Raw genomic sequence first — 57,671 nt, 5'->3', positions numbered from 1 at the left:
TGGTCCGCATCCGTGGCGGCCGCCGGCTGCAGAGACCGAGCACCTGCGGCTACTGAAGACCAACGTCGACTTCGTCGCCCTCGCCCGCTACTGGAAGACGCTCCGGCAGGGCGTGCAGCCCGTGGGCGCCACCGCGCATCACGTGACCGAGTACCTGGGCGAGGGTCCGATCAGAGCTCGCGCGCAAGGGTGCCGCGGATCTGGGGCTGAGCATCGGGGCCTACCTGGCCCGACTGGTGCAGGGCGACAGCCGTTCGAGCAGCCGGTCTACGAGGGCGCCTACGCCGGGGCCGCCGCCCTGGCGCACACACTGGGCCCGCACCCCGAGGCGGGCCGTGACCGCGGTTGCCCTGTCGGCGCGGCAACCGCACACACCAGCTTCGGCCGCTGTGCCTCGGCGGCCAGGGATGCCACCGCAGGGCGGCAGGCCCGGGGGCACCGGCTCACGCGTCGAGTGCCGCCCGGTCCTCCGCAGGCTTGGGGCGGTCGACGAGGCCGGCGACCTGGACCCGGGAAGTGACGCCCAGCTTCGTGAGGATGTGCTCGACGTGGGTGTCGGCCGTCCGCTTCGAAATGACGAGGCGTTCGGCGATCTGCCGGTTCGTGAGACCCTCGACGATCAGGTCGGCGACCTCGCGCTCGCGCGGCGTGAGGGGTCCCAGCGCGCTGCCGTTGACCACGTCCGGTGGCGGCGACGACGCGGTGCGCTGCCCGTGTCCGCAGGCGATGTTGACGAGTTCCGACACCTCCAGCTTCGCTCCGTGCGCGTAGACCTGGGTGAAGCGCTCGGCTCCCAGGCGGAGCATGAGGGCGTTCTCGGTCTCGGTGCGCAGGTTGGTCAGCGCTCGCACCCCCCACAGGGTGGTGCCGACCTGCCGCCAGAGTGCCGTGGAGCCGCCCAGCAGGATCGCGGCGTGCTCGTGGTCCTGTTCGGCGCACGCGACCCAGGACAGAAACTCCACGGTGGCGGCCAGGCTCATGGTCTCGCCCTGGTCGAGGGCGGACGGCAGCACCCTGCGCCCCAGTTCCCGGCTCTCCGCGAACTTGCCGTCCGCCCACAGCGCCAGCACCTGGGCGATGGTCAGATAGTTGCGCGCCCATCGCTCACGCGGCAGGGGCTCCAGTTCCCGGAGGCACTCGTCGGCGTCGCTCAGGGACTGGGTCGGATTGCCATGGGCGGCGTGGAACACCGCGGTGTTGAGGTAGCCGGCCACAAGGGGGTGCAGATCGCCCGAGGCCCGCAGCACCCGCCTCGACTCCTCGTACGACGCCATGGTGCACTCGACGTCCCGGCTCCACATGAGCATCTCGTAGGTCTCGACGTAAAGGGCCCGGGCACGCAGGAAGTCGTCGTCCAGTAACTCGGCCACGGCCCGGCAGCGCCGCACCGTCTCCTGCGCAGCCCGGTCCGCCTGGAGGAGGCCGAAGTAGGACCCGTAGTACAGGGCTACGCCCTGCTCAACGGTCGGCTCCGGCTCGGCCGCCAGGGCCTTCTCGATCCAGCGTCGCGCCTCGGTCAGCCTACTCCGGCCCAGCCACAGCCCGTGCAGGCCGTTCACCAGGCGGAAGGCGGCCTGGTCTGCCGGGTGGGCGATGGCGAAGTCCATGGCGACCCGGAAGTTGTCGAAGTCGGCGGCGAGCCGTCCTCCCCACTCGAGTTGCTGGTCGCCCAGCCACTCTTCGCCGGCCCGCTCCGCCATGCGCAGGAAGAAGTCCTGATGGCGCCGCGTGTACTCCTCCGTACGACCGTTCTGCTCCAGTTGTTCGGCCCCGTACTCCCGGATGGTGTCCAGTAGGTGGTAGCGGTATTCGAGGACGCCTTCCGTGCGCTGCACCACCGACTTGTCCACCAGTGCGCCCAGGAGGTCGAGCACGTCCCGTCCCTCCAACTCGCCTCCCGAGCCGACCTCCTCAGCCGCCGCCAGGGTGAACCCTCCGGCGAACACCGAGAGTCTCGCCCACAGCTCCCGCTCGGCCTCCGAGCACAGGCTGTGGCTCCACTCGATGGTGGTGCGCAACGTGTGGTGGCGTGCTTGTGCGGTCCGCACTCCGGCCAGGAGCCGGAACCGGTCGTCGAGTCGCCCCAGGATCTGTTCCAGTGGCATGGTCCGCAACCGCACGGCGGCCAGCTCGATGGCCAGAGGGATACCGTCCAGGCGCCGGCAGAGCGCGATGACTTCGGAGCGGTTCTCCTCGGTGAGCGAGAAGGAGGGCAGCGCGGCCTTGGCCCTGGAGACGAACAGGGCCAGCGCGTCGTTGTCCTGCTCGTTCGCGTCAGCGTCCGGGCTGGGCATCGGCGGGATCGGCAGGACGAACTCGCCGGGCAGCGCGACGGGTTGCCTGCTCGTCAGCAGAAACACCAGTCCGGCGGAATGGCTCAGAAGAATGTCGACGAACATGGCCATCGCCTCGACCAGGTGCTCGCACGTGTCCAGCACCAGCAGGGCGTGCTTGTCGGAGAAGTGGTCGATGAGCTGATCCATCGGCTCAGTGGAGGCGACCTCCGGCAGACCGACGGCGGAGGCAACCGTGTTGGGCAGGAACTCGGCGTCCCGCAGGCCGCTCAGCTCCGCGACGCTGACGCCGTCCGGGAAGTCGACTGCCAACTGGTGTGCGGCCCGAACCGCCACCCGGGTCTTCCCACCCCGCCGAGGCCCGTGAGCGTGACCACCCGGGCCTGCGTCACCGCCCTGCGAACGGCCTCCAACTCGGCGGCTCTGCCGACGAACCCGGTCGTCTCGTTCCGTGCGCCCGCCCTGGCCCACTTCCACTGTGTCACGAAGCCCTCCCTCTGCGTTACGACGAGGATCTCACGCAGCGGGCGTCCCGCGTACCGGAGTTCCGGACGGCCGTGCACGCACGGGCACCCGACGGCCCGGCGGACAGGCCGCCACGGAGGCCGTCTCCCGGGCTACCTAGGTGCACGTACGTGCCGTGCCACCTGTACGTATCTCCTCCCGGGCCACTACCGAAATCCGCGCGTGACGGCACGTGGAGACGGTCGGCACAGGGCATAGTCGTCGGTGCCGCAGGGCCCGGCGGCGTCCGGCGACACCCTCCCGTGATCCGTGGGGTGCGTCGCCCTGTTCCGATCAGCACTGCCCATCCGAAAGCGAACCGACGTGACCAACCTCGCCACCCTGCTCGTGGAAGCGGCCGTACGATTCCCGCGCCGATCCGCCTTCCGACTGCGGGAGACGGTCCTGACCTATGCCGAACTGGACGAGCTGAGCGCCCACGTGGCCGGCGGGCTGTCGGCCCACGGTGTACGTGTGGGCGACCGGGTCGGGACGATGGTGCCCTACGCTTCGGCCTTTCCCCTTCTCTACTTCGGTGCTCTGCGGATCGGGGCGGTCGTCCTGCCCCTGTACCCGCCTACCCCGTCGGCCGCGGCCAGGCCCCGGAGCGGCGCGGGGGGCCCGGCTGGTCTTCACGTCCCACGACGCGGCCGAGGCCGCCGACGTGGAGATGAACGACACGACCGTCGTTCCGGTCGGCCCGGGGTTCCTCGTCCTCGCCCAGCTGGGATTCTGGCCCCAGGCCCACGACGTGGTGGACCGCGCCGACGACGACGCGGCGGTCCTGGTTCCGGCCGGAGGCCCGGGGGACGGCTGGGGCGGTATGGCTCTGAGCCACGGTACCTTGCGGGAGCACGCGACAGTCGCCGCCCGCAGGACGAAAGAGCCTACGTCCGGCCCCGGAGCCTCCGAGTCCCCCTGCACGGGCCAGTCCCACGGGCTCAACGCCGTGATTCTCGCCGGTGCCTGCCTGGCCGTCGGCGAGGCGGTCACCACCGGGGCGGTCTCGCACGACCTGCCGGGCTACGCTGCGGCTGCCACCGCGCTCACCGAGTAGTACGGTCACAGATCCCCGGTTCGCAGTCGTCATGCCCCGGTCCCGGAGACGGTGGGGGCACCGACCGGGGCGCCCACTCGACGTAGGCCATGGCTGCGACGCGGCCGCTTGGCAGGCCTTCGCGGGCGTGCCTCAGGGGTGGGACGGACGACGTCGGGCTCTCGCCGTTCCACGAGTTCCCGGAACCGGAGCCACGGGGACAGGGCGTACTCGTACACGTGGGAGCGGACCCAGCCGACCGGGTCCGCACGTACAGCGCGTCGAAGGCGGACTCGGTCGTCGAACCGTGACGAAACCCTTCCTCCGACCGCGAAGGCGCAGACGTGACAGCGAGAGGAGTGGGGCTCTATCGTTTTCTCGACAAGTCCATAGGGCGCAGCGGAGAGCGCATAAAGAAATGAGAGCGAGACGTAAATCGCACATGCGCATGAACATTCCCTGAGGTGTGTTCATCTCCACGGAACGGCGTCACCCGGAGGGCGGTTGCGTGTTGGTGCTCCTGGGGCTCGGCAGCAAAGACGATTCTTCTGCGCGGAGAGCGGCCACCAGGCCGCCGCACCGCCTCTCGACCGTGCGGATCAAGGGTTCGGAGTGACGAAGGTGTGGACGAGTAATTCCGGCCCGGCGAACCCGGCCACGTCCTGGAATGGGGGTACCGGTCGTCTTGTGGGCCGGGACAGAGAGGCCACGACGCTCAGGAGGCTGCTGACCGAGAACCGTCTGGTGGCGGTGACCGGAGGAGCGGGCGAGGGAAAGAGCCGCCTCGGGGCGGCCGTCGTGGCGTCGATGATGCCGACCGGTGCGTGGGAGTACCTCGTCTGCGTCAGGCCTCAGAGCAAGGGCGCGGCCGAGCACGGCACGCTGTTGGCCGAACTGGCACGCACGTTGCCCGGCTGTCGGCCGGGGCGGGGACCCGTCACTCTCCAGCAGGTGGTGAGGAACATTCCTCCGGGGCCGACTCTGCTGGTCGTCGACGACGCGGATCCGGTCCGGACGGAGGCCGCGTGGCTGGTGCAGCATCTGCTGATGGCCGTGCCTGCCATGCGCGTACTCGTGACGTCCCGTGGCGCCCTGGGACTCGGGGACGAGCATGTGCTGCGTCTGGCACCCCTGCGCTTCGAGACGCGGGACACGGACCCCGGCGGGCTCACCCCGGCCGTGGAACTCTTCCTGGACCGCGTCGACGCCGTGGCGGGCGACTTCCGTACGCGGGATCCCGGCCTCGGCCACGCGAGGGCGATCTGCCGGCTGGTGGAGGGCGTTCCGATGGCTCTCGAACTCGCCGCGGAGCAGGTCGCCCACTGCTCGCCGGGCGAGCTCGCCGAGCGGCTCGAGCGAGAACAGGGCTGGCTGCGCAGCCCGCACCGGGCTCTGCACCGGCACCGGTCACTGGGGGCATCGGCCGGTGCCGGCTACGCCCTGTGCGACACGACGCTGCGCACCGTGTGGGCCAGGGCGGGCATCTTCTGCGGCTTCTTCGGCGAGGGGGCGGCGGTGTCGGTGTGCGCCGGCGGGGACGTCCCGCCGCACCGGGTGCCCGGTGCTCTGGCCGAACTGGCCGCCAGGGGCGTGCTGGAACGTTCGGGCGAGTACGGAGCGGTGCGTCCCGTCCGCTATCGGATGGACCGGGTTACCCGGGAGTTCGGCGTCGAACGGCTCCAGGAGTCGGGCGAGTTCCCGCAGGCCGCCGAACGACGGGCAAACCACTGCCGGGCCACGGCCGAGGTGGCGGAGAACCTGTGGGACTCCGGCGCCCAGACACAGGCCGTCGAGCTGGCCGAGGACTCGCTGGGCGACGTCGAAGCCGCGGTGGCCCACGCCGTCGAACGGCGTGAACGGATCGAGACGGTCCTGGAGATCGTCACCAGCCTGTGGTTCCTGTGGGTGGCGTATGACCGGAGCGAGGAGGGACGCGCCCATCTGGTGCGTCTGCTCCCGCTGGCGTCCGAAGGCCACCGCGCAGCGTTGCACGGCCTCTGGCAGGCCGCCTGGCTGACGGCCCACAGCGACCCCGAGGCCGCCCGCGGCCTGCTGGGCCGCGCCTGGCCGGCCGCCGTCCTCGCCGGTGACGACGGAACCCTGGGGCGGATCGCCCACGTACAGGGGCTGATCACTCTGCACCAGCAAGGGCCGACGGCCGCGGCCCCGCACTTCCGGGAGGCCGCCGACACCATTCCGCCCGGCGCCCCCGGCGGCCCGTCCCCCGCGGTCAGCCGAGCCGCTCTCGCCGTGGCCCAGTCCGACTTCGATCCGAGCGCCGCGCGGCGCAGCTGCCGACGCGCCCTGACCGAGTCCTACCGGTACAAAGACGCCTGGGCGACGCTCGTCGCCCGCCACGCCCGCGCGGTCGTCGACGACCGACTCGGTCACAGCGGCCGCGCGTTGCACCGTGCTCACCGCGCCCTCGCTTCGGTGGCCACCCGGCCCGCCGCTCCGGCGACGGCGGTTGCCCTGCGTGAACTGATCCAGGACATCGAGGCCCGACCTCCCCGGCCCACCACGGCAGCGCGGAAGCACAGTGCCGCAGCCGCGCGCGATTCCACGGCACAGCTTGCGGGCCTCTGGCAGGCCCGCCCCGAGACGGCTCCGCTGTGGTGAGAGAGGGGCGCAGGACATCTCCGCTGCCGCGTTCGAGAACGCGGCAGCCGTGTGTGGAGGATGGTGCTCGGCGGACGGCGCCGCCGCGCGGCGCTGCGCCCCGGGGCCGTCCCTGCGACGGCACGCCGTGGGAGACGGAAGAGGTCGCCGACAGCCGCAGCGGCTCGTAGGCGGCCATCCCACCGAGCAAGCCTACGGCCGAGGCGATGACCGCCGCCAGCCCGGCGATCGCCACACCAGCGGTGCGTACGGCGCCGAGAGCCGGCCTGCGGCGGCGCGCCCTGTGCCACCCCGGAAGGCGCCGTCGTCACGACATTCGTCGACGTACTGCTCTGGTGCGTCCCGGAGCATGAAGGCCAGTTCCTCGGCGGGATCCCAGTCGGTGCCCGGCGGCACCGAGGGATCGGTGAAGTCACCGTCCGTGCGGGGCCCGATGGCCATGTCCGGGGGATGGCCGAAGTCGTCCGCGTGTGCCCGGTGCCTGCCGTCACCGGCAGGGGTTGCCACTGCTCCTGGCCGAAGACGTGCCGGCTGTCGTACGTGGGGGGTGCGCCTTCTTCGCGATACATGAGGTGCTTGGCCACCGGGCCGCTCCCTCGCCCCGACGGCCGGGTGGCGCCCCGTGCCCGCGTTCTTCCCCGTTCCCGGAGTCCCGCTCCCCCACAGCTGGAGAATCGCTTCCCCCGTCTTCTCACTCATGCCTGGAGTAACGCTTCTGCACCAGTCGGGGTGTGCGGCATCGGAGTGAACGAAGTGCATTGCCGACAACCGCCCACACGTTCCACCGTGGAGACGCCGGGCGCTCGACCGGCCGCATCGAAGCTCCCCGCGGAAGGTTTCCCGTCAGCCGACGTTGTACTCGACGTTGGTCGGGACTCGGCCACCTCCATCTTCGGTTCACCCATCAGGACTGCCCTCCTGCGAGGGCTGCGACCCGGCAGCCGGCTGCACCATCACCTGGCGCGCCTTTGCGCTCCCCTTGACCACGGCGGTCACGAACGTGGCCACCTCCTCCTGCGCCGACGCCTGGGCGGACCCCGAGGGACTGGGCCGCGAGCTCCTTCGAACTCTGCTCCGTCCCGTGTGTCAAACGCGCTGGGCACGCGAACAGTTCAGCGGCCGTCCGGCACCCGGCGCGGCCCCGGGCCCGTTACGGTCGTAGCGGCGTGGCACGGGGGTGATCCGGGGCGTGTCGGCCGCTCCGGAGCACCGGCGGCACTCCTGGAGGTCCGTTAGATGGGCGTATGACCTTCCTTGCACATCAAGGTGACCTGCCACGTCCGCAGGGCTCGTCCGAGCGCCCGCCCTCTCCGGTCCCCGGCACGGTCGCCGTCGTAGGTCTGGGATACGTGGGTCTGCCCACCGCGCTCGCGCTCTTCGGCGCGGGGGCCGACGTGGTGGGCGTCGACACCAGCCCGCAACGCCTGGACGCCGTCGCCCGCGGCGCGGTCGATCTGCTGCCGGTGCACCATGCTCAGCTCGCCTGTGCCCTGGAGAGCGACTCTTGCCGCTTCACCTCGGACCTCTCGGCGATCGGCACGGCCGACGCGGTGATCGTCTGTGTGCCGACCCCCGTCGACGCCCACCGGCGGCCGGACCTCGGCCCGCTGTCGGGGGCCTGTGCCGCCGTGGTGTCCCATGCCGTGCCGGGTCAGCTGCTCGTCCTGACGTCGACGAGTCATGTCGGCACCACGCGTGAGTTGCTCGTCGAGCCGCTGGCCGCACGCGGTCTCCACGTCGAGGACGACGTGCTGGTGGCCTTCTCGCCCGAACGCATCGACCCCGGCAACGAGCACTGCACTCCCGAGCACACGCCGCGTCTGGTGGGAGGGGCCGGAGCGCGCAGCGCCCGGGCGGCGGAGCTGCTCGCCCCGACCGCTTCGCGCATCCACGTCGTCGACGGCCGTGCCGGGCTCGTCGTCCGCGGCGACAGCGAGCACACGCTGGCCGTGTACGGCGACACGATCGTCCCGGCCGAAGGGGCGCGGGAGCCGCTGGTGATCGAGGGGCACTGCGGTGTGTCCGCCGGGGACCTGAGCGTGCTGGCCCGTCGTGCCGCGCCCACCGCCGGGGACGGCCGGGTCCGCGCGGCGCGGGTGGACGGGTACCTGAGCCTGTTCAACCTGTCGGCGGACGAGGTGGAGACCCGGGTCGCGGTGCCGCAGCAGGGCGGACGCCGGCAGGTCTACGAGGGTGAGCAGACGGTGACCCGGGAGGGCATCGACTACGGTGCGCGGCTGGAGGCGGCGTCGGCCTCGCTGCTCGCGCCGCGCTTCACCCTCACCGCGCTGTCCGGCCGCTCCCTGCCGTCCGGGCTGCGGGTCCGGGTGGCCGACGGGGCGACCCTGATCCTGTCCGGCGCCCACTGCCGGCTGCGGATCGAGGCTCAGGGGCGCGGCACCGACGCGACCGTGCGGGGCGGGCGCGAGACGCGGGTGACGCTGCGCGGGGCACAGGCCTTCCCGCACCAGGACCACGCCCTGGGCCGGAACACCTTCCCGACCAGTCCTCTGCCGCCGGGGATGTCCAGTCCCGACGCCGCCGTGGACGGCGACCCGGACACGGCCTGGCGCCCCGGTCGCGACGGACGCATGGTGGTCGACCTGGGGACGCGCACCGGGGTGCGGTGGGTGGAGGCGCAGTGGAGGACCGGCGCGGCACCCGCCGCCCGCGTGGAGTTCAGCACCGACGGGGTGCGCTACCAGCGCGTCGGCGCCCTGGACGGCCGTGGACGCGTACGCCGCCTCACCCGGTCGGGCTCGGTCCGGTACGTCGCGGTGACGGTGCAGGGAGCACCGCACGCACACGACGGGCTGGTCCGGCTCTCCGTGGGCTGAGGCAATCCCCCGAGGCCAGCGGGAGCTGCCTGGACACGGTGACCGACCGGCTGCGGGCCGCCCTCGCCGGAACGTGAGCCGCTCCGGATCAGGAGCGCAGGCGGGCGAGTTCGTCCGCGCGGCGGTGGTCCTTGGGCCGCCCGAGGGCACGGCGCATGCGGATCAGGTCGTCGAGCGCGGCGTAGCGGACGGTGAATCCTGCCGGGTCCTGTGCGGTCTCGGCCCGGGCCAGGCAGGGCGACACGTCCATGTCTCCCCAGGGGAGCACGGGGGTGCACAGGTCCCCGCCGGCGCCGGTGACCTCGTACGCCGCCTGTTCGCGGTCCAGGTCCGGCGGTTCGGCGCAGCCGCACGCCGCGAGGGCGACACGCAGGGCGCGCGCCTCGGCGGGGGTGCCGTCCCACAACAGGTCCAGGTCCCCGGTCAGTTCGGTGGAGCCGTGCATGATGCCGGCCACCTGGCCGATGACCACCGCGTGGGAGCCGGCGTCGTGCAGTGCCCGCAGGAAGGGGAAGGGGTCGAAGCCGAGCGCCCCGTCCGTGGCGAAGGTGCCCAGCACGTCGTCGGCCTCCTCCGGGCGGCGCCCCACGGGAGCCCGTTCTCGCGTCGCATCCCGGGTCCGGGCGATCGCCCGCCGCAGGCGCAGGGCAGCAGCTGTCTGGCTCATGCGCCCATCCAACACGGTCGGCCCCCGGCCACGGCACCGCGGTAGGCGCGTTCCGGGGCCCGCGCCCACCGCACCCCGGGCAGCGGCTCCTGCGGCACACTGCCCGGGGGCGTTCTTCGGGGGCGCGACGGGTCAGCGACCGCTCACTGGGTGTCCCCGTCGGGCAGCGGGTAGGGGAAGCCGGCGGTGACGCCGATCTTGTCGTACTCCATCTTGGAGGCGTCGTACCCGTCCTCCCAGTTGGCGTTCTCGACGTCGTTGCACTGGTAGCTCTGGTACGACTGGTCGGTGGTCCTGCCCACCTCGATGTCCTCGAAGGTGAAGCCGCAGCCGCCGGCGTCCATGTGGATGCCCCGGGTGCCGCTGTCGGGCATCGACTCGTCCGGGATCACGTCGCCGACGACCATCTGGCGGACGTGGTTGTCCATCGGGTACGGCTCGACGTTGTTGACGCCGTAGGTGTAGAAGGCGCCCATGTCGCCGCTGTCCAGGCCGGCTTCGTCGATGCGCAGGTACTCGAAGGTGTTGTTGCGGGCGTAGTTGTCCTTGAGGGCCACTTCCGGGCGGACCTCGAGGCTGATGCCGTAGCGGGCGCTGTGCTTGACGTGGCTGTGGCTGACCGTGTTGTTCCCGGTGTTCATCAGCTCGATGCCGGAGGCGTCGCCGGGGTTCAGTTCACCGTAGTGGGTGATGTAGTTGTTGGTGAGCAGGTGGCCGTTGGAGGTGTTGCCCTCGCCCGGGTAGGGGCCCTCCACCTTGATTCCGTCGGCGCCGATGTTCTCCAGCAGGCTGTCGCGGACGGTCAGGTGGTCGTTGGCGGCGAGCGCGTAGACGGCGTGGTATCCGGTGTCGGAGATCTTCAGCCGGGACAGGGTGATGTCCTTGCTGTTGGTGACGGAGACGGCGCCGAAGCGGTTGCGCGGCATCTCGATCTGCCGGTCGTACTCCGGGTACTTGTGCACCTCGCCGGAGTCGCCGTCACTGATCCAGCCGTTGCGGTACCAGTCGACGAAGTCGGTGTACTGCAGGGCGAGTCCGTCCAGCGTGATGTCCTGGGCCCGCCGGTCCGGCGCGGTCCCGGCCAGGTCGAACAGGGTCTTGACCGTGGGACGCAGCACGGTGACGTCGTCGATGTCGCCGCGGGGCTTGTAGTAGAGCCGGCCGTTCTTGAAGTCCAGGTAGTACTCGCCGGCCTGGTCCAGGAAGTCGAGGGAGTTCTGGAGGAAGTAGCGCGAGCCGCCGCCGGAGTTGTTGAGCGCGTAGCGGGTCCAGTACTTCAGCGTCATCTGGTTCTTGGCGGGGTTCCAGTCCCGGATCGGGACCGTGTCGGTGAACCAGCTCCAGCTGCCGCCCGACCAGACCACCGCCTGGGCGTTGCTGAGGTCCCAGTTTGCGTCCCAGTCACCGGGGTTGGAGTACAGCCACTGGTGGACGGCCTCCTTCTCGGGCTCCGGCAGGGTGGACGTCATGTAGGGGGCCCACTCGTCGTCGGACTTGCGGTTGGGGTAGCGGGCCGTGGTGGCGCGGGTACCGTCCTCGAAGAGGGTGTAGAAGGGGTTGTCGGTGCCGACGTCGGCGCGGTAGATGCCGTCCTTGTACTCCTCCCAGCCGGTCACCGGCTCGGCGCCCATCACGCGGGCCTTGCCGGGGCCGTCGTAGGAGCGGTAGACCACCTGGTGGCCGCCGGCGCCCGAGTCCCGGTCGTCGAGTTCGACGGTGCGGTCCAACGGGTAGTCGCCGGCGCGCAGGTTGACGTGGATGTCGCAGCGCATTTTGCCGGGCCGGTTCAGGCCCTTGTCCCGGATGTGGTCGCGGGCCTTCTCGATGGTCTTGAACGGCCTGCTCTCGGTGCCCTTGGCCTTGTCGTTCCCGTCGGGGGACACGAACAGCTCGGTGGCCCTGCAGTCGGCGGCCTGGGCGCTCGCGTCGGGCGTGTCCAGGGTGGCGCCGCCCACCAGCAGGGCGCCGGCCGCGAGCAGCAGGGGAAGTCTTCTGGTCCTTCGTCGTACGGGGCGTACCTGTGTGGTTGGCACGAGGTCTCCTTGCCGCGTGGAGTGCGTGAGGGTGCGTGATGCCGATGTCCGGATCCGCGTGGGCCGGACGGGTGCGTGTTCCGTGCCGTCACGGACGACGGAGCCGGCGCGGAAGCCGGAGCCGCGTGGGCTCGTGGTTCGTCCGGGTGCGGGGGCCGCCCCTGAGGACGCTCGTTCCGGCGGGCACCCGCACGGCATCGTGTACTCGATTAGTGGGTCACTGATCGAGCAACGATAGTTAATATGTTCGTGCCGTGGTGCCGTCAATACGCTTGGCTGAACCTGAAATTGATGACCCGAGGAGCGACGAACTCGCGGCCCATGAGTCATAAGTTCAGGCGGAGGGTCCTCGCAGCACGGGCCCGCCACCGGTTTCACCTCACACCGCTCCGCCCATCCTCCGCACGACACCCTTGATGAGCGCGGCGAGCTCCGCCACCCGTTCGGGGGTGGCCTGGGACTTGAGCAGCGAGGAACTGACGGCGAAGGGCCGGTCGCCCCCCGTCGGTCCGGGAACGGCCGCCGCGACGCACACGATGCCCTCGGCGGCCTCCTGGTCGTCGACGGCGTGACCGGCCGTGCGCACGTCGCGCACGTCCCCGAGCAGCGCGTCGAGCGTAGTGAGGGACCAGGGTGTACGCGCCTCGAACGGCTCCCGGTCCGCCAGCAGTTCACGTACCCCGGTGTCGTCCAGGCCGGCCAGCATGGCCTTGCCCAGCGCCGTACAGGTGACCGGCAGTCTCGCCCCCGCCCGGCTGGTGAGGCGCATCAGGACGGTGCCCTCGTGCACCGCCAGATAGACGACGTCCGTGCCGTCCATGGTGGCCAGTTGGAGCGTCTCCTCCCGGTCGCCCAGGCGGTTCACCTGCTCCCGGAAGCTGCGCACGGGATCGAAGGCGTCGAGATAGGACTGGGCGAGCCGGAGCAGGCCAGGACCGAGGGCGAAGCCGCCGTCCACGGCATGGACCAGCTCCTGTTCGCGCAGGGCCGCGCAGATGTTGACGACGGACGCGCGGGGTATGCCGCCCGCGGCGGCGGCCAGTTGGGCGGGCGTCAGCGCACGGCCGCGGGCGCCCGCCAGCGCGTCGAGGATCGCGCCCGCCCGCAGCACCGCCGGCGCCGGTGCGGCACTGGCCCATACCGATCCGTCCCGAGTACTCATGGCGCCACACCCTAGTTGTCAACCTGTTGACAGTAAAGCAATCCATTGACAACAAGCGGTGCCGTACACCGATACTGGGCCCGCAAGCCCCGGAGCGGCGGCGCCGGCACGGCGCCGATCACGGCGGACACCCGCGCGCACCGGGAATCGGCACCCCGCTCGTCACGGCGACGACCGCCTTCGCCGTCTCCACACCCGGCCGGCCGGCACAGACGTGTCCGTCGCGAGCGGCGGCACGGCCGGACCCGGCTCCCGACCAAGGAAAGCGACCCATGAAACTCGTACGGCTCGGAGACCCCGGGCGGGAACGCCCCGCCGTCATCGACGACCGGGGCGTCACCCGGGACCTCTCCTCCCTGACCTCCGACATCGACGGCGCCTTCCTCGCGGCGGACGGCATCGCCCGCACCCGTCGGGCCCTGGCCGAGGACGCACTGCCCCCGCTGCGGGCCGAGGGGCTGCGGCTCGGGCCGCCCGTGGCGCGGCCCGGCGCGGTGGTCTGCGTCGGCCAGAACTACGCGGCCCACGCGGCGGAGTCCGGCAGCGAGCCGCCCACCCGCCCGGTGATCTTCTTCAAGCCCCCGAACACGGTGGTCGGCCCTAACGACGAGGTGGAGATCCCGCGCGGCTCCGCCAGGACGGACTGGGAGGTCGAACTGGCCGTCGTCATCGGCCGCACGGCGCGGTACCTGGACTCCCCCGAGCAAGCCCTGGAGCACGTGGCCGGCTACGCCGTCTCCAACGACGTCTCCGAGCGCGACTTCCAGCTGGAGCACTCCGCAGGACAGTGGTCCAAGGGCAAGTCCTGCGCCACGTTCAACCCGCTCGGCCCCTTCCTGGTCCCGGCCGACGAGGTGCCCGACGTCCAGGCTCTGCGGCTGCGGTCGTTCGTGAACGGCGAACCGCGGCAGGACTCGCGCACCGCGGACATGATCTTCTCCGTCGCCCAGATCGTGTACGACCTGAGCCAGTACCTGGTCCTGGATCCGGGGGACGTCATCAACACCGGCACCCCGGAGGGCGTCGCCCTGTCCGGGCGCTTCCCCTACCTGCGGACCGGTGACGTGATGGAGATCGAGATCGAGGGACTGGGCCGTCAGCGCCAGGCACTTGTCGCCGCACAGACCTCTTCTCAGTCATCACTTGTATGATACGTTACGACTTGATGAGGGCACGGTTGCGGGGCTGATCCCCGACGGCCGCACAACGCCCGTTCCCCTGGCCCGACGGCACGCTCCCCCACCTCCCGCGCCCCCTCGGTTTTCCCTGGCGCGGGGTGGGTGGGCCGGCGGGCGGGACGGCGAGGAGAGCACAAGAGGGGGAGCAGTTGAAGATCACCGGATTCCGGAGCCTGACGACCGTGCACCGCTGGGGGCGTCCCGTCGGAGACGCCAACGGCTTCGTCGCACAGGGCGTCACCGAGGTCCCGGTCCTGCTGGTCGAGACCGACGGCGGCCTCACCGGAGTGGGCCTCGGCGCACACGGCGACGCCGAGCGGGTCTTCCCCGCCCTCGACGGTCAGGACCCGCGGGCCGTCACCACGCTCTACGACCGGATGCTGGCCCACACCTTCAAGAGCGGCCATGCCGGCACCGCCTTCGGCACCATCGGCGCCTTCGACACGGCGCTGTGGGACCTCAAGGCGAAGATGGCCGGCGAGCCGCTGTGGCGCACCCTCGGCGCGGCGGACCGTTTCGTGCCCGGCTACGCGTCCGGGCTCGACATCGCGCTGGACGAGGAGGAGTTGGTCGCGCTGTACTCGGGCTGGGCCGCCCGCGGCTTCACCGGCGCCAAGCTCAAGGGCGGCCTGGACACCGAACGCGACATCGGCAGGCTGCGCGCGGTCGCCGAGGTGCTGCGCGCCAACACCCACTCCCCCGCCCTGATGCTCGACGTCAACGAGTCCTGGGGCAGGCACCAGGCCGTGCGGCTGCTCGCCCGGATCGAGGACCGCGTCGAACTCGCCTGGATCGAGGAGCCGGTGCGCCGCTGGGACGCGAAGGGACACCGGGCCGTGGGCCGAGCCGCGCGCACCGCCGTCGCCGGCGGCGAGAACCTGACGGGGCTGGAGCAGTTCCGCCCCCTGCTGGCGGCCGACGCACTCCAGGTCGTGCAGACCGCGGGCGTCTGGGGCATCACCCACTTCCTGCGGGTGGCGACCCTCGCCCACGGCCACGACCTCCCGGTCAGCCCCGTCGGCTACCACGCCAACCCGTTGGCGCACGCGGCCGCCGCCACCCCCAACCACCTGGTCACCGAGGTGCAGGACATCGGCACACCGGCCGGACTGACCGTGGACCAGGCGATCGAGGACGGCGGCATCGTCCTCGGCGACGCACCGGGGCTCGGCATCACGGTCGACGAGAGCGCACTCGCCGCCCCACAGCGGAACGCCGGCTGGGCCCGCCCCGACGGGCCGCACGTACGCCCTCGCGACGCCGGCCTGCGGCTGGTGCCCGAGCCCGGCCCCCCGGGTCCGGCCACCCGCGCCCGGACGGGCACCGCCTCCCCGGGCGTGCCCGGCCCCGCCCACCGTCCCGCGCGCAGCGAGCACACCGAGAGGGAGAACACGCCGTGACGCGACCACGCGCCGTCCTCGCCATGAACCCCCGGCTGGTCCACGCCGTCTTCGACGAGGCCGCCCTGGCCCGGCTGCGCCGCGCCGCCGACATCGACACCGGCCTGGTCCTCGCCGAACTGGACTCCGCCCGCTCCCGCGACGCGCTGGCCGGTGCCGAGATCCTCCTCGCGGGCTGGGACGCGCCCGTCGTACGGGCCGAGCACCTGCCCGGCACCGAGCGGCTGCGGGCCGTCGTCTACGCCGGCGGGGTCGCGGCGACCTGTCTGGAGGACCCGGCGGCCTTCGCCGCCCGCGGCGTGGTCGCGGCCAACGCCCGCGCCGCCAACTCCGGGCCCGTGGCCGAGTACACCCTCGCCATGATCCTGCTCGCCAACAAGCGCGTCCTCGCCGGGGAGCGCCGCTACCGCGCCTCGCGGACCCTGCCCGACCACTTCGGCGCGGACGCCGGGGTCGGCAACTACCGGCAGACGGTGGGCATCGTGGGCGCCTCCACCGTGGGCCGCGCTGTGCTCGGCCTGTTGCGCCCCTTCGACCTGGACGTCCTGCTGTACGACCCGACGCTCACCGCGGAGCAGGCGACCGCCCTCGGCGCGCGGCTGGTGCCGCTCGACGAGCTGATGGCGCACAGCCGGGTGGTGTCCCTGCACCAGCCCCTGACACCCGCGACCCGCGGCCGGATCGACGCGGGGCGGCTGGCGCTGATGCCGGACGGCGCGACGCTCGTCAACACCGCGCGGGGTGCCGTCGTCGACCAGGATGCCCTGCTGGCCGAACTGCGCACCGGCCGCATCGACGCCGTCCTCGACGTCACCGACCCCGAGCCGCCGGATCCGGGCAGCGAGCTGTGGACCCTCGACAACGTCGTGCTCACCCCGCACCTGGCGGGTTCGCTCGGCGGGGAGCTGCACCGCATCGGTGACGCCGTCGTCGACGAGGTGGAGCGGTTCGCGACGGGCCGGCCCTTCGCCCACCCGGAGGACCTCGCGGCCTCCGCGCGTACGAGGGTGTGGTGAGGGCGATGCGTGTCCGTACTCTCCTCCGTGGTCCGGAGCTGACCGAACTCGGCTTGGGCGCCGCCCAGTTGGGCAACCTGGCCCGGGAGACCAGCGACACGGACGCACAGGGTGCCGTCGACGCGGCCTGGGACAGTGGTGTCCGCTACTTCGACACCGCACCGCACTACGGACTCGGGCTCTCGGAGCGCCGCCTCGGCGCCGCCCTCGCTCGGCGCCCGCGGGCCGGGTACACGGTGTCCACCAAAGTGGGCCGACTGCTGGTGCCCAGCCCCGAGACCGCGCACCGGCCGGACGACGGCGGCTTCGCCGTGCCCGCCGCCTTCCGGCGCGACTGGGACTTCTCCCGGGACGGCATCCTGCGCTCCTTGGAGGGCAGCCTGGCCCGGCTCGGGCTCGACCACGTCGACATCGTCTACCTGCACGACCCCGACGAGCACTGGCAGCAGGCCTCCACCACCGGCGTCGACACCCTGGTCGAACTGCGCGACCAGGGGGTGGTGAAGGCGGTGGGCGTGGGCATGAACCAGGCCGCGATGCTCACCGAGTTCGTCCGCCGCTCGGACGTCGACCTGGTCATGGTGGCCGGGCGCCACACCCTGCTCGACCAGTCCGCGACGGACGAGCTGCTGCCGCTCGCCGAGGAGCGCGGGGTCGGCGTCGTGGCCGCCGCCGTCTACAACTCCGGCCTGCTCGCGGCCGACCGTCCGCCGGCCGACGCCACCTACGACTACCGGCCCGCCTCCCGCGAGCTGATGGCGCGGGCCGGCGCACTCGCGGACGTCTGCGAGCGGCACGGCGTCGCCCTGCCCGAGGCCGCGATCGCCTACCCGCTGCGGCACCCGGCGGTCGTGTCGGTGGTGCTCGGCGCCCGCGACGCGGGGCAGTCCCGCACGAACGCGGCGCGGCTCGCGGCCCGCGTACCGGACACGCTCTGGACGGAGTTGGCGGACCTCGGTCTGGTCCCGGGAGTCCCCGGCGCGCCGTCCACTACCGGGGAGCTGTCATGACCGTCGTCGACGCCCATCTGCACGTGTGGGATCCCGGACGGGCCGCCTACGAGTGGCTGGGGCCCGCGATGGCTCCCGTCGACCGCGCCATGCGGTTCCACGAAGCCCTTCCGGCCCTGCGTACGGCCGGGGTCGGCGCGGCCGTCCTCGTCCAGGCGGCCGACAACGACGAGGACACCGACCTCATGCTGGCGACCGCCGCCAGGCACCCGGAAGTCGTCGGCGTCGTCGCCTGGGTCCCGCTGGACGACCCGGACCGGGCCCGGGCCCGCCTCGCCGTGCTGCGCCGCGACCCGCACGTGGTGGGCGTACGCACCCTGCTCCACGAGCGGTCCGATCCGGACTGGATCCTCGGCCCCGACGCCGACGCGGGCCTCGCGCTGCTCGCCGAGGCCGGTCTGCCCTTCGACTACTCCACCACGTCGCCCGCCGCGCTGCGCCATCTCCCCGAGCTGTCGGCCCGGCACCCCGCCCTGCGCCTGGTCGTCGACCACCTCGGCAAGCCGCCCGTCGGCGGCGGCCGCGAGGCCCGCGCCGAGTGGTACCGCCTGATCGCCGCCGCCGCGAAGCACCCCGGCGTGCACGCGAAGCTCTCCGGCCTCTACTCCGCCTCCGGCGCACTCGACGCCTGGTCCACCGACCAGGTGCGGCCCTTCGTCGAGGACGCGCTGGAGCTGTTCGGGCCCGAGCGGCTGATGTACGGCGGCGACTGGCCGATCTCCCTGCTGGCGGGAGGCTACGCACGCACCTGGGAGGCCATGTGCGAACTCCTCGCCCCGCTCGCCCCCGACGACCGCGCCGCCGTCCTCGGCGCCACCGCCACCCGCTTCTACCGCCTCGACCCCGCCCTGCTGGACGCCGCGCACGACGCGGCCGTGTGATCCGCTCCGGAAGGAACGCCAACGCCATGGAACACCAGACCACGACGCCGGACACGGCCGCGCTGGCCGGCTGGCTGCACAGCTGGGTGACGGACGGAGGAGCGATCAACGGCTTCCACAACCACAGTGTGTGGGGCACCAACCCGGCCACCTTCCTGGACTTCACCAGCGGACACACCGCGTTCGCGGGTCCGGCCGTCGGCGCCTGGGCCCAGGCGCTGGCCGCGCGGCCGGACGAGCGGGGCGTCGCCCTGCTGCGCCGGCTGCTGCGCTACCAGTCCACGGAGCTGCAGCCCGACGGACAGTACGCGCACATCGGCTTCCAGGTCGGCGAGTCGGCGACCAGCGGCCTCATCCACAACGCCGTCGGCAGCCTCGGCATGCTGCTCGCGGTGCGCCACGCCGGGCACCTGCTGCCCGCGGAGGAGGTGGCCGCCGTACTGGCCGTCGTACGGCGCAACCTGGACGCCTGCGAGGTCTACGGCGGCGGGCGCCCCGGCGAGGAGGGCACCTGCAACCAGGAGTACGCCCGGGTCTGGGTCAAGCAGCTCTACACGGAGCTGAGCGACGACAGGACCTACGCCGACGAGATTCCCGAGGACCTGGCGGAGTTGATCCGGCTCTTCCACCACCGGGGGGTGCCCGACCCGGAGAGCACCGGCACGTTCCGCACCGTCCGGGACCGCGCCGAGGGCGGCATCCTGGAGCCCGCCGAGTACTACGGGCTCATGATCGTGCCGCTGGTACTGGGGTACCGGGCGCAGGGCGACCCGGAACTGCTGGCCGAGGCAAGGCGGTTGTGCCGGCACGTGGCCCGCTCGGCCTGGACGGACGAGACCGGCGCCGTCCGCTACCACCGCTACTGGTACGTCCGGGGCGAGCGCGCCCTGAAGACGGACACGCCGATGCTCATCGCGGGCATGGGGCTGACCCTGTACGGCATCCACGAGGTGCTGGCCGAGGGCCCGGACGCCGAGCTGGAGGCGTTCACCGAGGCCTGCCTCGCCACCTACGCCCGCTACCAGACGCCGGCCGGGTACTTCGCCTCCGCGAGTGGCTGGCACAACGAGGCCGACATCGCGCCGAGCACCGCCTGGCACGCGCACGACCTGCTGTTCCTGATGGCCCGCTCCGGTCCGGACGAGGACTTCTGGGACCGGGTGACGGCGCCGCGCGAACGGCAGTCGGTGCTGGTCAGTGATCGCGCGTACTGGGCCGAGTCCGGCGTCCACTGGTCCGTGCGCAGCCCGCTCACCGCGGGCGACCTGCACCTGTACGGGCGCAAGGACCGCGCCGTCTTCGCCCGGGAGTTCTTCGCCTGGACGGACCGCGAGCCGCTGCCCGAGGAGCTGCGCCACCCGGACGTCCCCGAGTTCTTCGTCGCCGACGACGGCATCTACCGCGTCGACCACGGCGAGGCCCCCACCGACATCACCGCCGTCGGCCCCCTGCCCTTCCGGGGACGGCTGTGACCACCGAACGACACCGCCGGCTTTCCCCACCGAGGAAAAGAGAGATGACAATGACGTCGACCAACAGAGGGAGCAAGGCGCGCGGTGCCGCGCTTGCCGCCGTGGTTCCGCTGCTCCTCGTCGCGGCCTGCTCGTCGGGCTCCGGCTCGGCGGAGGGCGAGGACGGCGAGATCCGGATGATGGTGAACCTCACCGACAACCTCAACCAGGCCTACTGGGAGAAGCTGGTCAAGCCCTTCGAGGACGAGACCGGCCTGAAGGTGAAGATAGAGGGCCCGACCGGCAAGTCCGTCGCCGAGTCCTTCCCGCAGCAACTGGCCGCCGGCACGGCGCCCGACGTCATCCAGTCGATCTTCCCCGACGAGGACACGGCGCCCGAACTGATCGACCTCGGCGGCGAGGCCTGGGCCAAGGGCACGCCGATGTTCGACGAGTACGCCATGGGCGACGCGCACTACGCGGTCGGCGTCGGCACCCAGACGCAGTCGCTGGTCTACTACAACAAGACCGCCTTCGAGAAGGCCGGGATCAGCAAGCCGCCCACCACCTGGGACGAGCTGACCAAGGACCTCGGCGACCTCAAGAAGGCCGGCTACACGCCGATGCAGACGGCCGGCGACTTCCAGACCGGCCTCCAGCTCCAGCAGATCTACCATCCCACGCTGAACCAGCTGCACCCGAAGTGGCAGACCGCCGTCTCCGACGACAAGCTCTCGGTCGGCGACGCGTACAAGCCCGCGTTCCAGATGTACGCCGACTGGATCAAGGCCGGCTACATCGCCAAGAGCGACGTCGGGCTCAGCCCCTCCCAGGCGGACGGCAACTTCACCGCGGGCAAGGTGGGTCTCTACACCAACGGCAGCTGGTTCGCGGCGAGCCTGGACAAGGCCGGGGACCTGCCCTTCGAGGTGGGCGTGTTCTCCCCGCCGGCCGCGGACGGCCAGGCGTACCCGGGCCCGCAGGGCGCCACCATGGCCAACCCCTACATGATCCGCAAGGGCATCGGGGACGAGGACGGCGCCAAGCAGCTCGTGGAGTACCTGGTCACCGACGCCAAGGCCGTCGAGGCGCAGCTCGGCTCGGACGGGGTGTTCCGCAAGGGCGCCGAGCCGAAGCAGTCGGCGGTCGACGCGCAGATCCAGGGCATCCTCGACGACGCCCCCGCGCTGGTCGCCGTGGGCGAGGGGCAGGGCAACGTCCGGCTGCCCGTCACCGGCTTCAACCCGAAGTTCACCGAGGTCGCGCAGAGCCTGTACACCGGGGCGGGACCGGCGGACGCCGCCAAGAGCATCGACCAGTGGGTCGACGAGAACCGCTGACCCATGGAACGGACAACTGTCTCGAAGCCGCGGGCGTGGCGCGACCTGGGCGCCCGCGTCAGCATGGTCGTGCCCGCGGTGCTCGTCTACGTCACCCTGCTGGTCGTACCGGTGATCTACGCGATCTACTACAGCTTCACCGAGTACAACGGATTCCCCCACCGGGTCCCCGAGTTCATCGGTCTGGACAACTACCGGACCATGTTCGCGTCCGACGACATCACCGGCACCATGGTGGTCACCGCCGTGGTGGCCGTGGTGGGCGCGGTCGCGGTCAATCTGGCCGCGCTGGGGCTCGCGCTGCTGCTGCAGCGCACCAACCGGTTCAACACCTTCGGCCGGGTCGTCATGTTCTACCCGCACGTGCTCAGCGCGCTGGTCGTGGGCTTCCTGTGGCAGGCCATCCTCGGCCCGCAGGGCGTGGTCAACACCATGCTGGAGAAGGTCGGTACCGACAGCCTGCCCTTCCTCAGCGATCCCGACTGGGCCCTGTGGTCGATGATCCTCGTCATCGTCTGGTCGCTCTTCGGCGTCCAGCTGATCCTCTACCTGGCGGGTCTCCAGGCGGTGCCGGCGGATCTGCTGGAGGCGGCGCGGATCGACGGCGCGAGCCGGTGGCAGACCTTCCGTGCCGTCACCTGGCCCTCACTGGCGTCCACCGTGACGGTCGCCGTCATCACCTCGGGGATCTCCCTGCTGAAGACGTACGACGTGGTCGTGTCGCTGACCGGGGGCGGCCCGGCGGGATCCACCAAGACGCTCGCCTACTCGATCCTCGCAGTCTCCTTCCCGCAGCGGGACATCGGCGTCGCCTCGGCCCAGGCCGTGCTGCTGATCGTCGCCGCCGCGGTCCTGGCCATCACAGTCCTCGTCCTGCGCAGGCGGGTCGAGGACGACGCGGAGTCCATCGGATGAAGAAAACACTCACCTCGGCCGCCAGCGTCCGGGTCGCGTTCGTCTCCCTGGTGTCCCTCGGCATGCTCGTGCCGATGTACCTCCTGGTGGTCAACGCCTTCAAGAGCCAGCAGGAGATCCTCGCCAACCCGTTCTCGCCGAGCTTCGGCACGGCGACCTTCCAGTACCTCGCCGACGCCTGGAACAACCCCGACTTCAGCATCCTCAAGGGCTACGGCGTCACCATCGCGCTGGTGCTCTGTGTGAACGCCCTCGCCATGGCGGTGTGCGCGCCCGCGGCGTACGTGCTGGCCCGCACGCCGAAGCCGATCTCTCGGCTGCTGCTGTTCTTCTTCATCGCGGGCATGTTCATCCCCACCCAGGTGATCCTGGTGCCGGTCATCTTCGTGCTGCGGGGGATCGGCCTGATGGGGACGCTGCCGGGGCTCATCCTGTTCATGACGGCGACCACCATCCCGTTCACGCTGTTCGTGTTCTTCGGCTACATCCGGGTGCTGCCCAGGTCGCTGGACGAGGCCGCGGCCATCGACGGGGCCGGCCGGTACCGCACACTGTGGCGGATCATCCTGCCGCTGATGCGGCCGATCGTCGCCACGGTCTTCATCCTCAACTCGCTCAGCGTCTGGAACGACTTCGCCAGCCCGCAGATGATCCTCGGTCCCGGCAGCGGCGTCTACACCGTCACCACGGGGGTGTACGCGGCCGTCGGCCAGTACTCCACCGACTACACCAAGGTGTTCCCGACCCTGCTGCTCGCGGTGATCCCGATCCTGGTGATCTTCGTCGTGATGCAGCGGCACATCATGAGCGGGCTCGCGGCGGGGGCGGTCAAGGGCTGAGCGGCCCGTACCCGCCCTCGCCGGGCCCGCCACACACCCGGCAGCGACCCGTTTCGCGAAGGAGTGACCAGCCATGCCCGCACCCCGCACACCCCGCCGGGTGGCGTCCGTGATCCGGCTGCGCCCGGAACACGCCGAGAAGTACCGGGAGCTGCACCGTGCGGTGCCCCGGCCGGTGCTGGACGCCCTCTCCCGCGCGCACGTCACCAACTACTCCATCTTCCTGCGCGACCACACCCTGTTCGCCTACTTCGAGTACACCGGCGACGACTACGAGGCCGACATGGCCGACATGGCCGCCATCGCCGCCGACCCCGAGACCCAGCAGTGGTGGACGCTCACCGACCCCTGCCAGCAGCCCCTGGACTCGGCGCAGCCCGGGGAGCGGTGGGTGACCGGCGAGGAACTCTTCCACCTGGACTGACCGCCACCCCATGCGAAGGAACACCGTCATGCCGCACACCCCCACTCCCCCGGCCCCCGAACTCGACGGTCTCGCGGCCGTCGTCACGGGCGGCGCGTCGGGGATCGGGCTCGCCACGGCCAGGCTGCTGGCCCGCCGCGGCGCCCGGGTCGCCGTCCTCGACGTCGCCCCGGACGCCCTGCCGGCCACCGACCGCGAGGCTCTTCTCACCGTCCGGTGCGACGTCACCGACGACGACTCCGTGCGGGCCGGCACCGCCCGGGCCGTGGATCTGCTGGGCGGTTTGGACGTCCTGGTGAACAACGCGGGCATCGGCGCCCAGGGGACGGTCGCGGACAACGACGACGCCGAGTGGCACCGCGTCCTGGACGTCAACGTCGTCGGCATCGTGCGGACCACCCGGGCCGCACTGCCCCACCTGCGCGCCTCGCCGCACGCGGCGGTGGTCAACACCTGCTCGGTCGCGGCGACCGCGGGGCTGCCCCGGCGGGCGCTGTACAGCGCGAGCAAGGGCGCCGTGCAGTCCCTGACCCTCGCCATGGCCGCCGACCACATCCGTGAGGGCATCCGGGTGAACTGCGTCAACCCCGGTACGGCGGACACCCCGTGGATAGACCGCCTGCTGTCGAGCGCCGACGACCCGGCGGCCGAGCGCACCGCGCTCAACGCCCGCCAGCCGACCGGCCGTCTGGTGAGCGCCGAGGAGGTCGCGGCGGCCATCGCCTACCTGGCGTCCCCGGCGGCGGCGTCCGTCACCGGCACGGCCCTCGCCGTGGACGGTGGCATGCAGGGTCTGCGGCTGCGCCCCGAGGGCGGCTGACCGGAGCGCGGCACACCGGCCCGCTCCCCCCGTATCGCACCCCCCACGTCAGTGACATGAGAACCGACGAAAGGGCACCCCATGCTGAGAACTCGGCGACGACCGGCCCGGACCCTGTTGGCCGCGGTCGCCCTGGCCCTGACGGCGGGCGCCGTCGGACCGGGGGCCGGGGCCGCCGCGGCGGCCGGCTCCGCTCCCGGGAAGCTGACGGTCTACGTCTCCGCCACCGACGGGGACGACGCCAACAGCGGCAGCCGGAAGGACCCGCTCCGGACCATCGCCGCCGCCCGGGACGCACTGGCCGGCCACACCTCGGCCAAGGCCCGCGGCACGGTGCTGATCCGGGGCGGCACCTACGTCCTCGACGACACCGTCGAGCTGAAGGGCGCCGCGAACTCCTGGGTCACCTACGCCCCGTACCGCGGCGAGAAGGTGACGATCACCGGGTCGCACGAACTGCCCGCCGAGGGCTGGAAGAAGCTCACCGACCTCTCCGCGGAGACCCTCGCCCAGCCGCAGTACTCCTCCAACACGCGCCTGGACACCCCCGAGTCGCGCGAGGGCGTGTGGGTCTACGACCTCGGTGCCCAGGGCATCGATCCGGGCACCCTGTACAAGAACGGCTTCAACTGGGTGCAGGATCCCTTCGCCCCCGAACTCGTCGTCGGCGGCGCCACCCAGGTCCTGGCCGAGTACCCGAACGGGAACTCCTGCGCCACGAAGGAGACCGACTGCCACCTGTGGGGCACGGGCGACAAGTGGGACGCCGAGGGCCCCGGGGACCTCATGAACGTGGACCTCGACGCCCGCTTCGGCCTCCAGGACGACTGGAACTCCTCCGGCACGACCCCGCGGGCCCAGTTCGAGGACAAGAAGCAGCAGCTCGACGACCCGGACGGGCGCGACACCTGGTCGCCCGAGGAGATGCGGCGCATGACCCCGCAGATCCTCACGGTGGGCGGCCGTGCGGCGGCCGGGGACCGCTACAAGGGCTGGGCGCCCGAGGCGGTGCCGACGGTGGACGACCTCGGCACCCGTGGCTTCGGCGACTACGCCGACGTCCCGGTGCAGCTCGACCCGCGGTGGATCGAGGACATCGACAACACGAGGGCCGAGACGGAGGGCTGGCTGTCGGGGTACTTCGGCAACAACTACGCCAACGACATGGTGCGGATCCTGTCCTGGAGCGAGGACCGGCTCTACACCAAGTACCCGTCGATGTACATTCCGCAGGACGCGTGGACCAAGGTCAAGGTCCTCAACGTCCTGTCGGAGATGGACACGGCCGGTGAGTACTACATCGACCGCTACGACGACAACGACGTCCTCTACTACCGGCCCGAGGGCGGGACGATCGAGGGCAAGAACGCCACGCTCCAGACCTTCGACAAGAACTTCTTCCTCCTCGACGGGACACAGGGCGTGACCCTGCGCGGCCTGACCATGACCGGGTCGCTCGTCAGCGGCGTACAGCTCCTGGACGCCGTCGGCACGCTCATCGACGCGGTCGACATCTCCAACGTGAGCATGGACGCCGTCCGGATCGGCCGGACGACCGACACCATCACGGCCATGCCGGACTACCGGAGCCTGCGCGGCGGCCACGACAACGTCGTGCAGAACTCCTACCTCCACGACCTGGGCGGCGGCGGGGTCCTGCTCGGCGGCGGCGACCGGGCCACGCTGGAACGGGGCGACAACGTCGCGCGGCACAACGAGATCGCGCGCTTCTCGAAGCTGGCGACCTACACGCCGGCGGGCTACCTGTACGGGGTCGGCAACTCCTTCGAGTACAACTACGTCCACGACGCACCGCACATGGCCGTGCAGATCATGGGCAACGACATGCGCGTCAACCACAACCACTTCTACGACGTGGTGAAGAACGCCGGGGACATGGGCGCGGTCTACGCGGGCCGGGACTTCACGTATCTGGGCAACGAGATCGCGTACAACCACTTCGAGAAGATCGGCGGTTCCAACGACGCGCTGTACATGGACGACGGCGCGTCCGGTGTGCGCTTCCACCACAACGTGGTGAACGGCTCGAACTCCGGGGTCAACCTCAACTCCGGGCACAGCAACACCGCGAACGACAACGTGTTCATCGGCGTGAAGCACGTGGGCCACGGCGGCATCTACCACAAGAAGGGCGAGACCCGGCTGCCGCTGGACAACAGCTGGGTGCTGCAGAGCAGGTTCAACGCCTTCCTCGACGTCCGTGAGGGCGAGAAGTACAGCGCGACGCCCGAGACCGTGGCGGCCTGGCACGAGCACTACACGAACGGCAGGGCGGCATACTCCGACGGGAAGCCGATCGCCTACCCGCAGGTCGAGCGGTGGTACGTGCCGAGGGTGACCGCTACGGGCAAGGACTGCACGGCGGCCGACTACTCGACGGCGGGCACCAACGGATGCAGCCGGGCCACGGTGTGGGACGACGCCGACTCGCTCTACGTGCCGTCCGGTGTGGAGATCGACCACGCGGTGGTCGTCGGCGGCGGCTCCGGGTTCGTGGAGACGACCGCGACGTTCACGGAGCCCGCGTCGGAGTACAACCCGTCGCGCTGGAGCGACAAGGTCAACACCCGTTCGGTGGCGGCCGCTTCGGTGGCGGAGACCGGTCTGGACCTCGACACGCTGAAGTTCTCGGGTTCCGGTGCGGTGGCCGAGGCGTACGGGGCCGCGTGGATCGCGCAGTGGAACCGGCACGTGACCGCGGAGGGGATCGGCCGGCCGTAACCGGCCGAACAGGGCGAGGCGGCCGAGGGACCGGTCGGACTACCGGCCCCTCGGCCGCCTCGATGTGGCCGTCCTACGCGTCCGGCACGTCGGCCGGACGCCGGCGGGCCCACGACGACGTGATGTGCTCGCGCATCGCCTCGGCGGCCGCGTCGCCGTCCCCGGCGAGCACCGCGGCGGCGACCCGGGCGTGCGCCTCGTGCGTCAGCTCGATGTCCTCGCGCGTCGGGTCCCCGCTGTACTGCGGGGAGCGCACGGCCTTGCCCTGGATGCTGGAGACGATGGCCCGTCCGAACGCGTCCCGGGAGGCGTGGTGGATGATCTCGTGGAACTCGATGTCCGCGCGCGAGTAGGCCTCGGGATCGTCGATCAGGCCCGCGAGTTCGTCGAGCTTGGCGGAGAGCGCCGCCGACTGTTCCTCGTCGATGCGCCCGGCGGCACGGGTGGCCATCGCGCACTCCAGGGTGGTCCTGATCTCGATCAGGTTGTCCAGATAGACCAGGCGGTCCTTGCGCTGGAACAGCGCGTCGAGGACCAGCGGGTCGAGCAGGCTCCACTGGTCCTGGCCCAGCACGACGGTCCCCCAGCCCTGACGGGTCGCCACCAGCCCCTTCTCGGCGAGCGTCGTCGTCGCCTCCCGGATCACGGTCCGGCTCACCTCGTACTCCTCGCAGAGCTCACCCGCCGACGGCAGCGCGGTGCCCGGCGGGTACTCCCCGAGCACGATGGCCGTCGCGAGGCTCTGGACGACGGCCGCGGCGAGCGGCGGCCGGCGTCGTTGAGGGCGGGACACGGCGGTGGTGTCCGCGGATGGCTTGATCATCTGGTCAGAGACTCCCCATGTTCGTGCAGGTTCACCCGGCACCCGCTGTCCAATGACCCCAGGTTAGCCGAACATGCTAAGGTCATCACTCGTATCACAAGTTACGACTCAGCCGTGGGAGACGCGATGCGCATCACCGGATACCGGTCCCTTGCCACGGTCCACGAGTGGGGACGACCGGTGGGCGACGTGAACGGCGTCGTCACCACCGGCGTCACCGAGGTGCCGGTCCTGCTGCTGGAGACGGACGAGGGCCTGACCGGCGTGGGCCTCGGCGGCCACGCCGACGTGGAGCGGGTCTTCCCGGCGCTGGAGGGCCAGGACCCCCGGGCGGTCACCTCGCTCTACGACAGGATGCTCGCCCACGTCTTCAAGTCCGGGCACGGCGGGCAGGTGTTCGGCACGATCGGCGCCCTCGACATGGCGCTGTGGGACCTCAAGGCGAAGATCGCCCAGGAGCCGCTGTGGCGGACGCTGGGCGCCGCCGACCGTTTCGTGCCGGGCTACGCCTCCGGCCTGGACTACGCGCTCACCGACGACGAACTCGTCGCGTTCCACGAGCGGTGGGCGCGGCGCGGCTTCACGGGCGCCAAGATCAAGGGCGGCCTGGACGTGGACCGGGACGTGCGGCGCCTGGCGGCGGTCCGCGACGTGTTCCGGGTCAACAGCGACCGCCCCGCGCTCATGTACGACGTCAACGAGTCCTGGGGGCGGCACCAGGCGGTGCGCCTGGCCCGGCAGGTCGAGGAGCGGGTCGAACTCACCTGGATCGAGGAACCCGTCCGGCGCTGGGACGTGGCGGGACACCGTGCGGTCGCCACCGGCATCCGCGCCGCCGTCGCGACCGGGGAGAACCTGACGGGCCTCGAGCACTTCCGGCCGCTGCTGGCCGCGGACGCGGTGGGGGTCGTCCAGACCGGCGCCGTGTGGGGCATCACCCACTTCCTGCGCGTCTCGACGCTCGCCTTCGGGCACGGCCTGCCCGTGAGCCCCGTCGGATACAACGCCAACCCGGTCGCGCACGCGGCGGCCGCCGTGCCCAACCACCTGGTGACCGAGGTGCAGGACCTGGCCTTCCCGGTCGGGCTGCGGGTGGACCAGGAGATCGCCGACGGCGGGATCGTGCTCGGCGACGCCCCGGGACTGGGCATCGAGGTCGACGAGGAACGGATCGTCGCGCGGGCCGCGTCGGGCGGGTGGTCCCTCCCGTCCGGACCGCACGTCCGCCCCGCCGACGCCGGCCTCAGACTCGTACCGCAGGCGCGATGAGGACGTGACGAGGACGCGCCGAGGAGGGAGCAGGACATGAGGACACGAAAGGCCCTGGTGGTCCGCGGCGGGTGGGAGGGCCACGACCCGGTCGGCTGCACCAAGTCGGTCATGCCCGCACTGGAGCGCGCGGGGTTCGAGGTCGAGGTCGCCGAGGACCTGGCGGTGTACGAGGACCGGGGGCTGCTCGCCGCCACCGACCTCGTCGTGCACTCCTGGTCGGCGGGCGGCCTGACGGCGGCCCAGGAGGCGAACCTGGTCGACGCGGTGGAGGCGGGCACCGGCTTCGCCGGCTGGCACGGGGGCGTGGTCGCCACCAACGTCGCCAACCCCCGCTACCTGCGGATGGTCGGGGGCCGCTTCCTGTGGCACCCGGACGGCTTCCAGGAGTTCACCGTGCGGATCTCCGCCACCCCCGACCGGGACGGCGAGATCACCGAGGGGGTCACGGACTACGACGTGGAGACCGAGCACTACTGGGTGCTCACGGACTCCCTCAACACCGTCCTGGCCACGTCCGTGCTCACCCCGGGCCCGGCCGACCCGTGGGACGAACCCGTCGAGTTCCCCGTGGTGTGGACGCGCCGCTGGGGAGCGGGGCGGGTCTTCGTCTGCACCCTCGGGCACCGCGTCGCGGACCTCCGGGTGCCGCAGACGGCGGCGATCGTCGGCCGTGGACTCGTGTGGGCGGCGCGCGCGTGACGCCCCGGGGCGTCCGGGCCGCCCGGCGCTCCCGCCCGCGACGGCCCGGCACCCCGCCCGTGTCAGGTGCTCTCGCGCGCGACGACCCGGTACCCCACGTCCCGGTGCGGGACGTCGACCGCGGCACCGCGCATCCGCGCCAGCAGCAGCTCGGCGCCCAACTCCCCGATCCGCGCGCTGGGTACGGCCACCGTGGTCAGCGCCGGAACCAGGTGCCCGGCCAGTTCGAAGTCGCCGAAGCCGGCCAGGGCGAGCGTGCCCGGCACGTCGATGCCGCGCCGTACGCAGGCCTGGAGGGCCCCGGCCGCGAAGACGTCGCTGGAGAACATCACGGCGTCGGAGTCCGGGTACCTCTCCAGCGCCAGGTCCAGCAGGGCGACACCGGTGTCCATGGTGACCGGCTCGGGACCGGCGTCCACGGTGCGCGCCTCGCCGCCCAGCAGGTCGCGGACGGCGCCGGTGTAGCCGTCGAGGCGTTCCGCGGCCCGGGGGTCTCCCGAGGTGTGCCGGCCCGCGAAGGTGATCCGCCGCCGGCCTCGCTCGACGAGGTGGGCCACCATCGCCGCCGCTGCCGCCGCGTTGGAGAAGCCGACCAGCAGGTCCACCGGGTCCTCGGACCAGCCCCAGGTCTCCACGACCGGCACCCCGGCCGCCTTGATCAGTGTCAGGGTGCCCGGGGTGTGGCGGGTCCCCACCATGAGCAGTCCGTCCGGCCGCCGGCCCAGGAAGCTGCGCAGCACCTCCTCCTCGTGCTCGGGCCGGTAGTCGGTGGTCCCGACGAAGATCTGGTAGCCGTGGGCCGCCAGCGCCGTGGAGAAGGCGTGCACCGTGTCGGCGAAGACCGACGCGTTGATCTGCGGCACCAGGGCGGCGACCGTGCGGCTGCGGTTCGAGGCCAGGTTGCTGGCGGCCAGGTTGGGCACGTAGCCGGTGGCCGTGAGGGCCGCCTGGACCCTCGCCCGCGTCTCGTCGGACACCGACAGGGGGTCGCGGACGACCCGGGAGACCGTCTGCGCCGACACCCCGGCGGCGGCCGCGACGTCCGACAGGGTCACCGAGCGGGTCGCGGAGCGTTTACGGGGACGACGGGGCGGCGGCTGGGTCACGCCGGAAACGATATCGGGCTTCACAGTGCTCCCCGCGCCACCAGCGCCCGCATCAGATCGGCGATGCCGAACGTCCACGGCGCACACGCGTCACTCGGCCGGATCCGGTTGGCGAGCGTGCCGAGGTTCGGCGTGGCGACGGCGACGAGGTCGCCGTCGTGATGCGTGAACCCCTGTCCGGGCGCGTCGCGGTCCTCGACGGGCGCGAACATGGTGCCGAGGTAGAGCACCGCGCCGTCGGGGTACTGGTGGTGCGGGCCCAGCAACTGCGCCACGAGGTCCAGGGGGTCGCGGCTGATGGCGGCCATCGAGGACTCGGCGTCCAGCCGGTAGCCGTCGGCACCCTCGACGGTCAGGGTCACCGTGGCCCGCCGTACGTCGTCCATGCGGAAGCCCGGCTCGAACAGGCGCAGGAACGGGCCGAGGGCGGCCGAGGCGTTGTTGTCCTTGGCCTGGGGCAGCAGCAGCGCGGAACGGCCTTCGACGTCGCGGAGGTTGACGTCGTTGCCGAGGGTCGCGCCGACCACGGCCCCGGTGGAGGAGACGGCCAGCACCACCTCGGGCTCCGGGTTGTTCCAGCGCGAGGCGGCGTGCACACCGGCGTCGGCGCCGCTGCCCACGGCGGCCAGCACGGGCGCCTTGGTGAAGATCTCGGCGTCGGGGCCGATGCCGACCTCCAGGTACTGGCTCCACGCCCCCTGCGCGACCAGGAGCTCCTTGAGCGCGGCGGCCTCCTGCGAGCCGGGCCGCAGGGCTGCCAGGTCGTCGCCGACGAGCCGGCGGATCTGCTCCCGGGCCTCGGCGGCACCCGTGACGTCCCCGCGGACGCGCTCCTCGATCACCCGCTCCAGCATCGAGACGACGAAGGTGACCCCGGCGGCCTTGACGGCCTGCAGGTCGACCGGCGCGAGCAGCCACGGCCGTCGCGGGTCCCGGGTGTCGACGGGCGTGTTGGCCAGTACCTCGTCGAGCCCGGCGATCCGCTCGCCCCGGGTGTCCCGCAGGCGGGCGGCGGGGTCCGGCGTCTCGCACAGGTCGCGCACGGTCGGGAAGGCCGCGGTGATGTCGTGCAGTCCGTCCTCGCGGACGGCCACGACGGACGGCCCGAGGCCGGGACGCCAGACCCGGCCGACGAGCGCGCCCCCGGTTCCGTCGGAGGGCAGGGTGGTCGCGGCGTCGGGCCACTGGTTCATCGGATTCCCTTCGTTGTTGCCCCGGACCGGTCCCGAACGGCGCGACGTGGTCGGGGCAGGGACGTTGACACTGCGAACGGCGCCAGCCTAGCGTGCATGTTAGCGCTATCGGTAGCGCTAACAACAGGTAAGGAGTCCCATGGCCTCGCGCGACAAACCCGGCGTCCTCGCCGGGTACCGGGTCCTCGACTGTTCCATCGCCATGGCCGGCCCGTTCGCCGCCCAGCGCCTGGGCGACCTCGGCGCCGACGTCGTCAAGGTCGAACCGGTCACCGGGGAGTGGCAGCGCCACGCCGCGGCCGGCGGGGCGGGAGGCAACCGGATCAACGTCTCCTTCCTCTCCCTGAACCGCAACAAGCGATCCCTCGCCGTCGACCTCAAGGATCCGGCGGGCAAGGAGGTCCTGCGCCTCCTCGTCGCGAGCGCCGACGTCTTCCTCCAGAACTACCGCCCCGGCGTCGCCGACCGCCTCGGCGTCGACTACGCCTCCCTGGCCGCGATCAATCCCTCCCTCGTCTACGTCTCCATCTCCGGGTACGGCGAGGACGGCCCCTACGCCCAGCGCCCGGGCCAGGACCTGCTGTTGCAGGCGATGTCGGGGGCCATGCTGTCCAGCGGCCGCTCGGGCGAGGCACCGCGGGCCGCGGGGCAGTACCTCGTGGACGCCGTCACCGCCTCCACCGCCTTCGAGGGCGTGCTCGCCGCACTGCTGCACCGCGAACGCACCGGCGAGGGCCAGCTGGTGACGGTGAACATGCTCGACGCCGTCACCACCCTCCAGATGCAGGAACTGTCGGTCCACACCGTCGGAGGGCTGCCCCAGACCCGCTCCGCCGAACCGCATGCCCACGTCTACATCCGCTCGCCCTACGGCGCCTTCCAGACCTTGGACGGCTATCTGGTCCTGGCCTTCCCACCGTTGAAGAAGCTCGGCGAGATCCTCGGCGAGGACACCTTCCTGTCCATGGAGGACGAGGAGCACGGCTGGACCCACCGGGACGAGATCTTCGCCCGCACGGCCGCCCGGCTGCTGACCCGGCCCTCGCGGCACTGGCTCGACGCCTTCGCCGCCGCCGGCATCTGGGCGGGCCCCGTCTACGGCTACGCCGACCTGGTGCGGGACCCCCAGATCCGCCACAACGGCACCTTCGTCACGTACGACCACCCCACCGAGGGGCGCGTGACCGTGCCCGGCTTCCCCTACAAGTTCTCCGCCACCCCGCCCCGCATCGACCGCGGCGCCCCGCTCGTCGGGGAGCACACCCGCGAGGTGCTGACCGAAGCGGGCCTCGCGGAAGGGGAGATCGAGGAACTCCTCGCCACCGGCGCCGTGACGGAGACGACCCCATGACGCACACCGGGCCGCCCTACCGCGGACTGACCTGGGACCACCCCCGCGGCCACGACGCACTCGCCGCTTCCGCGGGTGGCCTCGTCCACTGGGACGTGCAGCCGCTGGAGGGCTTCGAGTCCCATCCGATCGACGAGCTGTGCGCCCGCTACGACCTCGTCGTCCTCGACCACCCGCACCTCGGCGAGGCGCTGGCCACCGGGTGCCTGCGGCCGCTCGAGGACCTGTTCACCCCGGCGGAACTGGCCCGCTGGGGCGCCGACTCCATCGGCCCCACCATGCGGTCGTACGCCATGGACGGCCGTCAGTGGGCGCTGCCGCTGGACGCCGCCACCCAGGTCGCGGCCACCCGGACCGACCTCGTCGGCGAGCCGCCCCGCACCTGGGACGAGGTGCGCCGCCTGGCCCGCCGGGCTCCCGTGGCCCTGTCCCTCGCCGGACCGCACGCGTTCCTCACCTTCGCCTCCGTCGCGCTCGCCGTGGGCGAGGAACCGGCCGCCGACCCGGACCGACTGATCGGCGACGACACGGGACTCGCGGTGCTCGACCTGATGGCCGACCTCGACGCCCTCGCCCCGCCCGAGACCCGCGCACTCAACCCGATCGGGCTGCTGGAACTCATGGCCGCCACGGACCGACTGGCACACTGCCCGCTGGTGTACGGCTACGTCACCTACGCCGACCGCCTGACCTTCACCGACGCTCCCGCCGTGACCGCGGGCGGGCGCCCGGGCTCCACGCTCGGCGGTACGGGCATCGCGCTCAGCGCCCGCTGCGCGCCGTCCCCGGAACTCCTCGCCCACGTGCGCTGGCTGATGTCCCCCGGGGCACAGGGCGACTTCCTGCCCCGGCACAGCGGACAGCCCAGCGCCCGCACCGCCTGGACCTCCCCCGGGACCGTCGCCGCCGACTTCTACCGACGCACCGCCGCCACCTGCGAGCAGGCCTGGGTGCGTCCCCGGCACGCCGGCTACATCGGCTTCCAGACCGCCGCGTCGGCCGCCGTACGCGCCGCGCTCGCGGGCGAGACCGACCACCGTGAAGCACTCGACCGGATGCGCGCCCTGTACCGGACGAGCCGGACACCGAAGGAACGCCAGCCATGAGCGACACCGGCACCCTCCCGCCGCCCGACCTCGGCACCGACCACGTCCTGCTGGACGTGACGGACCGGGTCGCCACCCTCACCCTGAACCGGCCCGCCAAGCTCAACGCCGTCACCCCCGGCATGTCCCGGGCCCTGGTGCGGGCGATCGAGTGGTGCGACACGACCGACGAGGTCCGGGCGCTCGTCGTCACCGGGGCGGGCGAGCGCTCCTTCAGCGTCGGCTCGGACATCGGCGCACTCGACCAGTACGCCACCCCGTGGGACTTCCGCAACCGCGTCGACTACTGCGACGCCATCCGCGCCGCCCGCACCCCGACCGTCGCCGCGGTGGGCGGATACGCCCTGGGCGGAGGGCTGGAGACCGCTCTGTCCTGCGACATCCGGCTCGCCGCGGACACCGCGTCCTTCGGCGCGCCGGAGATCACGCTCGGCTGGATCGGGGGCGGCGGCATGGCCGCCTTCCTGAGCCGCGCGGCCGGGCCGAGCAATGCGGCACTGATGCTGCTCACCGGCGAACGCATCGACCCCGACCGGGCGTTGGCCTGGAATCTGGTGAGCGAGGTCGTGCCCCGCGCCGGACTGCTCGACCGGGCCCGCGCCCTCGCCGCCGTGATCGCCTCCCGCGCCCCGGTGGCGGCCGAGACGGCGAAGATCAACCTGCGGGCCGCCGGGAACCTGCCCGAGGACCAGGCACTCGCCTACGAGCGCGACCTGCAGACCATCTGCTTCGCCACCGAGGACGCGGCGGAGGGCCGGCGCGCGTTCGCCGAGAAGCGCACCCCCGTCTTCCGCAAGCGCTGAGAGGAACGTCATGAAGCAACCCCGAGCCGCACTCGTGACCGGTGCGGGCGGCGCCCTCGGCCGGGCCACCGCCGTCCGGCTGGCCGCCGACGGACACGATGTCGCCGTACTCGACCGCGACGCCGAGTCGCTGGAGAACACCGCCGCGCTGGTCGAGAAGGCGGGCGCCCGCGTGCTCGCCCTCACCACCGACCTGCGCAACGCCCCGGCCGTGGCGGCGGCCGTGGAGCGGACCGTGACCGCGCTGGGCCCGCTGCGAGTGCTGGTCAACAACGCGGCCGTGTACCCGACCAGGGCCTTCCTGGACGTGCCGCTCGCCGAGTACGAGGAGGTGGTGGCGGTCAACCAGCGTGCCTACTGGGTCGCCGCCCAGGCCGCCGCGCGGCACATGACGGGCACGGGCGGCGGGGCGATCGTCAACGTCGCCTCGATCACGATGCACGGCGGCTGGGACTCCCTGGCCGCCTACGTCTCCACCAAGGGCGCCGCCGTCGCCCTGACCCGCGCCCTCGCCCGGGAGCTGGGTCCCGCCGAGATCCGCGTCAACTGCGTCTCCCCCGGGGCCTTTCCTACCGCGGCCGAGGAGATCCACGAGGACCCCGGCGCCTACCGTCGGCACGTGCTCGACCACCAGGCCCTGAAGCGGCGCGGACGGCCCGAGGAACTGGCCTCGGTGGTGTCCTTCCTCACCGGTCCCGACGCCTCGTTCGTCACGGGCCAGTGCGTCGAGGTCAACGGAGGGTGGGTGATGGCGTGAAGCTGTACGGACGTTCCCACGACCGGCAGTCCCTCGCCCGGCACGCGGGCGACCTGAGCGCGGCGGGCGGGGTGCGCTCCGTCGTCCTGGACGACGGCTCCGAACGGGGCATCCGCACGCTGGAGTTCCGGACCGGCGCCGGGCTGTCGTTCGACGTGCTGGTGGACCGGGCGATGGACCTCGGCGGGGCCGAGTTCGAGGGCCGGGGCTTCGGCTGGCGTTCGGCGACGGGCTTCCGGCACCCGGGACTGCACGAGTACCGCGACGACGACGGCCTGTCCATGATGCGCAGCTTCTCGGGGCTGCTGCTCACCGCGGGCCTGGACCACACGCTCTTCGGCGCCGAGGTGGACGCCTCGCAGTACCGCTATCCGCCGCGGCGCACGGCCGTGCACGCCCTCCACGGGCGGGTCGCCAACCTGCCGGCCCGGCTGACCGGGTACGGCGAGCGGTGGCAGGACGACGGCCGCTGCGTGCTCTGGGCGGAGGGCGAGGTGCGCCAGGCCGCGATCTTCGGGGAGCACCTGCGGCTCACCCGCCGCATCGAGGCCGATCTGGGCGGCAGCGAGATCCGCCTGACCGACCGGGTGCGCAACGCCGGCTTCGACCTGACCCCGCACATGTACCTGTACCACGTCAACGTCGGCTGGCCCTTCCTGGACGAGGGCGCCCGCTACGAGCTGCCGCCGCACCGCACCCTGTGGCGCAGCGACAGCGTCGCCGAGCAGGGCGTGTCCCACACCGCGATGCCCGCCCCGCTGCCGGGCTTCGTGGAGCAGGTCTACGAACACGAACTGGAGCCGGACGCGGCGGGCCTGGTCCGGCCCCGCCTGGTCAACGAAAGCCTGGGCGTCTACTTCGAGTTGGAGTTCGACACGGCCCAGTTCCCGTCCTTCTTCCAGTGGCTGCACCTGCGCGAGGGCGCCTACGCGGTCGGCTTCGAACCGTCCACGCACCATGTGCAGGGCGAGGCCGCGGCCCGGGAGGACGGGTCGATGACGTTCCTGGCCCCCGGTGAGGAGCGGGAGTACACCACCGCGTTCCGGGTGGGCCACCTGGACTGACCACCGAGACCGCGGTGCTGGGGGGACACGGGGGCCCGGCGCGTCAGGAGGCGCGCCGGGATCCCGTACGCACGCGCCCCGTCAGCCACGCCGCCGTCACCAGCAGCGCGGGGAGCAGCGGTGCGGCGCCGGGCAGCAGACGCTCCAGCAGCGTGGCGGCGGCCGCGCCCAGGATCAGCAGTGCCATCGTCACCGGGGCACGCCACTGGACGCGCCGGGCCGTCACCGCGTCGGTGACGGCCCCCGTCAGCAGTCCCGTCAGGTAGGCGGTCGGCACCTGCGCGCCCATCGCGACGCGGACACCGGCGTTCTGGCAGCCCATCGCGGCCGCCAAGGTTCCCAGCATCGCCGTGCGCTCCCCGCCGGACGGGTCCCCGCCCACGGTGAGCCACCACGCCACGACGGCCCACAGCAGGACGAGCTCGAGCAGCAGGAAGTCGGCGGGGCGCAGGCGTCCGCCCCGTTGGGCACGGCCGGCCGCCCAGCCGGCTCCCGCCGCGCCGAGCACGTAGCAGAGCACCGCGACGGCGGCCAGGGCGCCGAGCGCCGGGTCCGCGCCGCCCAGACCGACTCCGAGCAACGCCGAGTTGGCGGTGACCACGCTGGTGAAGACGCCGCCCAGGGAGAGGAAGCCCCAGGCGTTGACGGCGCCCGCGGAGAAGGTCAGCAGCCGCGCGGCCCAGGTGTCCGCGCGCTGCCGCGACCCCGGTGGGAGGTCCCGACGCCGATTGCCCTCCGTGGTCCTCTCCTCGCCTCGTCCGGGCCCCGGACAAAATCCTCGCCGACCGACGTGGCGGCACGGGCCGCGACATGCCGGGCGGGGCGACCGCTGCCTACGGTCGGCCGCCCCGCCGGCACGGCGGCCTAGCGGCCGCCCGCCATGGTCGACCGGAAGGTCCAGTGGCCCGATCCGACCTCGTACACGGCCTCCCCTCCGGTCACCCGGAGCAGTCGTGCGGCCTCGGGCGCCTCTGGCGCCCCGGTGCGCTTGCCGGCGACCGGTACGTGCACCTGCGCGGTGCTGCCCGCGGGAACGTCCACGGTGAGGCGGAAGCGGTCGTCCGAGCGTTCCCAGTCGGTGCGTGCGACGCCGTAGGGGGTGCGGTAGGAGCCCGCCGCGGAGGTCATGTCGCCCTCCACCGCCGGGTCGACGAGGAGCTTCGCGTACCCGACGGAGTCCTCGGTCTGGGAGATGCCGGCGACGCGGGTGGTGAACCAGGAGTCGACGGCGCCGAGCATGAAGTGGTTCTGGGACTGGCCGGGTCCGCCGTCCCACGACTCGCCCAGGGTGGTGTTGCCCGCGAGCACCTGGTAGCCGTAGCTGGGGCTGGTCGTCTGCGTGGCGATGGCGTGCACCAGGTCGTCGCGGTCCGCGCCACTGAGCACCCGGAAGGCTGCGGGCAGCGAGATCTCGCCCAGGACCAGGTGGTTTCCGGCGTCCTTGATCGCGTCGGTGAAGTGGGAGAGCAGGCGGTCCCGCTCGCCCTGCGGGTAGGCGCCCATGTCGAGGGCGAGTGCCTCGGCGCCGTGTCCGCCGCCGCCGAAGGTTCCCGTGCCTGCGTCGTAGTACTTCGCCGTCAGTGCCTCGACGCTCGCGGCGGCCTTTCGGCGGTACTCATCGGCCGCGGCGGTGTCGCCGAGGAGCGAGGCGATGCGGCCGAGGGTGTCGACCACCCGCCAGTACCCGTAGGTGCCGGCCACGGCGCGCGGGAAGGTCCGGTCGGGCGTGAACCAGTCGCCCAGCCCGTAGTCGAGGATGCCGTCGGCGACCTGGGTCTCCAGGAAGGCGGCGTAGCGTCGCATGTCCGGGTAGTACGTCTCCAGGGTCTGGCGGTCTCCGTAGGTGAGGTAGAGCTGCCAGGGGACGAGGACGAAGGCGCCGCCCCAGTTGGAGTCGTTGCGGTAGGCGCCCGGGAGGCTGGTGTACTCCGGGACGGTGCTCGGGACCAGCCCGTCCGACGTCTGCGCGTCGGCCATGTCCCGGACGATCTTGCGGAGGTAGGCCCGCATGTCGTAGTTGCCGGCGAGGGCGGGGAAGACGAGCTGGTTCTGTTCGAGCCAGCCGAGCTTCTCGCGGCTCGGGCAGTCGGTGAGCACGCTCATCATGTTGCCCTCGACGGAGCGGCGGATCAGCGAGTGGATTTGGTTGATCAGCGGGTCGGAGCTGGTGAAGTCGCCGGCCGAGGCGTTGTCGGTGCGCAGGACGTGCCCGCGGACGCTCACCGTCGCGTTCGCGGGCACTCCGCGCAGTTCCAGGTAGCGGAAGCCGTGGTAGCTGAACCTGGGGTGCCAGCTCTCGGCGTGCCGCCCGCCCGCGGTGGTGTAGCTGTCCCACAGGGGGGCGCCGACGTTGCTGATGGACTGGAAGGCGTGGCCGTCCTTCAGGCTCTCCGCCGGGTACACGCGGATCGCGGTGCCCTCGGGTGCGCGGACGGTGATCTCGGGCCAGCCCGCGATGTTGCGGCCCAGGTCGAAGACGCGGCTGCCCTCGGCGCCGTCGACCTCCTTGCCGTTCAGGGTCTCCACGACACGGATCGGCTCGGTCTCCCGGGCGCTGAGCCGGGCGGGCCGGTCGGCGGTGCCGGGGCCGGCCACCGCGACCGCGTGCCGCCAGCCGCGCCGGTCGCCGGAGGGCTCGTCCCACCCGGGGATCTCGCGGCGGGCGTCGTAGTCCTCGCCGCCGTACCAGTTCGACGCGGTGGTCGGGCCGAGTGTGGTGCGCCAGTCGTCGCCGCTGGTGATCGTGCGCACCCGGCCGTCGGCCAGGGGCACCTCCAGCCGGGCGATCAGTTTGGGGTCGCTGAGGTTGCCGTACAGCTTGCGGTAGCGGTCGGCGGTGCTGACGACGTTGGACATGCCGTTGCCGAGGGCGACACCGAGGGTGTTGGCGCCGGTGCGCAGGTGGTCGGTGACGTCGTAGGTGGCGTACTGGAGGCGTTCGGCGAAGTCCGTGTTGGCCGGTTCGAGGACCGCGTCGCCCACCGGTTCGCCGTTCACGGTCGCGTCGTAGATGCCGAGTCCGGCGATGTAGAGGCGGGCGCTGCGGGCGCGCTTGGGCAGGGTGAAGTCGTCGGTGAGCAGGGGCAGTCCGGCGGGCAGGTAGGGGGTGGGCTGCCGTTGGCCGGTGACCTCGGCGAGCCGGGTGGCGGGGCCGTCGGCGCTGTCGGCGGCGGAGACGGTGTAGTCGACGGGAAATCCGGGGATCCGGCCGTCGTCGGTGAGGACGTCGGCGCGGGGGTAGAGCGCCACCTCGTCGAAGGTCTTCGCGGTCTTCAGGTCGAGGGTGAGGGTGATCGGCGCGTCGGAGACGTCCGGTCCGGTGTGCGCGGCGCTCGCGTAGCCCGCCGCGGTCTGCAGGGCGCTGTTGGGCAGGCCGTCGACGGCGAGGGCGGGCTCCCAGGTCTTGCGGACGGTGTTGCTCTCGGACGCGGTGACCGCGGCACCGCGGGCCAGGCCGGTGGTGGAGGTGCCGGAGTCGCGGACGTCGATCTCGCCGAGCTGGAGGCGCCAGGTGCGCTCGGGGAAGGACTCGGCGAGCGGCAGGCCGAGCCGGGTGACGTCCAGTCGTACGTAGCGGGCGGTGGTGCGGGGCAGGCGGACGACGACCGGTTCGACGGTCCGGTCGCTCAGCCGCCAGTCGGGGTGGGTGATCCACCGGGCGTCCCAGTCCGACTGCTGCGTCAGGCCGGTCTCGAACACGGCGGTGGTGCTCCAGCCGCTGTGCCGCTTCCCGTCGCCGGACCAGAGCATGACACGCCAGTACACCTTGGCCCGGGAGCCCGGGTCCTTCCCGGCGTACGTCGTCCCGGGCACCGACGACTCCACCTTCCCGGAGTCCCACAGGTCGGGTCGGGAGGTGCGGAGCCGCTGGAGGGAGGTAGCGGCCTGGACGCGGTAGGCGGCCTGGCGTGTGTCCGGGGTGCCGGCGGTGGTCTGCCAGCTGAGTTCCGGGGTGGTGTCGTCGATGCCGAGGGCCTCGCTCAGGTGCTGGGTGCGCAGCGCGGTCGGGGCGATGGTGCGGGTGGTCGCGGCGTCGGCGGTGACCGCGCCGGCCAGCAGGGTGACGAAGGCGGTGACACCGGCGAGGGCGGCGGCGGTCCGGTGTCCGACGGGTGGGTTCGTTCTGGGCATGGCGGCTCCTGGGCGGCGGGGTTGTCGTGGTGTCAGACGCGGCGCAGTCGGACGATGGTCCGGCGCCGGAAGCGCAGGGTGACCGGGCCGAGCAGGCCGGACGGCAGTGGCTTCTTGCGCTCGTTGGCCAGCGTGTTGGCGACCCGGACCCGCAGCGTGTTGCGCCCGGCCGCGACGTGTCCCGTCACGTCGGCCACGAACGGGGCCCACAGCAGCGGCGGCAGGACGGTTCCGTTGACGGACACCTCAGCGACGTCGCGGACGTCCCCGAGGTCCAGCAGGACGCGGCGGCCGTGCAGCCGGGCGGCGTCGACATCGATGTCGGTGGTGTAGGTGCCGCTGCCGGAGAACAGTTCGTCGTACCGCGTCCAGCTGCCCAGGGGCCCGGTGACGGGCTCGGCACCCTCGCGTTCGAAGGTGAGGGTCCAGTCGCCGTCCACCGGGAGCGGGGCGAGCGGGTCGTCGATGCGCACGGTGCCGTGGTAGCGGTGGCCGCCGTCGGCGCCGACGAGTCGGTGGGTCCCGGCGGCCGAGGCCTCCACCGTGGCGCGCAGCACGTGCCCGTGGCGTTCCACGGACAGGACCGGCACGGACGACTCGGTGAGGTGGGGCCGGTCGCGGTGTCCGCCGCGGACCACGACGACGGCGGTCCGGTAGGGCTCCAGGTCCAACGTCACCCGCACGCCGTCCTTGGTGGCCCGGTACACGGGCACGGGCCCGCCGGTGCCGGTCGCGGGGTCCCAGGTCTCGGGCCGGCCGGTGGCCGGGAGGGCGGCGACGGTGCGCACGTGCGCGCCGCTCTCGTTGTTGATCAGGAAGACGGTGTCGGGGCCCCGGCGCACCCGCAGTACCCGGACCGCGTCCTGGGCCGGGTCCAGGACGGCCGCCGCGGTACCGGCCGCGACGGCGGCGGCTCCGAGCGCGCCGGTGTCCGCGACCCGGACGGCGTGTCCGCGGCCCAGGGACCTGCGGGCCGGCACCCGGCCGCCGAACAGCTCGGAGAGTCCGTGGGCGAGGGTGCGGTCGCCGCCGTCCGCCTCCTCGACGTCCAGGACGCCCACCGCGATCACGGTGCCGCCGGCCCGGACGAACTCGCGCAGCACGCGCACGCCGTCGGCGTCCAGGACGGGTGTGGCGGGAACGACGACGAGGTCGTAGGCGGCCGCCCCGACGACCAGGCGTCCCTCGCGGACCTCGGCGTGGGCCAGCAACGCGGGGTCCCGGGTCAGGGCGCCCTCGTGGAGCAGGTCGAAGTCCACCTGGGCGCGCTCCAGGGCGTGGGCCGCGTCGCCGAGCGGGGCGTCCACGTCCTCCTGCCGGTCCGTGCCGGCCCACTGCTCGGCGGCCCGCTGCGGCTGCAGCAGCGCCGTGCGGGCGGCGGAGGTGCCGCGGCCGGCCTCCATGACCCGGCCGATCCACTCGGCGAGCGGGCGCATGGCCCACCACCAGGGGGCGCGCGGGCCGAAGGGCGGCGGGAAGTACACCCGGCTCTCGTCGGTCCACAGGGCGTGCAGCACGGTCAGGTTGATGCCCCGGGCGGCCTGCGCGCCGACGGTGGCGTGCACGAAACCGGGGGTGACCTGCCAGCCCATGTTGCCGAACATCTCCAGCAGGGCCCGCTCGCGACCCATCTGGTGGGCCACGGACACCGGGTTGCGCGGGATCATGGTGGGCTCACCGGCCACGTATTCGGCGGTGATGATGTCGCCGCCGGGCACCTGGGCCCACTGGTTGACCTTGTGCAGGTCGCCGGTGGACGCGATGCGCTTGGCGGGGGCGGTCTCGTCGTAGAGCGGGTTGGTGATCAGGGCGACGCCGCGCTTCTCGTACCACTGGGCCTGCTTGCGGAAGGCGGTGGCGAAGCGATCGGAGACGGCCTTCCAGTAGTTGCCGCGGGCGATGCGGCCGGAGCGGCCGAGGTCGTCGAAGGCGGCGGCATAGGCGAGGCCGGGTGCGACTCCTACGGTGCGCAGGGCGCGGTCGAGGGTCGGTGACCACGGCAGGCGCTTGAAATGGGCCTCCGCCGAGGCGAAGAACGGCTCGTCGTCCCAGAAGCCGGGGACGACCGTGCCGAAGTAGCGCCCGAACCGGCGGTGGTACTCGCCGGGGACGATGTCCAGGAACAGCTCGACGGGTTCCTCGTCGAGCAGGTCGACGTAGCTGCGGCTGTACCCCTGGCTGTCGTCGGCGAGGAGCACGCCGCCGAAGAGGTCGACCTGCCACTCCCCCGCCGGGACCTGCCAGGTGTGTCCGCCGGTGAGCCGGTCGGTGAGGTCCACGACATCGGTGGCGGCGGTGGCCGCGGTGGGCCGGGCGGCGGCGGCCGCGACGGTGAACCCCGCGCCCGGCAGCGGGTGTTCCGGGAAGTCGCCCGCGGCGGCGGAGCGGTCGAAGGAACCGGTGTACAGGGGGGTGCCGTCGGGCGACTCGACGGTGAGCGTCTCCCACACGGCGCGCTGGTCGCCGACGGCGCGCACCCCGACCCCGCCCGCCTGCTCGGTCAGGCCCTCCACGGTCCCCTTGTCCTTGCCGTCGAGGGTGACGGAGAGGCCGCCACCGCTCAGGGCGATCCGGAGGGTGTGGAACTTGGTTTTGTTGAAGCCGTCGGTGCGGGTGCTGCGCAGCAGTTCGGCCGGTTCGGCATCGTCGGTCAGCCGCTCCACGGTGACCACGCCGGTCTGGTCGAAGGCGACGGCGTATCCGGTGCGCCCGTCGGCCGAGGCCCGTACGAGGAGTCCGGCCCCACCGTGCTCGGCCTTCGCGCTGCCGGTGACGGTACAGTCGCCCCACTCCGCGCTGTCCCTCAGCACGGCGGCGCCGTCGAGGACCGCGGCGTCCGCGACCAGCCGTCCCGCCTCCACCCCGACGCCGGTGCTGCGTCTGAGGTCGATCGCCACCGGTCCCGTGACCACGGTGGTGGAGCGGGCGAGTGCCTTCAGGCGCAGTTCGGGCCGTGGGGCGTAGGAGCGGGTGCCGACCTGTCCGCCCTTGACGATGAACTCGCCCGCGCGGCCACTGGGGAAGTGGTCGTCGTTGAACAACCAGACGCGCATGCCGGTGCGTTCGGCGGTGCGCAGGACGTGGCCCACGATGTCGAACCACTCCTCGGTGAAGAACACCGGTGTCATCTCGGCGTTGTCGAAGGAGAACAGGATCACCTCGTACATGCCCTTGGACCTCAGGTCCGCGAGCTGGCGGTCCACCAGCTCGGGCGTGACGGGGCCGTTCCAGTACCAGTAGACGGTGGGGCGGCTGTCGCGGCGCGGGTCGGCGAAGTGCCGGGCGGACCAGGCGTCCCGCTCCTGGTGGGCCGGTCCGGCCGGTGGACCGGCGGCGTGCGCGGCGTCGGGCAGGCCGACGGCGACGAGGGCGCCGGCGGCACCGGCCGCGGCCACGAACCGGCGTCTGGACAGGGGGTGTTCGGGCATGGCTGTGCTCCTGGGTGGTGGGGTGCGGCGACGGGCGGCGGCGGTGGCCGTGGAGGTGTGGTCAGCCCTGGGCGAGGCGCCGTACCTGGTCGGCGGACAGGGCGCGGTTGTGCAGCCGGAAGTCGCGGACGGCGCCGTGCAGGTACGGGTGGGTGCTGTTCTGGGACCGGCCCAGGTAGTTGCGGCTGGTCCGGCCGAGCAGGAGGGGGCCGGAGACCATGGCCGCATTCCGCCCGGCTTCGACGCCGTCGACGTAGAGCACCCCGGTGCCGTCGGCGAGGGTGAGCGCCACGTGGGTCCAGCGGCCCAGGGGCAGCGGTCCGGTGGCGTCGACGAAGTCCTCGGCCTCCATTCCGGCGATCTTCAGGGCGGCGCGGGCCCGCCCGGCGCCCGTGGTCGCCGTGAGGAAGAGGTACGTGTCCTTGCTGTAGCCCAGGTCGAAGACGCGGACGGAGGGGGCGAGGGTGTCGACGCGGACCCGGGTGGACACGGTCAACTCCTGGAGCCCGCTGGGCAGTCCGGCGGGGAGTACGACGTGTCCGTCACGTCCGTCCAGCGCCACCGCCGTCGCGCCGCCGTCGGTGCTCCACGTCGCGCCGCCGGTCAGGGAGCCGTCGGCGAAGGTCCCGGTGCGGTCGGCCACCGAGGTGCCGAGTCCTTCGTCGAGGGAGTACCGGGCCACGTCGGCGGGGGGGGCGCCGGCGCGGGTTCGACGGACCAGTACACGTTGTAGCGCTGGTGGTGGATCTCGTGGAAGGGGCGGAGGGTGACCCGGCTGCCGTCCGCGAGGGCCGTGAACCGGGTGGGCGCGCCGGGTGTGCGGCGCAGCGTGCCGGGACGGACGGTCGGCAGCGTCGTGAGCGGCGTGTCCCCGTATGCGCCCGCCAGGACCAGCGGGCCGTACGACACGGCCTTGACGTGAGGGTTGTCGGGCGCCGGGCGCCAGACGGGGACACGGGGCAGGACGAGTTCGACGCGGTCCCCGGTCCGCCAGCGGCGTGTCACCGTCGTGCAGGTGCCCGGTTCGAGGCGGTGACCGGTGCGTCGGCCGTTCACGGTCAGCCCGGCACGTCCGTCGCCCGCGGCCAGCCAGCCGGGCACGCGGATCCGCAGCGCGAACCGGGCCTCCCCTTCGGTGACGGTCAGGCGGGTGCGGTCGCCCGTCGGGATGTCGGTCTCCTGGCGGAGTGTCACGCCCCGCTCGTCCCAGCGCACTTCGGAGGGGATGAACAGGTTGACGTGGAGCGCGGGCCGGCGGGTGCCGGGCGTGCGGAAGTAGACGGTGTCGGCGAACTTGGTGTGCGTCTCCAGGCCCGTTCCGTGGTCGCAGGAGAAGTTGTCGTAGTCCCCGCTGTAGCTGCCGGGCGCCGAGCCGAGGCCGCCCTTCGGTTCGCGCCGCGAGCCTGCCCACAGCCCGGTGTAGTAGGTGACGAAGCCGTGCGCCGAGTCGGGGTCCTGCTCGGCGAGCATCTGGTTGTACAGGGTCCACTCGTAGTGGTCCAGGTACTCCGTGCGCTCCGGATCGTGGCGGAAGAGGTCCCGGCCGAGCTTGAGCATGTTGTAGCTGTTGCAGTTCTCGCAGGTGACCTCCGAGAGCCGGCTCGCGATCTCGTCCGGCGGTCCGAAGAGCTCCTGGTTGGAGTTGCCGCCGATGGCGTACGAGTGGTGGCGTACGACGGTGGTCCAGAAGGTGTCGGCGATGTCCAGGTAGCGTCGGTCGCCGGTGGCCTCGTAGGCCGGTACGGCACCTACCACCTTGGCGATCTCCGTGTTGGCGTGCCGCCCGGCGAGTTCGTCGCGGCCGGCGGCGAGCGGCGCGTAGAGCTCGTCGTGGTCGAAGCGACGCGCGGTGCGCAGGTGCACCGGGTCGCCGGTCTCCAGGTGGAGTCGGGCGAGGACGTCGTTCATGCCGCCGAACTCGACCTTGAGCACGCTCTGCATGCGCTCGCGCGACAGCGGGGCCGTGCGCGCCTCGGCCCAGGCGGCCATCTCCAGCAGGACGTCGAACGCCTCCCGGTTCCCGCTGAGCCGGTACTGGTCGAGGAGACCGGCCATGATCTTGTGCAGGGTGTAGTACGGCGCCCAGGGCTTGCCCCCGGCCTCCAGCTGGTCGAAGACCGACTCCGGGAACGCGGAGAGGTAGCCGCGGTTGAACCCGGCCGCGGGTGCCGCCCGCTGGCACTCGGCCAGCGCCGAGACGAGCAGACGGGCCTTGTCCGCGTAGGCGGACTCGCCGGTGCCCGCGTGGGCGTGGGCCAGGGCGCTGAGGAGATGTCCGGTGGTGTGGCCGCGCAGTTGCACGTCCGGGGCCTCCCAGCCGCCGCAGGGTTCGGCGGAGGAGGGCAGGCCGACGTTGAGCCGGAAGGTGTGCAGCAGCCGGTCGGGGTCCAGGAAGCGGAGATAAGCGCAGGTGCGCCGCATGTTGGCGAGGAAGGGGCTGTCGAGGAGGCGGACGGCCGAGAGCGGAAAGGCGGCCAGCGCGGGCCGTGAGCGGTGCGCGCCACTCGTCGGCGCGGGCGCCGCCGCGGCGGGAACGGTCGGCATCGCGGCGGTGGCCGCGGCGGCCGACGCGGTGAACAGGACCTGGCGGCGGGAGGGGGCGGGTCTGCTGTGCGGTGCGGGCATGGGGCGGGGCTCAGCTCCCTTCGATTGAATCGTTTTACTCGATTCGACGGAGACGCTAAGTGGCACCACCAGGAGCGTCAAGGGTTCTCACAAGAACCAGCTGACGCCCCATAAGTCCCTTCAGATCGCAAGTCTGCGGAGGCGGAGGCGGACATGACTCGGCGCGGACGGGCCTCGGCACCGTCCGCGCTGTTTTGAATCGTTCAATTCAGCGGAGTCAGACCGTCTTCTGCGCGTACGGGACCAGCCGCACCGGTCCCACCAGCCCGTACTCCTGGCGGGCGAGCCCTCCGAACACCTCCGGGCGGCTCACCCGGAGCCGGTTGACGAGGGGCGTCGCGACCTCGATCTCGATCGTGTTCGTGCCCCGGCGCAGCAGCGGGCCCACGTCTACGACGGGGTCGAGCCGGTCGACCGGATCGGCGTGGACGCCGTTGACGCTGACCCGGAAGGTGTCACTGACCTGCCCCAGCTCCAGGAGGGCGCCGTGGGCGGAACTCCAGTTGCCGGGCAGGGAGACGGTGGTGCGGTAGCGGCCGATGCCCGCGCAGTCCGCCAGTTCCGCAATGCCCGACCAGGGCAGCAGACGGTCGAGCGTCAGGGTGCGGCGCACCCGTTCGGTCCGGGTCGGGCGGTCACCGGGGCGCCAGTCCTCGACCTCGACCTGCCACCGGCCCGGTTCGATCGGGCCGGGCACCGCCGGGAGGGTGGTGGTGACGGTGCGGCCCCGGGACAGCCGCGTGCGGTAGGTGCCGGCCGCTCCGGCCCGTACGGTGAGACCGCGTGCGGTGAACAGCACCTCGTCCGCGTCCGACGAGAGGGCGTGCGGGCGGTTGCCGTGCCGGTCGCCGAACAGGCCCGGGCGTCCCAGCGCCACGACGAGTGCCTGGCCGGGCCGCAGGGCGACGCGGAGGGTCACGTTCTGACCGTCCCCGGTGTACCGGCCGACCCGTACGGCCTTGCCCGTCCAGGGGTCGAGGAGGTAGGGCACCGCGTCGCGGCCTCGCGTGCTGCGCAGTGTGACGTCGTGGTCGATCGCGGCCACGGGCGGCTTGACGGTCTCGGCGTGCTTGCCGTTGACCAGGTAGTAGTAGTCGGCGTCCGCCGTGGCCCGGTGGGCGTTCAGGAGCGTCGAGGGCACGGCGTGCCGCACGTCCGGGGTGACGCCGAGCGCGGCGAGGGCGTCGCCGACCGCGGTCTTCTCGGTGACGCGGACCACGCCCGGCAGCGCGAGCAGGCGGGCGAGGACGTCGCGCAGCCGCTCGGTCTCGCCGGCCGCCGGCACGCCCGGTGTCAGCGCCCGGTCGAAGGCGCCCAGGAGCACCACGGGCAGCCCGGCCCGCGCGTAGCCGAGGATCCTGCGGGCGTCGGCGAGGGCGAGGGTCGGGGTCGACCCGTGGAAGAAGTCGCCCTCGACGAAGAGCGCCTTGTAGGCCGGACCGTCGGGGGCGAGCCGCCCGCCGGACACGGCGGCGTTCGGCAGGTCGAGGAGGGGCCCGCTCAGGAACTGGTGCGTCCACCCGAGCGGGACACCGGTCGAGGTGAACCAGGACGCGCCGATGCCCGTCGCCGTGTAACCGGTCTGCCGGAAGACGGCGACGTCCGCACGGGCGGTGCCCGACTGCAGGACGGCGTGGACGCGGCCGAGGTAGTCGGCGACGTCCCCGGCGTGCCGCCAGGTCGGCTGCCGGGGCCCCCACGACTCGCCGTATCCCGGGGCACCGTTGTAGGGGCTGAACGCGGCGAATCCGGGCCACTCGGCCTCGGGGGCACTCGCGTAGGAGAAGCCGTGCATCACGGTCTGGTTGACGCCCGCCGCGTAGGCCCCGCCCATGGTGCGCAGCACGCGGTCCCAGGTGGTGCTGTAGGCCGAGCCGTTGTAGGCGCCGGCCTCGCAGGACAGGACGGTGTGGCCCGCCATGTCACGGCCGCCGGCCAGGCACCGGTAGTCGTCCAGGTTCTTGAAGCCGAGGGACTCCCCCTCCGCGATGTCGAGGATCGCGGCGGTGGCGATGGCGTCGGTCTGCAGGCCGTAGGGCTGGGCGCGCAGGGTCATGCCGAGGGAGTGCGCCCAGTCCTTCAGGGCGCCCACGTGATGCCGGTTGAACAGGTCGGAGACCGTGGCCCAGAAGTCGTGCCGGATCTGCCGGGTCAGCTGGGCCTCGAACGCGAACACCTGGTCGCTGTCGTCCAGGACGAGGGCGGGCAGGCAGGGCAGCAGCCGTCGGCCCGTGCGCCGTTCGAAGGCCTCGGGCAGACCCGCCGTCCAGACCAGGCCCTCGGACTCCAGTTCCACCGAGTCCTCGAAGAAGGCACCGCCCGCCGCCCTGAGCAGACGTCGCAGCGAGCCGGACAGGACGTGGTGTTCCCAGTAGTCGGTGACCGCGGCGGTGCCCGCCGCGCTCAGGTGGTCGACGACGAAGGCCTCGGGCGCGGAGTGCGGCCCCGACTCCGGCTGCTGCCCCGAGCCCCGCTGCCAGTAGGAGATCAGCATCCACTCGCCGTCCGCGGGTGCCGTCCAGGTCAGACCGTCCTCGGTGACGGTGTCCGTGAGGTCGCGGATGCTGTCGGGGTCGAGGCCGGTTTCCTTGCGGGTGGAGTTGGCGGGGTCTACGCGGGCGGCCTGGACGGCGAGGAGGCGCTGGGCGCGGACGCCGGACGCCGGCTCGTGGACGGGCGCGGGCACGGGACCGCGGTATGTGACCCCTGCGGCCAGCGAGGTGTGCCCGTGGGCGAGTTCCTTGGCGGCCGCCTCGTCGTCGGGGGTGACGCCGGGGACGGCCACGGGCCAGCTCGGGCCCAGGGTGAGGTCGACGGTCAGGCCGCGTCGCGCGGCGCGGCGCAGGGCGGCCTCGACGCCGTCGCGCCAGGGTCTGCTGCCCCAGCCGTGGTGGGCGGTGTCCAGGAGCGACTTGTCCCGGATGCTGTGATGGACGGCGGCGATCTCGGCTCCGCCGAAGCCGGCGTCCGCGATCTGGTCGATCTCGCGGGCCACCTCGTCGGGGTCGACCAGACCGTCCGGCGACCACCAGCGGAACTTCGGGCGCACCGACCGGGCGGGGTCCGTGAACCACCGGGCCGGGCCGGAGGTCCGGTCGGCGGCCGGACCGGTGGGGAGGGCGGCGACGCCGGGCGAGACGGTGACGACGGTGGCGGTCACCCCCGCGGTCACGGCGGCGGCCAGCACCGCGCGCCGGGACATCCCGCCACGCTGCGAGACGAGTTCGTGCATGAGTGCGCCCCAGGGTTTGGAGGAGGTTCCGTTGATTTCCGTTGATTGAATCGATTCAATCCGGTGCAAACGCGGGAACCGTAATCCGAGGTGATCATGGGGGTCAAGACATGTCGCACCAGTAACTTCCGCGCCCGGCGGCGCAGGCACCGTCGTTCCACGGGGGCGGCGGTGCGCCAGAAGGGACCGGGGCCCGTCCACGCCGAGGAACGGGAGCAGTCGGCTCCTGCCCTCTCCCTGCCGTGCCGGCATCCACCACCGCCTCGCACCCCGGTGTCGGCGATTCGGCCAACCTCCGCGCTCCACACCCCTGTTGACGCGACCGGGTCCGTGCATCCGCCACGCACCGACACGCGCGGTATCCCGGGGTTCCGACCCCGACCGAAACACATGTGTTCGATACCTCGGTCCGGTCGTTGAGCTTCCCGACCACGCTCGAACGACCTTCAAGGGGGACCCATTGAACTCGACCGCCGCGAACGGACCGCAGACCCCCGCGCCGCCTCCCCCGCCGCCTGCGGAGATCACGTACAGCGGGCGGTATGCCGTCAATCCGCTCGCCGAGGCCTCCTTCGGGCGGATGTGCGCGCAGATCCCGGCCGTGCTGGGCCGGATCGCACGACTGGCGTGGCGGACCGACCGACGGGCCGTGCACATGCTGATGGGCTGCCAGGTGGTCACCGGTGTCTCCGCCGCCGTGCTGCTGACCGCCACCGCCCGCGCCATGACGCCCGTGCTCGGCGACGGCTCCGCCGGCGACCGGCTGCGCGGAGCGGTGCCGGCCCTGTTGGTGGTGGCGCTCGCCGCCGCGCTGGGCCGCGGTGCGACGGCGGTGGCCACCTACGCCGAGCGGCGGATCACTCCCCGGCTGACGACGGAGACGGACAGTGCTCTGGTCGAGGCGGTTGTCCGGGTGGAGGCGTCCGCATACGCGCAGGAGGGCTTCTCGGACCGGCACGAGGCCGCCGAGACGGGGGTGATCCGCACCCAGGTGATGGTCGCCGACGCCCAGCGGTTCCTGTCCGCGCTGATCCGGATGGTCACGGCCGGCGGTGTGCTGTCGGTGCTCGACCCGCTGATGCTGCCGCTGCTCCTGCTCGCCGTGCTGCCGGCCGGCACCGGCGCGGTCCTCACCGCCCGGGTCGACTACGAGGTCCACTACGCCAACATCGCCGACCGCAACGTGCGCGGCATGATGCGCTGGTGGGCGACGACGTCGAAGTACGGCGACGAGGTCCGCGCCAACTCGATGACCGACTACCTCGTCCACTGGTACCGGACCCTGTCCGACCGGTGCGACCGGCGCACGCTGGCCGCCGCGCCGCGTACGCTGCGGATCGCGGTGCTGTCCGCGTCGGCCGGCGGCGTCTTCCTCGTCGTGACCTGGGGTGTGCTCGCCTGGCTGGCGGTCTCGGGCCGGATCGGACTCGCGGTCGCGGCCACGGCCGTCATCGCCGTGCAGACCACGCTGGCCGCGCTCTCCCAGGTGGTGGTCAACGGCGCCGCGGTCTTCCACACCAGCCTCTACCTGAGCGACATGCAGGCCTTCCTCGACGACGCCGCGGCCCGAAGCGCGGGCCCGGCCGGCACCGTGCGCCGACCGAGCAGATCCGGCTGGAGGAGGTCGTCTACCAGTACCCGGGCAAGGACAGGCCCGCCGTCGACGGCGTCTCCCTCACCCTGGAGCGCGGTCAGATCCTCGCGATCGTCGGGGCGAACGGCTCGGGCAAGTCCACCCTGACCCGGCTGCTGACCGGCATCCACCTTCCGGACAAGGGACGGGTCACCTGGAACGGCACCGACCTCGCCGACATGGACCCCGCGACCGTGTGGGCGCACATCGGTCTGGTGCCGCAGATCTTCGCCCAGTGGCCCATGCCGGTCCGCGAGAACGTCACCCTCGGCCAGCCCCGCACCCACGACGACGCCCCGGTGTGGGAGGCCCTGGATGCCGCAGGTCTGCGCGAGGCGGTCGACGGCCTCCCGGCGGGACTGGACACCCTGCTGTCCCGTGACGTCTTCGGAGGCACCGAGCTGTCGGGCGGCCAGTGGCAGCGCGTGGCGTGCTCCAGGGCCCTGTACCGCCGCCCGGGGCTGCTGATCCTGGACGAGCCGACGTCCCAGATGGACCCGCGCGGTGAGCACCAGATCTTCGAGCAGATCAAGCGGATCGCCGCCGAGCGCATCACCATCGTGGTCACCCACCGCCTGGAGAACACGAGGATCGCGGATCACATCGTCGTCATGGAGCACGGCCGGATCACCGAGCAGGGCCGCTACGACGACCTCGTCCACGCGGGCGGCACCTTCGCCGAGCTCCTCGAACTGTCCCAGGACCGCTGACTCGCTTGTGGTCAAGGGGCGTCGAGTGCCTCGGTGGCCTCGGCTTCGTCCGCGACCGCGGGGGCCGTCCTCGCGGGCCCCCGCAACGCGATGTGGACGAACAGGACGCCCATGACGGCGACGCCCGCCCACATGGCCTGCTGCCAGCCGTCGACGAAGGACTGCTGGGCTGCGTGCAGCAGGTCCGGACCGTGCGGTCCGGCCCCGCCCGCGGCCTCGACCGCGTTGGCCACGCCTTCGCGGGCCTCGTCCGCGGGGCCCTGGGGGACGCCGTCCAGCCGGTCGTCGATGGCGCCGCGGTAGCCGTTGGCCAGCAGGGCCCCGAGCAGGGCGATACCGAGTGCGGTGCCGAACTCGCGGGTGACGTCGTTGAGCGCGGAGGCGACGCCCTGCTTCCCGCGCGCCAGGGAGCCGGTGATGGCCTCGGTGGACGGGGTCATCGACATGCCCATGCCGACGCCCATGGCCAGCATGCCGGGCAGGATGGTCAGGTACCCGTCGTCCACGGAGACGAACAGGGCCATGAGCGCGAGGCCGACGCCGGCCAGGGCGATGCCCGCGGCCATGGTCGTACGGGAGCCGACCCGGGCGGCGAGCCCGGGGGCCAGGCCGGAGGTCGCCATCATCATGACGGCCATGGGCATCAGCGCCACCGTGGAGAGCAGGCCCGACCAGCCGAGCACGGCCTGGAAGTAGGGGAAGAGGACCACGGCGATGCCCGCCTGGACGCCGAAGACCACCAGGAGCGTGATCGAGCCGCCCGCCAGGCCTCGCTCACGGAACAGGCGCACGTCCAGCAGCGCGGCGTCGCGGCTGTGCAGTTCCCAGGCGACGAAACCGACGGCGGCGGTGCTGCCGACGACGAGGCCGGTCAGCGTCACCGGGGCGGTCCAGCCGCGTTCGGGGCCTTCCTGGAGGACGAAGATGAGGCTGGTCACGGCGACGGTGGAGATCAGCGCTCCGGCCGTGTCGAACCGGTGGGCCGGGGTCTCACGGGAGTTGGGGACCGACTTCAGCGCCATGGCCAGGGCCACGAGGACCAGGACCACCGGGAGGACGAACAGCAGACGCCAGTCGGCGACGTCGACGAGGAGGGCGGACAGGAACATGCCCAGGATGCCGCCGCCTCCGGCGACACCGGTCCACACCCCGATCGCCTTGCCGCGCTGCTCCTCGGGGAAGGTGGAGGTGATGACGGCAAGGGTGACCGGCATGATCATCGCGGCGCCGACACCGCCGGCCACGCGGGCGGCGAGCATGACCTCGGCCGAGGGTGCCAGTCCGGCGAGGACGCTCGCCGCACCGAAGACAGCCAGACCGGCGACGAGTATCGGCTTGCGGCCCAGCCGGTCGCCGACGGCACCGAGCGGGAGCAGCAGCGCGGCCAGGGCGAGCGTGTAGATGTTGATGATCCACAGGACCGTGTTCTGGGAGGCGCCGAACTCGACGGCCATGTGGGTCTGTGCGACGCTCAGACCGGACACCGAGGCGACGACGGCCATCAGGGCGACGGAGACGGCGATCAGGATCGTGCGCAGCCGGCGCGCGTCGGGGGTGTTCCCGCCGCCGGCTTCGGGGGCCCGTACGGGTGGGCTGGTGCTCATGGGTTCCTTTCGCAGGGCATGCCGCCGCCCGACGGGGCGTGGAGGGGGTCGGGGAAGTGCGGCTCGACTGCGTCCGAAACTAAGCCCGCTTTGCGTTCGAGGCATACGATGTTGCTCATGACGCAAGAAGATGGAGACCTGGACAGCCTCGTACGCAAGCGCATCCGCGCCCTGCGGGTCGCACAGGGCTGGTCCCTGGAGGAACTGGCCGGGCGCGCCCGTCTCAGCCAGTCCTCGCTGAGCCGCATCGAGAACGGCCGGCGCCGCCTGGCCCTGGATCAGCTGGTCACCCTCGCCCGCGCCCTGGACACCACGTTGGACCAGCTCGTGGAGACGGCCGACGACGACGTCATCACCAGCCCGATGATCGACAGCGCCCACAGCCTGATGCGCTGGCCGGTGAAGGGCGACCCCGGCATGACCGTGGTGCGCCAGCGCATGACCCAGCCGCCGCCCGAGAATCCGGCGCGCATGCGTGCCCACCCGGGGCGCGAATGGCTCGTGGTCCTGTCCGGCACGGCGGTCCTGATGCTCGGCCACCGCCGTTTCCGCGTCGAGACCCACCAGGCAGCCGAGTTCCCCACGATGATGCCGCACGCGATCGGGACCGCCGGCGGCCCCTGCGAGATCCTGGGCATCTTCGACCGCGACGCCCGCCGCGGCCACCAGCGCGAGGGCGGCGACCCCGAGGCCAGGGACACGGCCGAGTGACGGCGAGGGTCGTCGGCCCCGGCGGGGAAGGCGTGCGCGAGGAGGATCTCCGCCGCGGCTTCGTCACCGTCCGCCGATGCCGATACCGATACCGACGTCGGCGGACGGCATCGGCATCGGCATCGGTCGGCCGTGAGCCTCCCCGGCGCGTTCACGGGGCACCCGCCCGCTACTCGATCAGCGCGTCCGCGACGATGATCACCAGGCCGATCAGCATGTCCAGGAGTCCCGCGCGACACGAGGACAGGCGGCCCAGCCCGGCGGCGCGGGCCGCGGAGGTGCCCAGGGCGAAGAGCAGGACGGTGTTGAGCACCAGGGCCGTGTCGGCGGCCGTTTCCTCCGCCCACCACCCGGCCTCGGCGGCGAGCAGCATCACCACGGTCGGCAGCACGGCGGCGGCCAGCGGCCACTCGGCGAGCACCGCGCGCAGTCGGCTCGGTCCGGCCGACCCGCCGCCGGACGCACGCCGGGCGATGACATGCGCGTACCCGTGGGCGGCGCCCGAGGTCAGCGCCGTGAGCAGGACCCACAGCGCGTCCTGGCCGGGGTTGGCCTCTTCGCCCGGCACGTCCAGCGCCGCGACCAGCGCGCTGGCCAGTACCAGGCCGTAGATTCCCTTGAACAGCCACCGCTCCGGCCGGCGCCGCAGGATTCCCCTCGGCGCGACGCCGTCGGCGCGGTCGCGGTCGGCGTGCTCGGGCATTCAGGAGAGCCAGTCGCCGTACCGGGTGGGGGCCAGATGGGCGTCCAGGTCGGTCAGGACGTCTCCCTCGACCGCCGCGAACATGCCGGCGCCCGGGTCGGTGACGACCGTTCGCGCGTCGCCCTTGTGGGCCAGGGTCATGCGGCCCACCTCGTCCAGGGGGAACACTTCCGGTCCGCCGATGTTGCGGATGCCGTTCAGCGGAGGGCCCACGGCGACGTCCGCGACCGCGGCCGCCACGTCCTTCGCGGCGATCGGCTGGATCGGCGTGGCGGGCAGCCGGACGGAGTCGCCGGAGGCGGTCCAGGACAGGACCGCCTCCATGAACTCCATGAACTGGGTGGCGCGCACGATCGAGTACGGCACGGGGCCGTCTCTGAGGATCTCCTCCTGGAGCGCCTTCGCGCGGTAGTAGTCCAGCCCCGGCACCCGGTCGACGCCGACGATGGAGAGGATCACGAAGTGTCCCGTCCCGGCCCGCTGCGCGGCGGCCAGGAGGTTGTCCATCGACGCCCGGAAGAAGGCCGGTGAGGCGTCGTCGAAGGTCGGGGAGTTCGTCAGGTTGACGACGACCTCGGCTCCCCGGACCGCCTCGTCCACCCCCTTGCCGCTGACGACGTCGACGCCGGTCGACTGGGAGTGGGGCACCGCCTGGTGCCCGGCCGCGTTCAGGTCCTTGACGACCTGCGAACCGATCAGCCCCGTCCCGCCGATGACCGCGATCTTCATGCGTACGCCTCGCTTCCTTCCGGAGCCGGGTGGCTCAGGAACCACTGTGTCGGTGCGTGCGGAGGACGGCGCCCTGAGCGGCCCGAAGGGGGGACGAGACCGGTCGAGCACATCACCCGGCGGGCGCGTCCGAGCACCGCGTCCGACGGCCGTCGGCAGGGCCCGGCGCACCCTGGCAGGCTTCGGCGTCAATTCAAGAGCGAATATGGCTCTAGATGCCGCCTTGCCTTAGATCCTGTCCAAGGTAGGGTGGTGGTTGCGAAGAACCACACCGAGGAGCAAAGCCTTGCCTGAGAACAACCAGAAGCCGCTGACCACGGTCGCCGGTGCGCCGGTTCCCGACAACCAGAACTCCCTGACCTCCGGCCCGCGCGGTCCGATGCTCCTGCAGGACGTGTGGTTCCTGGAGAAGCTCGCGCACTTCGACCGGGAGGTCATCCCGGAGCGCCGGATGCACGCCAAGGGCTCGGGCGCCTTCGGCACCTTCACGGTCACCCACGACATCACCCGGTACACCAGCGCGAAGATCTTCTCCGAGATCGGCAAGAAGACCCCGCTGTTCACCCGGTTCTCCACCGTCGCCGGTGAGCGCGGTGCCGCCGACGCGGAGCGCGACATCCGCGGCTTCGCCGTGAAGTTCTACACGGACGAGGGCAACTGGGACCTGGTCGGGAACAACACCCCGGTCTTCTTCTTCCGCGACCCGCTGAAGTTCCCCGACCTCAACCACGCGGTGAAGCGCGACCCGCGCACCAACCTGCGCAACGCCGAGAACAACTGGGATTTCTGGACCAACCTCCCCGAGGCCCTGCACCAGGTCACG

The 57,671-nt window shown here is 72.3% G+C and carries 39 protein-coding genes and 3 pseudogenes (1 of these 42 cut by a window edge); 26 read left to right on the top strand and 16 right to left on the bottom strand.

All coding sequences use genetic code 11. The features are described 5' to 3' along the window. Window positions 1-443 precede the first annotated feature (443 nt). Entirely contained in the window at window positions 444-2,630 is a 2,187-nt protein-coding gene (locus ACFYZ3_RS12630) for an ATP-binding protein (RefSeq protein ID WP_388515943.1), read from the bottom strand. A gap of 438 nt (window positions 2,631-3,068) precedes the next feature. Between ACFYZ3_RS12630 and ACFYZ3_RS12625 the strand changes: the two are divergent. The 3 genes and pseudogenes from ACFYZ3_RS12625 to ACFYZ3_RS12615 form a co-directional block, all read left to right on the top strand. Next, a pseudogene (locus ACFYZ3_RS12625) lies at window positions 3,069-3,383 on the top strand (AMP-binding protein); the annotation flags it as partial. Between the two features lie 85 nt (window positions 3,384-3,468). Beyond that, window positions 3,469-3,855: a hypothetical protein gene (locus ACFYZ3_RS12620; protein ID WP_141652955.1), complete on the top strand. Its 387-nt coding sequence runs from the start codon at window positions 3,469-3,471 to the stop codon at window positions 3,853-3,855. A gap of 666 nt (window positions 3,856-4,521) precedes the next feature. Further along, a complete protein-coding gene (locus ACFYZ3_RS12615; protein ID WP_381994232.1) occupies window positions 4,522-6,453 on the top strand; it encodes an ATP-binding protein in 1,932 nt (643 codons plus the stop codon). A 192-nt stretch (window positions 6,454-6,645) separates the two neighbouring features. Here ACFYZ3_RS12615 and ACFYZ3_RS12610 read toward each other — a convergent pair whose 3' ends face one another. Beyond that, the gene (locus ACFYZ3_RS12610; protein WP_388515940.1) at window positions 6,646-6,960 is read right to left on the bottom strand and encodes a hypothetical protein; all 315 of its coding nucleotides are present in this window, start codon (window positions 6,958-6,960) and stop codon (window positions 6,646-6,648) included. Window positions 6,961-7,724: 764 nt separating this feature from the next. Here ACFYZ3_RS12610 and ACFYZ3_RS12605 point away from each other — a divergent pair. Then, window positions 7,725-9,290 (top strand): discoidin domain-containing protein, encoded by a 1,566-nt coding sequence (locus ACFYZ3_RS12605; protein ID WP_388515994.1) that lies wholly within the window; start codon window positions 7,725-7,727, stop codon window positions 9,288-9,290. A gap of 88 nt (window positions 9,291-9,378) precedes the next feature. Here ACFYZ3_RS12605 and ACFYZ3_RS12600 read toward each other — a convergent pair whose 3' ends face one another. The 3 genes from ACFYZ3_RS12600 to ACFYZ3_RS12590 form a co-directional block, all read right to left on the bottom strand. After that, complete coding sequence (locus ACFYZ3_RS12600; RefSeq protein WP_388515938.1) at window positions 9,379-9,957, bottom strand: hypothetical protein; 579 nt, start codon at window positions 9,955-9,957, stop codon at window positions 9,379-9,381. A 143-nt stretch (window positions 9,958-10,100) separates the two neighbouring features. Next, on the bottom strand, window positions 10,101-11,990 hold the full coding sequence (locus ACFYZ3_RS12595; RefSeq protein WP_381994228.1) for a right-handed parallel beta-helix repeat-containing protein: 1,890 nt from the start codon (window positions 11,988-11,990) through the stop codon (window positions 10,101-10,103). 379 nt (window positions 11,991-12,369) lie between these two features. Next, a complete protein-coding gene (locus ACFYZ3_RS12590; protein WP_381994226.1) occupies window positions 12,370-13,152 on the bottom strand; it encodes an IclR family transcriptional regulator in 783 nt (260 codons plus the stop codon). Between the two features lie 272 nt (window positions 13,153-13,424). Here ACFYZ3_RS12590 and ACFYZ3_RS12585 point away from each other — a divergent pair, with 272 nt between their 5' ends. From ACFYZ3_RS12585 to ACFYZ3_RS12530, 12 genes are all read left to right on the top strand, one after another. After that, the gene (locus ACFYZ3_RS12585) at window positions 13,425-14,303 is read left to right on the top strand and encodes a fumarylacetoacetate hydrolase family protein (protein ID WP_388515936.1); all 879 of its coding nucleotides are present in this window, start codon (window positions 13,425-13,427) and stop codon (window positions 14,301-14,303) included. A gap of 176 nt (window positions 14,304-14,479) precedes the next feature. After that, complete coding sequence (locus ACFYZ3_RS12580; protein WP_388515934.1) at window positions 14,480-15,730, top strand: mandelate racemase/muconate lactonizing enzyme family protein; 1,251 nt, start codon at window positions 14,480-14,482, stop codon at window positions 15,728-15,730. Next, on the top strand, window positions 15,727-16,746 hold the full coding sequence (locus ACFYZ3_RS12575) for a hydroxyacid dehydrogenase (protein WP_388515932.1): 1,020 nt from the start codon (window positions 15,727-15,729) through the stop codon (window positions 16,744-16,746). The genes ACFYZ3_RS12580 and ACFYZ3_RS12575 overlap by 4 nt, the downstream gene beginning before the upstream one ends. A gap of 5 nt (window positions 16,747-16,751) precedes the next feature. Continuing rightward, window positions 16,752-17,756 carry an aldo/keto reductase gene (locus ACFYZ3_RS12570; protein WP_388515930.1) on the top strand — a complete coding sequence of 335 codons (1,005 nt, stop codon included), beginning with the start codon at window positions 16,752-16,754 and terminating at the stop codon, window positions 17,754-17,756. Then, window positions 17,753-18,637: an amidohydrolase family protein gene (locus ACFYZ3_RS12565; RefSeq protein ID WP_388515928.1), complete on the top strand. Its 885-nt coding sequence runs from the start codon at window positions 17,753-17,755 to the stop codon at window positions 18,635-18,637. The genes ACFYZ3_RS12570 and ACFYZ3_RS12565 overlap by 4 nt, the downstream gene beginning before the upstream one ends. 26 nt (window positions 18,638-18,663) lie before the next feature. Next, the gene (locus ACFYZ3_RS12560; protein WP_388515926.1) at window positions 18,664-20,109 is read left to right on the top strand and encodes a hypothetical protein; all 1,446 of its coding nucleotides are present in this window, start codon (window positions 18,664-18,666) and stop codon (window positions 20,107-20,109) included. Window positions 20,110-20,153: 44 nt separating this feature from the next. Beyond that, window positions 20,154-21,428 (top strand): ABC transporter substrate-binding protein, encoded by a 1,275-nt coding sequence (locus ACFYZ3_RS12555; RefSeq protein ID WP_388515924.1) that lies wholly within the window; start codon window positions 20,154-20,156, stop codon window positions 21,426-21,428. Window positions 21,429-21,431: 3 nt separating this feature from the next. After that, a complete protein-coding gene (locus ACFYZ3_RS12550; RefSeq protein WP_388515922.1) occupies window positions 21,432-22,343 on the top strand; it encodes a carbohydrate ABC transporter permease in 912 nt (303 codons plus the stop codon). After that, window positions 22,340-23,182 carry a carbohydrate ABC transporter permease gene (locus tag ACFYZ3_RS12545; RefSeq protein WP_388515920.1) on the top strand — a complete coding sequence of 281 codons (843 nt, stop codon included), beginning with the start codon at window positions 22,340-22,342 and terminating at the stop codon, window positions 23,180-23,182. The genes ACFYZ3_RS12550 and ACFYZ3_RS12545 overlap by 4 nt, the downstream gene beginning before the upstream one ends. 73 nt (window positions 23,183-23,255) lie before the next feature. Then, window positions 23,256-23,606, top strand: coding sequence for an L-rhamnose mutarotase (locus tag ACFYZ3_RS12540; RefSeq protein ID WP_388515918.1), 351 nt, complete (start codon window positions 23,256-23,258; stop codon window positions 23,604-23,606). A gap of 28 nt (window positions 23,607-23,634) precedes the next feature. Then, window positions 23,635-24,426, top strand: a complete 792-nt coding sequence (locus ACFYZ3_RS12535) for an SDR family NAD(P)-dependent oxidoreductase (protein ID WP_388515916.1) — start codon at window positions 23,635-23,637, stop codon at window positions 24,424-24,426. Between the two features lie 81 nt (window positions 24,427-24,507). Beyond that, a complete protein-coding gene (locus ACFYZ3_RS12530; RefSeq protein ID WP_388515914.1) occupies window positions 24,508-27,168 on the top strand; it encodes a hypothetical protein in 2,661 nt (886 codons plus the stop codon). 73 nt (window positions 27,169-27,241) lie between these two features. Here ACFYZ3_RS12530 and ACFYZ3_RS12525 read toward each other — a convergent pair whose 3' ends face one another. Continuing rightward, the gene (locus tag ACFYZ3_RS12525; RefSeq protein WP_388515912.1) at window positions 27,242-27,991 is read right to left on the bottom strand and encodes a FadR/GntR family transcriptional regulator; all 750 of its coding nucleotides are present in this window, start codon (window positions 27,989-27,991) and stop codon (window positions 27,242-27,244) included. 126 nt (window positions 27,992-28,117) lie between these two features. On the opposite strand from ACFYZ3_RS12525, the gene ACFYZ3_RS12520 reads away from it, so the two are divergent. Both ACFYZ3_RS12520 and ACFYZ3_RS12515 read left to right on the top strand, forming a co-directional pair. Beyond that, window positions 28,118-29,260 (top strand): mandelate racemase/muconate lactonizing enzyme family protein, encoded by a 1,143-nt coding sequence (locus ACFYZ3_RS12520; RefSeq protein WP_388515910.1) that lies wholly within the window; start codon window positions 28,118-28,120, stop codon window positions 29,258-29,260. Window positions 29,261-29,296: 36 nt separating this feature from the next. Continuing rightward, the gene (locus ACFYZ3_RS12515) at window positions 29,297-29,962 is read left to right on the top strand and encodes a ThuA domain-containing protein (protein ID WP_388515908.1); all 666 of its coding nucleotides are present in this window, start codon (window positions 29,297-29,299) and stop codon (window positions 29,960-29,962) included. A 62-nt stretch (window positions 29,963-30,024) separates the two neighbouring features. Here ACFYZ3_RS12515 and ACFYZ3_RS12510 read toward each other — a convergent pair whose 3' ends face one another. Together ACFYZ3_RS12510 and ACFYZ3_RS12505 are read right to left on the bottom strand one after the other, a co-directional pair. Further along, the gene (locus ACFYZ3_RS12510) at window positions 30,025-31,068 is read right to left on the bottom strand and encodes a LacI family DNA-binding transcriptional regulator (RefSeq protein ID WP_388515906.1); all 1,044 of its coding nucleotides are present in this window, start codon (window positions 31,066-31,068) and stop codon (window positions 30,025-30,027) included. A gap of 20 nt (window positions 31,069-31,088) precedes the next feature. Beyond that, the gene (locus ACFYZ3_RS12505; protein ID WP_388515904.1) at window positions 31,089-32,261 is read right to left on the bottom strand and encodes a fumarylacetoacetate hydrolase family protein; all 1,173 of its coding nucleotides are present in this window, start codon (window positions 32,259-32,261) and stop codon (window positions 31,089-31,091) included. 139 nt (window positions 32,262-32,400) lie between these two features. On the opposite strand from ACFYZ3_RS12505, the gene ACFYZ3_RS12500 reads away from it, so the two are divergent. The 5 genes from ACFYZ3_RS12500 to ACFYZ3_RS12480 are packed head-to-tail and all read left to right on the top strand — an operon-like array spanning window position 32,401 to window position 37,342. Beyond that, window positions 32,401-33,612, top strand: a complete 1,212-nt coding sequence (locus ACFYZ3_RS12500) for a CaiB/BaiF CoA transferase family protein (protein ID WP_388515902.1) — start codon at window positions 32,401-32,403, stop codon at window positions 33,610-33,612. Beyond that, complete coding sequence (locus ACFYZ3_RS12495; RefSeq protein ID WP_388515900.1) at window positions 33,609-34,718, top strand: carbohydrate ABC transporter substrate-binding protein; 1,110 nt, start codon at window positions 33,609-33,611, stop codon at window positions 34,716-34,718. The genes ACFYZ3_RS12500 and ACFYZ3_RS12495 overlap by 4 nt, the downstream gene beginning before the upstream one ends. Continuing rightward, complete coding sequence (locus ACFYZ3_RS12490) at window positions 34,715-35,521, top strand: enoyl-CoA hydratase/isomerase family protein (RefSeq protein WP_388515898.1); 807 nt, start codon at window positions 34,715-34,717, stop codon at window positions 35,519-35,521. The genes ACFYZ3_RS12495 and ACFYZ3_RS12490 overlap by 4 nt, the downstream gene beginning before the upstream one ends. A 10-nt stretch (window positions 35,522-35,531) precedes the next feature. Continuing rightward, window positions 35,532-36,278 carry an SDR family NAD(P)-dependent oxidoreductase gene (locus ACFYZ3_RS12485; protein WP_388515896.1) on the top strand — a complete coding sequence of 249 codons (747 nt, stop codon included), beginning with the start codon at window positions 35,532-35,534 and terminating at the stop codon, window positions 36,276-36,278. Further along, the gene (locus ACFYZ3_RS12480) at window positions 36,275-37,342 is read left to right on the top strand and encodes an aldose 1-epimerase family protein (RefSeq protein ID WP_388515894.1); all 1,068 of its coding nucleotides are present in this window, start codon (window positions 36,275-36,277) and stop codon (window positions 37,340-37,342) included. The genes ACFYZ3_RS12485 and ACFYZ3_RS12480 overlap by 4 nt, the downstream gene beginning before the upstream one ends. 43 nt (window positions 37,343-37,385) lie before the next feature. Here ACFYZ3_RS12480 and ACFYZ3_RS12475 read toward each other — a convergent pair whose 3' ends face one another. The 5 genes and pseudogenes from ACFYZ3_RS12475 to ACFYZ3_RS12455 all read right to left on the bottom strand — a co-directional run bounded on the left by ACFYZ3_RS12475 (window position 37,386) and on the right by ACFYZ3_RS12455 (window position 50,758). Beyond that, entirely contained in the window at window positions 37,386-38,012 is a 627-nt protein-coding gene (locus ACFYZ3_RS12475; protein WP_388515992.1) for a DUF1275 family protein, read from the bottom strand. A 194-nt stretch (window positions 38,013-38,206) separates the two neighbouring features. Then, a complete protein-coding gene (locus ACFYZ3_RS12470; protein ID WP_388515892.1) occupies window positions 38,207-41,473 on the bottom strand; it encodes a family 78 glycoside hydrolase catalytic domain in 3,267 nt (1,088 codons plus the stop codon). Window positions 41,474-41,505: 32 nt separating this feature from the next. Further along, complete coding sequence (locus ACFYZ3_RS12465) at window positions 41,506-44,901, bottom strand: glycosylhydrolase-like jelly roll fold domain-containing protein (RefSeq protein ID WP_388515890.1); 3,396 nt, start codon at window positions 44,899-44,901, stop codon at window positions 41,506-41,508. A gap of 61 nt (window positions 44,902-44,962) precedes the next feature. Further along, window positions 44,963-47,526: pseudogene (locus ACFYZ3_RS12460) on the bottom strand (beta-L-arabinofuranosidase domain-containing protein). Between the two features lie 217 nt (window positions 47,527-47,743). Then, a complete protein-coding gene (locus ACFYZ3_RS12455; RefSeq protein ID WP_388515888.1) occupies window positions 47,744-50,758 on the bottom strand; it encodes a glycosyl hydrolase in 3,015 nt (1,004 codons plus the stop codon). A gap of 460 nt (window positions 50,759-51,218) precedes the next feature. Between ACFYZ3_RS12455 and ACFYZ3_RS12450 the strand changes: the two are divergent. Continuing rightward, window positions 51,219-53,101: pseudogene (locus ACFYZ3_RS12450) on the top strand (ABC transporter ATP-binding protein). An 11-nt stretch (window positions 53,102-53,112) separates the two neighbouring features. Here the strand turns inward: ACFYZ3_RS12450 and ACFYZ3_RS12445 are convergent. After that, complete coding sequence (locus ACFYZ3_RS12445; RefSeq protein ID WP_388515886.1) at window positions 53,113-54,705, bottom strand: MFS transporter; 1,593 nt, start codon at window positions 54,703-54,705, stop codon at window positions 53,113-53,115. A gap of 108 nt (window positions 54,706-54,813) precedes the next feature. Here ACFYZ3_RS12445 and ACFYZ3_RS12440 point away from each other — a divergent pair, with 108 nt between their 5' ends. Beyond that, window positions 54,814-55,416 carry a helix-turn-helix domain-containing protein gene (locus ACFYZ3_RS12440; RefSeq protein WP_388515884.1) on the top strand — a complete coding sequence of 201 codons (603 nt, stop codon included), beginning with the start codon at window positions 54,814-54,816 and terminating at the stop codon, window positions 55,414-55,416. A 169-nt stretch (window positions 55,417-55,585) separates the two neighbouring features. Here ACFYZ3_RS12440 and ACFYZ3_RS12435 read toward each other — a convergent pair whose 3' ends face one another. Together ACFYZ3_RS12435 and ACFYZ3_RS12430 are read right to left on the bottom strand one after the other, a co-directional pair. Beyond that, entirely contained in the window at window positions 55,586-56,119 is a 534-nt protein-coding gene (locus tag ACFYZ3_RS12435) for a hypothetical protein (protein WP_388515882.1), read from the bottom strand. Next, window positions 56,120-56,848 carry an SDR family oxidoreductase gene (locus tag ACFYZ3_RS12430; protein WP_388515880.1) on the bottom strand — a complete coding sequence of 243 codons (729 nt, stop codon included), beginning with the start codon at window positions 56,846-56,848 and terminating at the stop codon, window positions 56,120-56,122. A gap of 286 nt (window positions 56,849-57,134) precedes the next feature. On the opposite strand from ACFYZ3_RS12430, the gene ACFYZ3_RS12425 reads away from it, so the two are divergent. Beyond that, window positions 57,135-57,671: the start of a catalase gene (locus ACFYZ3_RS12425; protein ID WP_388515878.1), read on the top strand. Its footprint extends 927 nt past the window's final position; only the first 537 of its 1,464 coding nucleotides appear in the window; its start codon is at window positions 57,135-57,137; its stop codon lies beyond the right edge, outside the window.

Origin of the sequence: Streptomyces sp. NPDC001599, assembly GCF_042893535.1 — a bacterium.
Classification (GTDB): domain Bacteria; phylum Actinomycetota; class Actinomycetes; order Streptomycetales; family Streptomycetaceae; genus Streptomyces.
The sequence above is the reverse complement of the archived record's forward strand: the minus strand, read 5'-3'. Positions and strand labels throughout refer to the sequence as shown.

Coding starts and splice junctions, on each gene's coding strand:
- ACFYZ3_RS12620 (WP_141652955.1), top strand. CDS start 3,469: ATGAACGACACGACCGTCGTTCCGGTCGGCCCGGGGTTCCTCGTCCTC.
- ACFYZ3_RS12600 (WP_388515938.1), bottom strand. CDS start 9,957: ATGAGCCAGACAGCTGCTGCCCTGCGCCTGCGGCGGGCGATCGCCCGG.
- ACFYZ3_RS12590 (WP_381994226.1), bottom strand. CDS start 13,152: ATGAGTACTCGGGACGGATCGGTATGGGCCAGTGCCGCACCGGCGCCG.
- ACFYZ3_RS12585 (WP_388515936.1), top strand. CDS start 13,425: ATGAAACTCGTACGGCTCGGAGACCCCGGGCGGGAACGCCCCGCCGTC.
- ACFYZ3_RS12570 (WP_388515930.1), top strand. CDS start 16,752: ATGCGTGTCCGTACTCTCCTCCGTGGTCCGGAGCTGACCGAACTCGGC.
- ACFYZ3_RS12565 (WP_388515928.1), top strand. CDS start 17,753: ATGACCGTCGTCGACGCCCATCTGCACGTGTGGGATCCCGGACGGGCC.
- ACFYZ3_RS12560 (WP_388515926.1), top strand. CDS start 18,664: ATGGAACACCAGACCACGACGCCGGACACGGCCGCGCTGGCCGGCTGG.
- ACFYZ3_RS12555 (WP_388515924.1), top strand. CDS start 20,154: ATGACAATGACGTCGACCAACAGAGGGAGCAAGGCGCGCGGTGCCGCG.
- ACFYZ3_RS12550 (WP_388515922.1), top strand. CDS start 21,432: ATGGAACGGACAACTGTCTCGAAGCCGCGGGCGTGGCGCGACCTGGGC.
- ACFYZ3_RS12545 (WP_388515920.1), top strand. CDS start 22,340: ATGAAGAAAACACTCACCTCGGCCGCCAGCGTCCGGGTCGCGTTCGTC.
- ACFYZ3_RS12540 (WP_388515918.1), top strand. CDS start 23,256: ATGCCCGCACCCCGCACACCCCGCCGGGTGGCGTCCGTGATCCGGCTG.
- ACFYZ3_RS12535 (WP_388515916.1), top strand. CDS start 23,635: ATGCCGCACACCCCCACTCCCCCGGCCCCCGAACTCGACGGTCTCGCG.
- ACFYZ3_RS12530 (WP_388515914.1), top strand. CDS start 24,508: ATGCTGAGAACTCGGCGACGACCGGCCCGGACCCTGTTGGCCGCGGTC.
- ACFYZ3_RS12525 (WP_388515912.1), bottom strand. CDS start 27,991: ATGATCAAGCCATCCGCGGACACCACCGCCGTGTCCCGCCCTCAACGA.
- ACFYZ3_RS12520 (WP_388515910.1), top strand. CDS start 28,118: ATGCGCATCACCGGATACCGGTCCCTTGCCACGGTCCACGAGTGGGGA.
- ACFYZ3_RS12515 (WP_388515908.1), top strand. CDS start 29,297: ATGAGGACACGAAAGGCCCTGGTGGTCCGCGGCGGGTGGGAGGGCCAC.
- ACFYZ3_RS12505 (WP_388515904.1), bottom strand. CDS start 32,261: ATGAACCAGTGGCCCGACGCCGCGACCACCCTGCCCTCCGACGGAACC.
- ACFYZ3_RS12500 (WP_388515902.1), top strand. CDS start 32,401: ATGGCCTCGCGCGACAAACCCGGCGTCCTCGCCGGGTACCGGGTCCTC.
- ACFYZ3_RS12495 (WP_388515900.1), top strand. CDS start 33,609: ATGACGCACACCGGGCCGCCCTACCGCGGACTGACCTGGGACCACCCC.
- ACFYZ3_RS12490 (WP_388515898.1), top strand. CDS start 34,715: ATGAGCGACACCGGCACCCTCCCGCCGCCCGACCTCGGCACCGACCAC.
- ACFYZ3_RS12485 (WP_388515896.1), top strand. CDS start 35,532: ATGAAGCAACCCCGAGCCGCACTCGTGACCGGTGCGGGCGGCGCCCTC.
- ACFYZ3_RS12470 (WP_388515892.1), bottom strand. CDS start 41,473: ATGCCCAGAACGAACCCACCCGTCGGACACCGGACCGCCGCCGCCCTC.
- ACFYZ3_RS12465 (WP_388515890.1), bottom strand. CDS start 44,901: ATGCCCGAACACCCCCTGTCCAGACGCCGGTTCGTGGCCGCGGCCGGT.
- ACFYZ3_RS12455 (WP_388515888.1), bottom strand. CDS start 50,758: ATGCACGAACTCGTCTCGCAGCGTGGCGGGATGTCCCGGCGCGCGGTG.
- ACFYZ3_RS12445 (WP_388515886.1), bottom strand. CDS start 54,705: ATGAGCACCAGCCCACCCGTACGGGCCCCCGAAGCCGGCGGCGGGAAC.
- ACFYZ3_RS12440 (WP_388515884.1), top strand. CDS start 54,814: ATGTTGCTCATGACGCAAGAAGATGGAGACCTGGACAGCCTCGTACGC.
- ACFYZ3_RS12435 (WP_388515882.1), bottom strand. CDS start 56,119: ATGCCCGAGCACGCCGACCGCGACCGCGCCGACGGCGTCGCGCCGAGG.
- ACFYZ3_RS12430 (WP_388515880.1), bottom strand. CDS start 56,848: ATGAAGATCGCGGTCATCGGCGGGACGGGGCTGATCGGTTCGCAGGTC.